Source organism: Mesorhizobium sp. M0676 (assembly GCF_040320535.1).
Taxonomy (GTDB): Bacteria; Pseudomonadota; Alphaproteobacteria; order Rhizobiales; family Rhizobiaceae; genus Mesorhizobium.
The window spans coordinates 57,672-114,502 of sequence record NZ_JAMYPU010000017.1; the positions used below are offsets into that span (position 1 = coordinate 57,672).

The window sequence follows — 56,831 nt, forward strand, 5'->3', positions numbered from 1 at the left end:
ACCGAACGGCAATTTCTATTGCCAGGTGCCGGCGAGCGACAAGGCCAATGACAATCCGGCCCATTGGGCCGACCTGCCGCCGGTCAACCTCGATGCCAATACGCGCGCCGAACTCGACCAGGTGATGCCTGGCACCGCCTCCAAGCTCGAACGGCATGAATGGATCAAGCACGGCACCTGCTACGGCAAGAGCCAGCAGGAGTATTTTGCCGAGGCGCTGAATCTGATGCGGGCGGTGAATGCCTCGCCTGTGCGCGAGCTCTTCACCAGGAACGTCGGCAAGCAACTGACTTCGGACCAGATCCGCAGCACCTTCGACAGCGCCTTCGGAGCCGGGGCGGGCGCGCGGGTGCGTGTCTCCTGCCTGGTCGATCCGTCGAGCGGCAGGCGGCTGATCGGCGAGCTGACGCTCGGCCTGACCGGCCCGATCGGCCCCGACAGTTCGCTGAGCACTCTCATGCTCGCCTCGGCGCCGACGACCAAGGCGGGCTGTCCGAAGGGCTCGGTCGATGCGGCCGGGTTCCAGTAGGATATCCGTCTGCCGCTTGGCAGTGACGCGGTGATATGGTCTGGATGTGTTTCATTCGGCGGGGGTGGCGATGAGTGGCATGACATCAGGCGCGCTGGCGCGGCTGGCTTTCTGGGCCAGGGGGATGACCGCCATAAAAGACGGCCGCATGGAATGGCCGGGCTTTTCCTATACCGATGCCGAGTGGGCGCGCATGCGCGTGCTTGCCGCGCCGATCGGGGCAAGCCGCTACCAGCTGTTCACTTGGGTCAATGCCGCGATCTTCATCGCCATTGCCGCGCTCGGCATCGTCTGTGTCTTCCTGCCGCTGGCGACACTTTTGTTTCCGGTGCCGGCCGACACCAGCGCGCTCAAATTCTCGGCTCTGCTGGCGGCGTGTGCCTTCCTCATAATCGGGCTTGGCTTGCCGATCTCCATGCGCCTGTCGAGCGCGTTGGCCATCTCCCGGGAGATGCGCGCCGGTCTTGTCGGCGAAGCCGGTGACGAAGCGCTGGCAGCAAAAGTGTCTTGGCAGATCAACCGCATCATGCTGGTCATGTGCGGCCTGCTGGTGCCCGGCATTCTGTTGTTCATCGCTTATGACATCGATGCCAGTCCGATCATCACCGTGCTGAAATGGCTGGCCATCGCGCTGATAGCCGTTTCAGTTGCGGTCGGCGCGTTGCAGCAGCGCAAGCGGAGCTGACAGCCTTATCCGCTGACGCCACGCGTGGGCAATGTCCACGCAGTTAGGTCTTCGGCATCGTCATGCGCTTCGCCGACGACGCGGTCACGCCCGGTGGACTTGGCCCTGTAGAGACGCTCGTCGGCAAGGGCGAAGAGATCGGCAAGCGAGCCTACGGTCTCATCGACAGTGGCGATGCCGGCGCTGACGCTGATGTCGAACCGGTTTACGCACGCTTTGACGGCCTGGCGGAGGTTTTCTCCGAGCAACCTGGCGACCGCATGCGGCTGCGAGCAAAGGATGGCGAACTCCTCGCCGCCGATCCTGAAAACCTGATCTTGTGCGCCGGCCGCCTGGGTCAGCACCTGGGCGATCGATCTCAGCACCCTGTCGCCCTCGGCATGGCCGAAGCGATCGTTGATCGACTTGAAATGGTCGACGTCGACGATCAGCAGGCTGAGCGGTTGGGCAGTGCGCAGGCTGACAGCGACCAGACGTTCGCCGTCGCTGTCAAAGCGTCCCCTGTGCAACAGGCCGGTGAGGCCGTCGCGGCCGACATGTTCGACCAGGGCTTCGTAGCGCTCGCGATAGGTCAAGGTGTCGAAGACGTCGGACAACCCACGTGGTGCCACGACCTGACGCGTTTCGAACCATCTGAGGTAGGCGACAAGCATGGCGCTGTAGGCAAAAGCGGCACCCATCTTGGCGAACCAGCCGCCGAAGAAGACCGCAATCGGCGCGCCGGCGACGAAATGCAGGGCGCTGAAAAATCCGGCCTGGTCGAAGGTGAGCACGCAGGCGACGCAAATCAGGATGCGGGAGAACGGCGCCCTGCGTAGATAACGCCCGAGCTTTTCGTAAAGCAGGATGATCAGGATGGCGTCGATGAAGAGCAGCGTCGTGCCCCACACCATCAGCCAGCCCATCTGGTCGATGAAGCCGATATCGGGAAGCTTGCCGTCGGAAAAGGCTGAAATATCGTGCAGGCGCAGGATCAGGACCAGCCCGATCATCAAAGCGTTGCCGAGCAAAAGGCCATAGATCGGCTGGCGCACCGTGGCCGCATCTTCCTTCATGTAGAGGAGAAGCAGCATCACCAGCTTGCCGGAAAACAGCACCGCCGAGCCTGGCGAGACCATGCCGAAGGGCAGGGCGACATAGAAGACGCTGGCGAGATAGGTTTCGAGGAAATGCATGGCGCCCAGCGCGCAGACGAAGACGCCGAGGCCGATGCGATCCCTGAAGCGGAACAGCGTGACCATGACGCTGAAGTAGACGACCGCTTCGGCAAGGAGCAGGAAACTGTTCAGCACTACCTTCGGTCCGATCTTTACTTTCGATCGCGACAGGTCAGCGATCGATCCTGTTTTGACGCTGAAGGGTTAACCGGGGATTTCAACGCTCCCTACAACCGGCGGAAAACTTAACGTGCGGTGTACACCCGGCTTGAAATGGCAAAAGCGATTGCCGTTCGGCCCGGCATCGCCTACATAGCGGCCAACCTCCATTCAATCCGACATTTCGGTCAATCATCAAGGAAAGCGCGCGTGGCACGCCAGTTCATCTATCACATGGCCGGCCTCAACAAGGCCTATGGCACCAAGAAGGTGCTTGAGAATGTCCATCTCTCCTTCTATCCCGACGCCAAGATCGGCATCCTCGGCCCCAACGGCTCGGGCAAGTCGACGATCCTCAAGATCATGGCCGGGCTCGACAAGGAGTGGAACGGCGAAGCCTGGCTCGCCGAAGGCGCCACCGTAGGCTATCTCGCGCAGGAGCCGGCGCTCGATGCCAACAAGACGGTGTTCGAGAACATCATGGAAGGCGTCGCCGCCAAGACCGCCATCATCGAGCGCTACAACGAATTGATGATGAACTACTCCGACGAGACGGCTGACGAGTCGGCCAAGCTCCAGGACGAGATGGACCGGTTAAACCTGTGGGATCTCGAACAGCAGGTCGAGATGGCGATGGAAGCGCTGGGCTGCCCGCCCAAGGATTCCGAGGTCACCAAGCTTTCGGGCGGTGAGCGCCGCCGCGTCGCGCTCTGCCAGCTGCTGCTGCGTCAGCCCGACCTCTTGCTGCTCGATGAACCGACCAACCATCTCGACGCCGAGACCACGGCGTGGCTGGAAAAACACCTGCGCGCCTATCCCGGCGCGGTGATGATCATCACCCACGATCGCTATTTCCTCGACAATGTCACCGGATGGATTCTCGAGCTCGATCGCGGCCGCGGCATCCCCTATGAGGGCAACTACACCAAGTACCTCGAAGCCAAGGCCAAGCGCCTCAAGCAGGAAGGTCGCGAGGACGACGCCCGCCAGCGCGCCATCGGTCGCGAACGCGAGTGGATCCAGTCCAGCCCGAAAGCCCGCCAGACCAAGTCCAAGGCGCGTATCCAGGCGTTCCAGGACCTGCTGGATGCAGCCGACAAGCGGCGTCCGAGCGATACGCAGATCGTCATTCCGCATGGCGAGCGGCTCGGCAATGTGGTGATCGAGGCGGAAGGCTTGTCGAAGGGCTTTGGCGACACGCTGTTGATCGAGGGTCTGGAATTCAAACTGCCGCCGGGCGGCATCGTTGGCGTTATCGGGCCGAACGGCGCCGGCAAGACGACGCTGTTCCGCATGATCACCGGCCAGGAAACCCCGGATGCCGGCTCTGTCCGCGTCGGCGAGACGGTCAAGCTCGGCTATGTCGATCAGAGCCGCGATGCGCTCGATCCGTCAAAGACGGTGTGGGAGGAGATTTCCGGCGGCGCAGAAGTGGTCAAGCTCGGCAAGTTCGAGGCCAACACGCGCGCCTATTGCGCGTCGTTCAACTTCCGTGGTGGGGACCAGCAGCAGAAGGTCGGCAACCTCTCCGGCGGCCAGCGCAATCGCGTGCATTTGGCAAAGATGCTGAAGACCGGCGGCAATGTGCTGCTGCTCGACGAACCGACCAACGACCTTGACACGGAAACGCTGGCGGCGCTCGAAGACGCGCTGGAAAACTTTGGCGGCTGCGCCGTCATCATCTCGCACGATCGTATGTTCCTCGACCGTCTGGCCACCCACATCCTGGCCTTTGAAGGTGACAGTCATGTCGAATGGTTCGAGGGCAATTTCGAGGATTATGAGCAGGACAAGATCCGCCGGCTCGGCCCCGAGGCCGTCAACCCGCACAGGATGACGTACAAGAGGCTGACGCGGTAGGGCTGCGGCGATCCGTTGCAGGCGGTGTGCGTTTGACCTAAATTGATCGGATGGAGTCGTCCATGATCACAGTCAAACTGCCGCAAAAAGCCGAGAAACTGCTGGCCGAAATGGCCAAGGCCAGCGGTCGCACCGCCGACCAGGTTGCAGCCGAAGCGATCCTCGAGGCCATCGAAGATTGGCACGACGCCGCAATTGCGGACGAACGCCTGAGAGATGATGACGGTGTGCGCATTCCGCTGGATGAAGTGATCCGGAAGCTCGAACGTCGTGAAGCCGAGGAGCGTCGCAAGAAGCCTGCCGCTGAATGACCGGCGTGTCGAGTTCACGCCGCGCGCCGAGAAAGACATCGAACGGCTTTCGACGAAAGATCAACGGCGCATCCTGGAGTTCCTGAATCAGAGAGTTTCAGCGCATCCCAATCCGAGAGCCCTTGCCAAGCGCCTGACGGGCACAAAGGAAGAAGCTTGGCGGTTTCGTGTCGGTGACCACAGGATCATTACTCAGTTCAGGACAGCCGGCTTGTCGTGCTGGTCGTGGAGGTTGGCAACCGTCGTGAGGTTTATCGATGAACAGCACAGCCGCAAAACCTGACTGGTCCGCCGCCCAATATCTGAAATTCGAGGATGAGCGGACGCGGCCCGCGCGCGATCTTGTTGCGCAGGTGCCGGTGGATTTCCCGCGCCGGGTGGTCGACATCGGCTGCGGCCCGGGTAATTCGACCGAGCTGCTGGTCGAGCGCTGGCCGGATGCTGATATCAGCGGCTTCGACACCTCTCCCGACATGATCGAGAAGGCGAAGGCGCGCCTGCCCAGCGTCAATTTCGACCTCGCCGATGTCTCGACATGGCGACCGGCCGAGCCGGTCAACGTCATCTTCGCCAACGCGGTATTCCAGTGGCTGCCCACCCACCCGGTAGTGTTCCAGCGGCTGATGGGCTTTCTCGCCCCCGGTGGCGCGCTCGCCGTCCAGATGCCCGACAATCTGCTTGAGCCGTCGCATCAGGTGATGCGCGAGACGGCCGCCGAAATGCCGTTCGCCGCCAAGATGGCAGGTGCTGCGCGCGGACCGCTGCCGGCGGTGTCGTTCTATTATGATCTCTTGTCGCCGCTCTCCGACCGGGTGGATATCTGGCATACGGCCTACAATCATCCGCTGACCGACGCCGAGGCGATCGTCGAATGGGTGAAGTCGACGGGGCTGAAGCCTTTCCTCGATCCGCTGGACGCCGGCGAGCGCAAAATCTTCCTCGACAGCTACACGGCCAAAATCGCCAAGGCCTATCCGAAGACCGCAAACGGCAAGGTGCTGCTGCGCTTCCCGCGCATTTTCATCGTCGCCAAGCGGGCCGGCTAGCACTCCCGATGACATCCGGCCACAGCCTGTGGTTTAAGCCGGCGTAAACCGGTGGGGTGAGAAAAGTGTTGTGTCGCGCCCCCTGGTCGTTCACATGAGAACGACAACGCCTGCGCATGGACGGACTGGATATGCATCGCGTCATCATCAGCGGCATTGGCGTTGAAATCCCTGAAGCCAAGATCACCAATGAAGAACTGGTCGCCAGCTTCAACGCCTGGGTCGACACCGAGAATGCGCGCCGGCAAGGCACGGATGAGACGCTGCTGCAGAAATCCGACAGCGCCTTCATCGTCCATGCCTCGGGCGTCCAGACCCGCCATGTGATCGAGCGCGAAGGCATTCTCGATCCGACCCGCATGGCGCCGCGCATTCCGGCGCGGCCCGATGATGCGCTGTCGCTGCAGGCCGAGTTTGGAGTGGCCGCGGCCCGGAAGGCGCTCGACCATGCCGGCCTGAAGCCGTCCGACATCGACCTGGTGATCTGCTCGGCCTCGCACCAGCAACGGCCCTATCCGGCGATCGCCATCGAAATGCAGGAGGCGCTGGGCACCAAGGGCGCCGGCTTCGACATGGGGCTTGGTTGTTCATCGGCCGCGGCCGCCTTGCACATTGCGGCCAATCTGGTCCGGGCGGGCGCGCACAAGCGCGTGCTGGTGGTCACGCCGGAGATCATCACCGGCCATCTCAATTTCCGCGACCGGCAGACGCATTTCATCTTCGGCGATGCATCGGTGGCGATGGTGGTCGAGGGGCTGGGCGAGGGCGAGAGGCGGCCGGGGCGTTTCGAGGTGCTGGACACGCGCACCTGGACGCAGATGTCGAACAATATCCGCACCAATCTGGGCTATCACACCCGCACCGCCCAGGACGATCCTTACATGATTAACCTTGAGGGCAATCTGATCAAACAGGTCGGCAACAAGGTGTTCAAGGAAGTCACCGTCGCCGGCCACAAATTCATTGTCGAATTCCTCGCCGAGCACGGGCTGACGCCGCAAGCCATCAGGCGCTTCTGGCTGCATCAGGCCAATGCGCGCATGAACGCCATGATCCTGAAACTGGCCTTCGGCCACGAGGTCGACCACGACCGCGCGCCGATGGTGCTGGAGCGGCTCGGCAACACCGCCGGCGCTGGCGCCATCATCGCGCTGTCGGAAAACCACGCCGACATGAAGCCCGGCGATTTCGGCGTGCTGTGCGCCTTCGGCGCCGGCTATTCGATCGGCGGCGCGCTTTTGCGGATGCTGTAATCAGGCCGGCATGAACGGCACCAGCATCGGTACGCTGCGGGCATAATCGTCATAGGCGTCGCCGAGTTCGCCGCGCAGAAAGCGCTCCTCCAGCCTTGCCTTCATGACGATGCCGATTGACGCCATCAGCCGGTTTGATCGAATCATCATCGCTTTCGACTGGACCCGAGCCCACGGCTACGGCTATTTGCGACGTCATCCTGCAGAAGGAACGAAGCCATGCTGGACCTCTTCCCGGAGTCTGAGAAGCCGGTCGACATCATCCCCGCCAGGAAGCTGTCCGCCAAAGTGGCCGCTTTGTACGTCGCACCGTCGAATCACTTCCAGACGCGCCCGGTGGAAGCATTGCAGCTCGGTTTCGAAGGCATCGACGGCGACTTCCACGCCGGCGCCACCCGTCGTTCGGGCGGTCGCGAACCCTGGTATCCGCGCGGCACCGAAATCCGCAACGAGCGGCAGATATCAATCGTAGCAGCGGATGAACTCGCCGTCATTGCCGAGCGGATGGGGCTGGCCGAGATCAAGCCGGAATGGATCGGCGCCAATCTGCTGATCGAAGGCGTGCCGCATCTCTCGATGCTGCCGTCAGGCACGCTGCTGTTCTTTAGAGGTGGCGTGACGATCAAGGTCGATGCGCAGAACGGGCCTTGCCGGCTTGCTGGACGTTCGATCGCCGAAAACGCCGGGATGGCCGATCGGGAGGCCGGCGCGCTGGCCTTCCCGAAGGCGGCGAAACAGCTGCGCGGCCTCGTTGCCTGGGTCGAGAAACCGGGTCGTATGACAACAGGGGAAGAGATCTCGGTGCGCGTGCCCGAGCAGTGGATTTATCGATCCTAGTACCGGGCTAGGGCACGGGCTGCGCCGCCGGGGCGACGCAGCCGAATTTCAAGACGCGCTCAGGCCGCCTTGCGGTTCTTCTTAGCGCCCTGCGCCTCGACGGAAACGTGGTCCCACTTTTCCCAAAGCGCGATGCGGTTGGCGTATTCCTGCTTGATCATCGGCAGGCCGCCATCGCCGAAGAAGACGCGCAGCGGCGGCTCGGCCGCGTCGACGATTTCAAGCATCGCCGGTCCGGTGGCCTCGGGGTCGCCGGCGACCGAGTTGGCGCGGCGTTCCGCCATCTTGGCGCGGGCCGGCGCGTAAGCCTCGATTGCTTTGGAGACCTTGGCCGAGGCGCCGGACCAATCGGTGGAGAAGCCGCCCGGTTCGACAAGCGTCACATGGATGCCGAATTCGGCGACCTCGATGCTGAGCGACTGGCTGAAGGCTTCGAGCGCCCATTTCGAGGCATGGTAAAGGCCGAGCGAGGCAAAGGCGTTGACGCCGCCGATCGACGAGATCTGGATGATATGGCCGGAGCCCTGCGCCCGCATGATCGGCAAAGCCGCCTGGGTGACCCAGAGCGCGCCGAACACATTGGTTTCGATCTGGTCGCGGGCTTCCTGTTCGCTGACTTCCTCGATGGCGCCGAAATGGCCATAGCCGGCATTGTTGATGACGACGTCGAGCCGGCCAAAGCGCTTGTGCGCCTCGGCGATGGCCGCATCGACAGCCTTCTTGTCGGTGACGTCGAGCTTGATCGCGGCGACATTATCGCCGTATTTCGCGACGAGATCGGCGAGCGTGCCGGCATCGCGCGCGGTTGCGGCGACACGGTCGCCGCGAGCGAGTGCGGCCTCGGCCCAGACTCGGCCAAAGCCTTTCGACGATCCGGTGATGAACCAAACCTTGCTTGTCATGACGTGGAATCCTTGCCCATGCGCGCCGTGAACTGGGAAGCGGAGGCTTCTCCGCTTCCGCGATATACGGTGCGTCGAGCGATTTTCCAGAGGCGAGGGGGAATCTTTTTGGTCACGACATCGTGTGGAGCAGGACCTTCGCCGGTCAGGGATAGCGCACCGGGCTCGACCAGGCCGGGTCGTCATGCTTTTGCCAGTAGAGCGCCATCAAGCGCTTTGTGATCGCGCCTATCTTGCCGTCAGCGACAGCAGCGCCGTCGATCACTGTCACAGGCATGATGCCGCCGGCGGTGGAAGTGATGAAGACTTCGTCGGCAGCCTTCAGCGCGGCAACGCTGACGTCGACGGCCGTGGTGGGAAGCGCTGCCTCGGCGCAGAGGTCGAAGACGGTGCGCCTGGTGATGCCGGGCAGCACGCCGGCGGCTGGCGTCGACAGCCTGCCGTCCTTGACGCAGAACACGTTGAAGCCGGGGCCTTCGGCGACATTGCCGTTGAAGTCGAGAATCAATGCGGTTTCGGCCCCACGGTCATAAGCGTCGTAGAGGCCGCGCACGAGGTCGAGCCAGTGGTAGTTCTTGATCGCCGGATCGATCGAAGCCGGCGGAATGCGCACCTTGTCGCTGATCGCAACATTCAGTCCGCGCCGCAACTGCTCGGCACTGGCGACCGAGCCAAAGGGAACTGCGAAAGCCATGAAGCGGTTGACCGCCTGGCGCGGATCGCGGCTGAAGGTCGGCGAGGCGCCGCGTGTGCACAGCATTTCGACATAGGCGGCGCGATGGCCCGACAGCGCCACGCAATTGTGCAGAATCTCGGCCACACCATCGCGGTCGGACGGGATCGTCATGCGCAGTTTTAGCAAGCCGGCGAAGAAGCGGTCGAGATGCAGGTCGAGTCGGAAGAAGCTCCCGTCCCAGACATGCACGGTGTCGTAGGTGGCGTCGGAATGCAGAAAGCCCCAATCCAGCACCGAGATCTTGGCTTGCGACATCGGCAGATACTGACCATCGAGAAAGGCGATGCCGTCGGGATAGGAATGCGGATCGATATGGCGATCCGACAAAGCCGGCAATGGCACAATGCTACCGGCTGCTGCGCTTCGGTTCATGGCGATTGGTCCCTTCGGCTTGATGCGGCAGATTCAAGCTAGTGGTCCCCTGCAGGCGGCATAGGGCCACCCAACCATCGCTGTTTGTCCTAGGTAGCACATTCGATATGCCCTATGGTCCGGCTTGAAAATATCCGGCCGGGAGGGGCAAAATGGGCAGATCTTTTCGGACCATCAGCTTTGCAATTTTCCTCGTCTTCGTCACTGGCCATGCCTTCGCGCAATGCGCTCGCGAGGGCGAGGCGCTGTGCCAGAACGGCCAGACCTATCGTTGCGAGAAGACGGGCAGCGAGCTGACGCCGATCTTTCAGAACGTGCCTTGCGTGGTCAACGCGGCGGGGCTCAACGGCGTCTGGACCGGCAGCGGTCATCAAAGTCCGGCCGGTGCTGCCGGCGCCGATTGGGCGATCGCAATGACAATCGGCGATGGCGCCGCGTCGATCGACTATCCGTCGCTCGGCTGCGGCGGATCGTTGACCCAGATTTCTCGCGACGACAGTTCGGCGGAATACCGGGAAAACATCAGCTACGGCCAGGACAAGTGCATCGACGGTGGCGGCATCACCGTCCGATTTTTCAAAGGGAACCTGTCCTGGACCTGGGTTGGCCAGGCCGACGGCCAGCCCTACAATGCGGTTGCCGTATTGAAGCGACGGTAGCTGAAGTTATTCCTCTTCGTCCTCTGCATCGAGCAGGCGCGTGGCGCGCCAACGGGTCAGCACCATGTTTGTTTGCTCGATGACGAAGAACCGCGCCGAGTCGCGGTCATAGCCCTCGGCCAGCAGCTTTTCATAGTCGGTATGGCCGTGCCTGATATGGGCGATCGTCGCCAGCCAGACCGCGATGCCCGGCGGCAGCGTCTTCATGTGCACGGCGCCGGCCTCGGTGCGGATTTTCTCCATATCGGCATAGGGCGCCAGGGGCAGCAGTGCGGTCAGCGCCTTGGCGATGGCGCGGCGGCGGCCGGTGGGCGCGCTCATTTTTCGTCACGCCCGGCAATGGTCGCCTCGGGAAAGGCGTCGGTCGAGGCGAAATAGGGCTTGATGTCGATCACCGGGGTGCCGTCGAGCACATCGATGGCGTCGATGGCGATGCCGCCGTGGTCGATGTCGACGGCGATCAGCCTGGCGATATGCAGCCCGACTGGGTTCGGCCGGGCAGGGGAGCGCAGCGAGAAAACCCCTTTCGGTTCAGCCGCATGGCGGGGTTTCTGGACAATCAGTGCCCGCGGCGCGTAATGCAGCCAGGACAGGATGACGATGTGGCTGGCCCGCTCCAGCGCAAGCAGACCGTCGCGATAGGGTGGGTCGATGAGAACGGTGGCCGCCTGTCCGGTCTCGCGGGCGGCGCGCATGTTCTTCGGGCAGCTTTCGCGCGTGGTCCATGGCGAGGCGATGCGGCCGATAAACACGATATGGCCATCCGCCGGCATGTCAGCCGGGTCGGCCTGCAGGAGCTTTTCGCCGTCGCGCGTCTCGAACATGGCTTTCGCCCTAGCACAAGTTTCCAGCCGATCGTCAGGGAAAAGCGGTTCTCTCAGGCGGGGACCATGTGTGCGGCATTTTCTTGTCAGGAAGCGACATAGGCCTTGCTATGCCGCCAAAGCTGACATAAACATATGTTTATATCTTTTCAACGAGAATACGCCAATGCATGTTTCGCTCGATACGATGGTTGATACGTTGAAGGCTGCGGCCGAATCGAGCCGGCTCCGCATCCTGGCGCTGCTGTCGCGCGGCGATCTCACCGTGTCCGACCTCACCGAGATCCTCAGCCAGTCGCAACCGCGGGTGTCGCGGCATTTGAAGCTGCTGCTGGAGGCCGGGTTGATCGGCCGCTACCAGGAGGGCTCCTGGGCCTTCTTCCGGCTGTCGGATACGGATTCTGCGCGCGACTTCGTCATGGGGCTGGTCTCTGGCATTCGCGGCGCCGATCCACAGGTCGAGCGCGATCTCGAGCGGCTGGCGTCGGTCAAGCGCAAGCGCCAGGACCGTGCCGCCGAGTATTTCTCCGAGAACGCCGCCAGCTGGGATCACATCCGCTCGCTGCATGTGCCGGACCGCGCGGTGGAAGCCGCACTCCTCAAGCTGGTCGGCAAGCGGCCGTTCCAGTCGATGCTCGATCTCGGCACCGGCACCGGGCGGCTGCTGGAAATATTTTCGCCGCTCTACCGGCGCGGCGTCGGCATCGACATGTCGCGGGAAATGCTGACGGTGGCGCGGGCCAATCTCGACAAGGCAGGCATCGCCAATGCGCAGGTCCGCCAAGGCGACATTTTCGCGCCGCCGGTCGAGCGCGACGCCTTCGACCTCGTCACCATCCATCAGGTGCTGCACTATCTCGACGATCCGGCACGCGCCATTCGCGAGGCGGCGCGGCTGCTGCGTCCGGCGGGCCGGCTGGTGATCGTCGACTTCGCGCCGCATGCGCTGGAATTCCTGCGCGACCAGCATGCGCATGTCAGGCTGGGCTTTTCCGACCGCCAGATCTCCGAATGGTTTGCCGAGGCCGGGCTCGATCTCGAGGATGCCCAGGAATTCGAGCCGCGCGGCGGCAACGAAGCCAGGCTGACCGTCAAGCTGTGGCTCGGCCGCGACCGCCGCATGCTGATGGCCGAGCCTTCAAATGACACCCAACCCACCAAAGCGTACCCTATGGGGGAAATCGCCTGATGAACCAGTTCCGCTTTTCCCGCCGTCCCGACATTGGCGACAAGGTCCGCGTCTCCTTCGAGTTCTTCCCGCCGAAGACCGACGAGATGGAAGCCAGGCTCTGGGACACCGTCACCAGGCTGGAGCCGCTGAAGCCGAGATTCGTCTCGGTGACCTATGGCGCCGGCGGCTCGACGCGGGAGCGCACGGCGCGCACGGTCAAGCGCATCCTGAACGAGACGGCGCTGACGCCGGCGGCGCACATGACCTGCGTCGACGCCGCCCGCCATGAGGTCGATGCCGTGGTCCGCGAATTCGCCGATATGGGCGTGAAGCGCTTCGTTGCGTTGCGCGGCGATCCGGCGGCGGGTGTCGGTACGGCCTACCGGCCGCATCCCGATGGCTATGCCAATGGCGCCGAACTTGTCGGAGCGCTGAAGGACGCCGGCGATTTCGACATCTCGGTCTCGGCCTATCCCGAAAAGCATCCGGAAAGCCCCGACTTCGCCACCGACTTCGACATGCTGAAGCGCAAGGCCGACAATGGCGCGACGCGGGCGATCACCCAGTTCTTCTTCGACAACGATCTCTACGAGCGTTATGTCGAGAAGGCGCGCCGTGCCGGCATCTACATCCCGATCGTGCCCGGCATCCTGCCGGTGCACAATTTCACCCAGGTCGCCAATTTCTCGGCGCGCTGCGGCGCGCTGGTGCCGGCATGGCTGGCCGAGCGTTTCGAAGGGCTGCACAACGATCCGCAGACGCATGCGCTCGTGGCGTCTGCCGTGGCGGCCGAGCAGGTGCTCGATCTCGTCGAGCGCGGCGTCAGCGACTTCCATTTCTACACCATGAACCGGGCCGACCTGGTGTTTGCCATCTGCCATATGATCGGCATCCGCTCCCACGAAACAGAGGCAGCTGGATCCGCCGTCGCCTGAGCTTCATCGTGGTATGAAATCTGAAATGCAAAAGGCCGGGCGAAACACCCGGCCTTTCGAATTTGTGGGCTATTGCTGCTGTTCTTCCGCTCCGGCGGTTACGGAAGAACACCTATGATAAGGGCGCCAATGAAGGCAAATGCAGCACAGATCATCAATGCGTTGATTGGCCTCGTAAGTCCCATGTCATAGTCTCCTCTTCAAGAGCTATGGGTGGAGTCTAGGGGCATTTGTGCCACAGGCAAGCGGAAAATATGCTGCAATGCGACGCGATTGTGGAATTTGCGACCTGCCACCTGTCGTTAAGCGTTGAAACTCTTCGGCAAAAGCCGCTGGCAGCCTGTGAATAAATTGTGACGCCGCCGTGGCGAAAGCGAGGCATGGCAGCGCTACCAGACCTAAAGCGCGTCGTTGTCCCAAAACCGCTGCGCACTTTTGGTCGACAGGCATTAGCGCCGACCAAACAACCGCCCGTCGATCGTCACCAGGCCAAGCGCGATTAGTGCCATGCCGCAGAACTCAAACAGAGCGAGCCGCTCGCCGAGGAACAGGAGGCCGAGCAGGATGGCGCTGGCCGGGACGATGAGCGTGACCAGCGAGGCGTTGGTGGCGCCGGCCGAGGCGACGACGTTGAAATAGAGGATGTAGGCGAAGGCGGTGGAGAGCAGCGCCAGCGCCAGCACCGCCGTCCAGACCGGCGGCGAGGCCGAGAACAGGCCGGCCGGGCCATAGGTGAGCAGCACCACCGGGATCATGATGATGGTCGACGCCGTCAATTGTCCGGTGGCGATGACCGGCGAGGGCACGCCCTTGAAGCGGCGGGCAATCATCAGCGCGACGGCGTATGACAGCGAGGCGCCGATCAGCGCGAATTTCGCCCAGACCGGGCCGCCGAGCCCGGCCAGCAGGCCGGGGCCGATCATGACAGCGGTGCCGGCGATGCCGAGCCCGATGCCGGCAAGCTTGTTCCAGGAGAGCTTTTCGTCCGCTGTCAGCGCGTTGGCGAGGATCAGCGTCCAGAACGGCGTCGTCGCATTGAGCACCGAGGCGACGCCGGCGCCAAGCGCGGTCTGGCCGGCAAAGATCAGCGAGAACGGGACGACATTGTTGGCGAGCGCCAAAAGGAAAAACAGGCCGGCATGCGGGAAGGCGAGGCGGAAGGACGGACCGCGAATGCCGAGATAGAGCTGCAGTGCAATGGCCGCAATGGCAACGCGAAACAGCACCAGCACCAGCGGGTGCATTTCGGCAACGGCGATGCGGGCAAAGAAGAACGAGCCGCCCCAGATGGCGCCGAGCAGCAGAAGCTGTCCCCAGTCCCTCAGCGTCATCGGTCCGCGCTGCACGGCTGTCGTGGCTATTGCCATCGTGAACGTCCTTCCCCGCGGCATCAATGCCAGCCACTCAGGCAGAAGGCATATCGGGTCCGGCGACAAGAGCCACCCGAAACCTGATTGCTGGCAACAGTGCTGCCAGGAGGATGCGCCGCTGGGTCAGTGCCCGCCAGACACAGAATTGTTTTCTTTGGCCGCTAGCTTGGATTAATTGTGCGCAGCCGAGAAGTCAGGGGATTCGTCCATGCAGCGATTCGAGAATGCCCGCGAGGCGGCGCTGGCGCTTCGGCCGGACGATCCGGTCTACTGCTTTCGCCCGCAGGTGCTGAAGGCGGATGCCAAACAGTTCATGGGCATGTTTCCCGGCAAGACCGCCTACGCAGTCAAGACCAATGGCGAGCAGATCGTGCTCAAGGCGCTGGTCGAAGCCGGCGTCACCGCCTTCGATGTGGCCTCGCCCGGCGAGTTCGCCGCCGTGCGCGCCGTCTCACCCGACGCCGAGATGCTCTACATGCATCCGGTCAAGGCGCAGTCGGACATCAAGCTTGCGCTGGAAAAATACGCCATCCGGGTCATTTCGCTCGACCATGAGGACGAGATCACCAAGCTGACGCGGGTGGTGCGGGCGCTTGACATCGATCCGGGCTCCATCAGCGTGTTCGTGCGAATCCAGACCAAGGGTTCGGCGGCCTATGAACTGTCGAAGAAATTCGGCGCCGGGCCGGCCTATGCGGTGGAACTCGCCGAGCGGCTCAACCGCACCGGCTACAAGGTCGGCCTGTGCTTCCATGTCGGCAGCCAGATCGAGGATCCCGACACCTATGAACGGGCGCTGGCCTCCGCCGATTGGGTGCGCAACCGGCTGACCTTCGACATTGCGGGCCTCGATGTCGGCGGCGGCTTTCCCGCCGAGTACGGCCATGACCCCAATCGCAAGCAGATCGAGATGCCGTCGCTCGGCCAGATCATGTCGCGGCTGTCGGGCGACCTGAGGGAATACCAGTTCGACCAGATCCCGTTGGTGGCCGAGCCCGGCCGGGTGATCGTGGCGCGCTGCCTGTCGCTGATCGTGCGGGTGCTGCTGCGCAAGGGCAAGCGGCTCTACATCAATGACGGCATCTGGGCGTCGCTGTCGGATTCTTGGACCGGCAAGATCACACTGCCGGCCCGCTTCATCCCCGATCCGGCGATCCGCTCGCGCAATGGCGAGGAGAAGAACATCGTGCCGTTCAAGGTCTGCGGCGCGACCTGCGATTCCGTCGACATCCTGTCGCGGCCGTTCTGGCTGCCGGAAACCGTCGACACCGGCGACTGGATCGAGATCGGCCATATCGGCGCCTATTCGCTGTCGCTAAGAACCCGCTTCAACGGTTTTTATCCCGACACATTTGTCGAGGTGACGACACCCTTCGATGAAGGCGATGCGCCGCAGGGATTCGCGAGTTTGGAGACGATGGCGGATTAGGTTTCTTCCTTCTCCGCTTCAGCGGACGAAAAGCCAATTGCTTGGCTTTTCGAGCCTTCGACGCCCTGAGCTATGCGAAGGGCCGGGGTGGTGGCCGATCCACCTGCCGGGTCCCCGCTGCTTCGCAGCGTCCCGGCGTTCGCCAGCCTTCATGCCGGTGAATTCGCTCCGCGAAACCGGCTGCTCACCCCACAAGGGGAGAAGGCAAGGAGCGCTACAGTTTCCCCAAAAGCTCCGGCGTCGGCCAGCCGTCGACCGGCATGCCGAGCCGCATCTGTTCCTTGCGGATGGCTTCGCGGGTGTTGGTGCCGAGAATGCCGTCGACGGTGCCGACGTCATAGCCCCTGGCTTCGAGCTTGGTCTGCAATTCCTTCATCTGATCGCCATTGAGACCGGTTTCGGGATTGCGCGGGTCGAACTGCTTTGCCCCGGCCAGCCGGCTGGCGAAGTTGGCGGCGGTCAGCGCGTAGGTGAAGGACTGGTTCCATTCGAGATAGACGTCGAAATTGTCGTAGGCGAGGAAGGCCGGACCTTTGCGGCCCATCGGCAGCGCCAGGCCGGCCTTCAGGCCATTGTCGATCAGCGGCGTGCCATCGGGATTGGTGACGCCCCAGGCGGCCCATTGCGACAGCGGCAACTTGTTGGTGCGGCCGGTCTGCTCCCAGGGCATGTCCTCGGGCACGCGCACTTCCTCGATCCAGGGCTGGTCGCGTTTCCAGCCGCGCGACAGCACCTTGTTGGCCGTGGTCATGATCACGTCGGGTACGCTGCGCCTGAGGTCGACGATGCCGTCGCCGTCGCCGTCGACTCCGCGCGCGAGATAATCGGAAGGCAGGATCTGCGTCTGGCCGATCTCGCCGGCCCAGGCGCCGGTGACGTCGGCCGGAACGACGCCGCGATCGATCAGCGTCAACAGCGGCACCAGTTGCGGCCGAAACAGCTGCGGGCGGCGGCAGTCATGCGACAGCGTCACCAAGGCGCTCAGCGTGTGGAAATCGCCCTGCACGGCGCCGAAATCGGTCTCCAGCCCCCAGAAGGCGGTGATGATCGGCGCCTGGACACCGAACTGCTGGTCGGCGCGCGCAAAGATTTCGGCGTATTTCTTCAGATTGGCCGCGCCCTGCTTCAGCCGGTAGGCCGAGATCATGCGGTTGGAGAACTGGATGAAGGTCTGGGCGAAGACGCCCTGGGCGCGGTCACGCGCGAGCACCTTGTCGTCGATGGTGGCGGCCTCCAGCGCGTTAAGGCCGACAGCGCCGACACCGGCTGCCTTGGCTTCCGCCGCCACGCCTTGCTTCCAGGTTTCGAAGTCGCCGCCGCATTCCTGCGCCGCCGCCGGCATCGCCGTAGCGCCGAGCAGCAGGGCCGCGAGCAGCCCGGAGCGCAGGCGGCTCTTCGACTGTTTCCGGCGTAAATATCCCAGTGGCTGCAGGTAGGTGCGCATGGGACGTCGAAAAGCAGGCGGCAGAGCCGGTGTCAACGGGTGTTCTGCCGCAGCCACTTTTTCCAGGCTGCCTCAGTGCCGTTGAAGACGTTGATATCGGACTTGCCGGTCATGCCGGGAACGATACCGGTTCCGGTGTATTGCCAGAAGGTGAAAGGGTGGCTGCCGTACTTCTGGCGGGGGTGGCCGGCCACCGAGCGCAGCCAGTAGGGATAGCCGCGGAAGGTCGAAAGGTCGTTATCGTCGAAGAAGTCGACCGAGGTGTAGATGATCGGCTTCTTGCCATAGTGCCGCTCGATCATCTCGAGAAAGGTGGTCATTTCGGCCCGCACCGTCGCCGAATCCGGGCGCAGCCGGCAGGTCGGCGATTGCGGGTTCCACTCCATGTCGAGCACCGGCGGCATGGCCGAGCGGTCGACGGGCACGTTCTGGATGAACCAGCGCGCCTGGGTGGCGGCCGGCGTGCAGAAATAGAAGAAATGGTAGGCCGCGCGCGGAATGCCATTGGCCTTGGTGCGGGACCAATGCTCGTTGAAATACTCGTCGAAACGGTCGCCGCCCTCGGTCGCCTTGATGAAGGCGAAGGAGATGCCGCTGGCCTTGGCCGTCGGCCAGTCGACCGAGGTCTGGTATTTGGAGACGTCGGTGCCGTGAACGGCATAGTTCCAAGGCGCGCCGCTATCCCATTCATGCGGCTTGGAATCTTCGAAACGCGGTGCGCGCACGGCAACCGTCGGGCTGCTGGATGGCGACATCGAGGGCACGAGATCGCCGGCGGTCGAGCAGGCGGCCAGCAGCGTCAACGTGATGAGGGCCGCGAAACGGCGCATCGCATTTCCCGAGCCGGAATCAGCCGGTCGCTGTTGGGTTGTCGTTGCAGGTGCCCCTCAGGCGATCGCCCCACAGCATCGCCTGATACGCTATTTTCGTGCATGTCGTTGTTCCAAAACCGCTGCGCACTTTTGGGCGACATGCACCAGTGATCGCCGATCATGGTTGATAACAGGTTGACGGCGCTCGACAAGAACACCGATTTTGCGGAAGCAATGGCGGCAAATCGATGACATAAATCGGGCCGCAAGCCACGGGCAGCCGAAAAGCAGGGACGGAAAGATGCGGATCGCCGTGAAGATCATCAAATGGCTGCTCGGCCTGGTCGTGCTGGCGATAGCCGCGCTGTTTGCCTGGCTCTACGTCGCTCCGCCCGACCTGATCCGCGTCGGTTCCGGCTATTCCGCCAAGATTGTCTGCTCGAATGTTTTTATCGCCGGCCGTGATCCCAATGAGGTGCTGGCCATCGACGTGCAGGCGCCCGGCCATCCGCTGCTCAGGCTGATGAAGGTGTCGGTCGACAAGAACAGGGGGACCGTCTCGGCCGGGCTGCTTGGCTTCCTCGGCAAGAGCGTTGCCGTTGCGCGCGCCGGCCTGGGTTGCGCCTCGGTTCCCGATGGCGACGTCGGCAAGGCACGGCGCACGTCAATCTCTGCCGAGGCGTCGGCGGCCACCAAGGGCGATCTGTGGCCCGAGGGAGATCGAGTCGATGCCTCGCAAAATCCCGAAATCAACAAGATCCTCGACGGTGCGGCGATGACCGGCATCGGCATGCGCGCCGTGGTGGTGGTCAAAAATGGCCGCATTGTTGCGGAGCGTTATGGCGACGGCTTTTCGGCGAAAACGCCGCTGCTGGGCTGGTCGATGACCAAGACAGTCAACGCCGCGCTCGTCGGCACGCTGGTCAAGGACGGCAAGATGGCGGTGACCAATCAGGGCCTGTTCGGCTCATGGAAGGCGGACGGCCGCGCCGCCATCAGCCTTGCCGATATGATGGCGATGTCGAGCGGACTCGAGTTCAACGAGGATTATGGCGACGTTGCCGATGTGACGCGCATGCTCTACCTCGAACCGGATATGGCGGGCTTCGCCGAGGCCAAGCCGCTGACCGGCGACGTCGGCAAGGTCTTTTCCTATTCGAGCGGCACGGCGGTGATGCTGTCGCGGCTGTGGCAGGATGCTATCGGCGACAAGGACAAGGCGCTGATGTGGCCAAGGGCAGCGCTGTTCGGGCCGCTCGGCATGCAAAGCGCGGTGCTCGAAACCGACGAGGAGGGTACCTTTGTCGGCTCATCCTACCTCTATGCCACGGGGCGTGACTGGGCGCGGTTCGGCCAATTCCTGCTGCAGGGCGGCGTCTGGAACGGCAACCAGATCCTGCCGGCCGGTTTCGTCGACTGGATGCGCGAACCGGCACCGGCCTCGAAAGTCTACGGCAAGGGGCAACTTTGGATCGAAGCCCCGGGGGACGAAGGAAATCCCGGCGCCGGCGTCGCCGCCGGCCTGCCCAACGATACCTACTGGATGGAGGGCCATGACGGCCAGACGGTCGCCATCATCCCGTCGGAGCAACTGGTGGTGGTGCGGCTGGGGTTGACGCCGGCCAAGCTCGGCTACCGGCCGCAGGTGATGGTCGGCGCGCTGATGAAGGCACTGCGCTAGCTCCCTTTACCCTCCCCTTGATGGGGAGGGTCGGCGCGTAGCGCCGGGGCGGGGTGCCTGGCCACCCGCGCCTTCGGCGCGACCTCCCCCATCGAGGGGGAGGTAAGAGTGCGCGATCTTGACGACCGCCAGCCAGGTATAGCCGCGGTAAAGCGTGCGGAAACGGAAGCTTGCGCCGGTTCGCCGAGATTCCGATTCCAAGACTTCGCGCAATGATTCACGTGGCGTGACATGGAATTTCTTGAGCCAGCCGCGCAGCAATGTCCGGAACCAGTTGGGCAAGCCTTCCTGCTGGCCGAAATCGACGACATGCAGCGAGCCGCCGGGCGCGAGTGCCGCAAGGGCTGCTGAAACCGTCTTTTCCCAACCGGGGATCATCGACAGCGAATAGGACACGAAGATGCGGTCCAAGCGCTCGACGCCGAACAGCGTCTTGGCGTCGAAATCGGTGGCGTCGCCGCGCGCCAGCACGACGCGGCCGGACAGGCCTTCGCGGCCGATCGCCTTACCGGCGGTCTCCAGCATCTCGGCCGAGATGTCCAGGCCGTAGAGGCGGGCGTCGGGATAGTGGCGGGCTACAAGCGCGATGTTGCGGCCGGTGCCGCAACCGAGTTCGAGCACTCTGCCATTCGCCGGCACATCCAGCCCGACTATCATCTGGTCGCGGCCAAGCAGATAGTATTTGCGGGTCAGGTCGTAGATGTGGCGCTGCCAGCGGTAGACGCCGTCCATCAGTTCGGCATGGTCGGCCGGCAGCCCGCTCGCGCTCATGCCGCGCGCTTCACATAGAGGTGGAAGCCGCCATAAATCGCAGAGCGGTCGCGGGCCGAACAGTCGCGCGAGGCCTCGTCCTCGTAGGTCCACTGGTCGAGCAGGGAGGTCGCGACGCGGCCCGGCAGCAGGCTGGGCTCGGCGGCGGTACGGAAGATGACTCGGGCGCCGACCGAGGCGGTGCGGGTGATCTCCGACCAAAGGGCATTGAGCTGGTCGTCCGTCATCCAGTCCTGCGCGTCGAGCAGGACGAAACGGTCGACGGTGCTTGCGTCCTTGCCGGCCAGAAATTCGATCAGATTGGCGTGGTGGATGCCGACGCGATCGACATTGTTGCGGATCGCCTTGTAGTTGGCCTCTTCTAGATAGGCGGGCAGGGCGGCCTCACCCGGATTGGGATAGCGACGGGCGAAGGCTTGCCAAGCGAAGTAGTTGTTCTTCAGCGGAAAATCGCAAGCGAGCTTTTCCAGCCGGGCCTTCAGCACGCTGGCCATCGAACCATCGCCCGAGGTGATCAGCGAATCGTACTGCGCCGGCGGAATGCCGAGGCCGAACAGCGAAGCCTTGCGCGAGGTAGCCCAGCGCAACAGCTTCTTGTCGAAGACCCGCGCCAGCTCTTCGTTGAAGAAGCGGCGCTGGTCGGCGAGGCTCTTCGACGCCATGATACCGGCGGGATCGACGCCGAAGAATTTGGCGATGCGGTGGCCCATGGCGATGAACAGGCCGAGCAGGCCGGTCTGGTAGAAATTGCGGTCGAAGACGGTGATGCGCCGGCGGCCGCGCCAGCTGCGACGCTCCCAATAGTGGCGGCTGACCGGGTCGAGATGCGGCGCGATGAAGCGGTCATAGGCTTGCGAATTGTGGTTGGTGTCGGCGGCGCCGAAGAAACGGAACAGATCGCCCTGCGAGGGCAGATGCCGCACCGCCTCCAGCTTCATCCGGTTCAAGGCGATGTGGGCGGCGTTGAGGTCGACCGCATCGACGCGTTCAGGCGAGCGGGTGAGGTAGGCGAGGATGTTGCAGCCGCCCGACGCTATGGTGACGACGCGGTGGCCCTGGCCAAGCTGCATGGCCTCCATGTCGACTTCAGGGTCTTCCCAGATCTGCGGATAGACAAGGCCGGAAAACAGCAGCGCGAACAGCCGCTCCGAGATGCCGGCCTTCGACAGCGGGCGGTTCTGGTAGACGGCCTTTCCAACTTCCTTGCCGCGGCGAAAAACGAGATCCGAGGAGACGTCCGTCATGGCAAAGTGATTCCCCATTGCTTTGCCGCAAACGGGTAACTCAGGGGCATGACAGGCGGGTGACAGCCTGTTGACGTCGGCTCAAGCTGTAGCGCGCAAAATCGTTTGGCATCTCCGCGCAACTTCACTTGGCACCAGTTCGTCCTCAAATTCATGGGCGCCGAACTGTCCGAATCGCTCGCCAGGTGCTAGCGCAACGGGGTGCATCCTATGGAGCGTGCGGAGGCTTACGATGATGAATGAAGATCAAGTTCGAGACTTGGCTGCTGTAAAGATCCTGTTGCCGTATTGATCGCGGAGGTTTGTAGCCAGAGGAATAACGCACTCGAGGCACAGGCCGCGCTTCACCGGATTAGGACTACCGCGCTGCAAACCGCAGATCGTGCGGGCGTCTCGGTTGAGCAGGGTCAGTCGGCTGAAGCCTTCCGGGAGAGAATGAAGCAAACCATAGACCAGCTCTTCGCCGGCATGACATTTGGTTAGCCCCTGAGTGGTCTATCTCGCCTGCGTTTTCCCGACCCCGACCCCGGCTTCGTCAGACCTCAGCCTCCATGTGATCGCAAATAGGCTCGGTCTTACGGGTGCCGGTCGCGGCCAGTGCGGGTGACATGCACAAACAGCCAGATCACGACCCGCTGGAATTGGATGCTTAGGAGCCGTCCGATTGTCAGTCCTAGGATGAACTTTGGGTTCGACAAAATCAAGATCCGATTCCAAGTCAGGATATTCCACTCCCGATAAAGGGCCCTCTGCCGAAGTTTGAACGACAGATGAGCATCCCGACGCTTCTCGTCGGTATTCACATTGGCCATGTGATCGTCTCGGCCAATGATGATTCCGCCCGCTGACACATTTTCTGATGTGACGACCCCATGTCGCTCTTTCAAAACTTGATCGCCCATGGCCTGCTGCACATAGTGGATAAGCTGGGTTTCAGCCTTCACCAGATCATTTGACGGCCGATATCGGGTAGAGTCGTCGTGCTGCATCAAAAAGCACTGCGGCGCCTTTAGCTCAAAGAAAATCAGGTGTCGCTCTACAGCCCCCACGTTCGATTTTAGATCGGCGACAATTATGTAGTCGCTTCGGCCGTAAGGACTTCGCTGTTCGAGGCCGAGCTCGATCAAAGAGACTGGAGTTTTGCCGAGCAGAAAGTCGGTTGCGGCATGGAGGTATTGAGTGCATTCCTTCTCTTTGAAGCCGTCATCGGTGGTCACCAAGCCCTGAAAGGCCTTAAACTCCTCGGTGCTCAGTGTTGTCATTTGCGGCGCTCGATAGAAGGCGAAATCGCCTTGGCGAGCATAAGATCGAAATCTGTTGCCGCCTCCTCCCATGAGAAACCGGTCGCAAGCCTGGCAACAAACGCGCCTGGAATACGATACTCGTGGAACTGCACGCCGGGCACCCCGAACACTGGCAGCTTGATGCCCGTGTCCCAGATGAGCGCCGATAACGCTCCACCATGTTCTGGGTTCACGAATATAGGCTGACTAAACTGGTCGATCAGCCCGACGTGAAAGGAGATCCTGCGAGCATTCTTAAACTCGAAACCGATGGATCTGCCGCCAAGGCTGTCCGACGTGATCCCCGGCAAGGGATATCCATATCGGACATCAAAATTGGCGACCTGCGTCACGAATTCTGCCGATCCGAAGGCAAAAATGTGCAACTCGTTGTGCCGCCAATAGCCAGATTTGACCGGCGAAGCCCCGAACGCCCTAATCTGGAAATCGCGAGGTGCGAAAACCACACGTCTCGACCACACGTCTTTTATTGGCGCGGGCCACTCTCCGATTTTCATAAGGGCACCATCACCAATTAATGAATGAAAGACGCTGGTCCGACCTAGCGGACTTTGAGATTTGTCGAGACTTTCCGGTAGCTTCTGAACTCAGTGGTAACACTAACAGCCGGCCTCTGTCGGTTCTATTACACCCCGAGATGATCAACTCCCTAGCAGGCAGTCCTCTGCCGCCGGCCATGCTATAGAAGCAGATCGACCGTCTCCATGCCAAACCCGGCGAAAGCCGCCCGGATCTCCGGAACGTCACAACCTCATCTGGCAGTGGACTTGGAAAATCGAGGGCGAGTCGATTCGTATTTTATGAGCCTAGGATCAATCCGTAGGCGCACGCGAGCTTCCCCAATGTGGGTTCCGGTGTCCCAGTTTCATGATTTTATCAGCGGCTGAAGCCGAGATAGCCAAGTGTATTTGTACAGAGAGCGAGCATCAACCAAAGATGGCTTGTCCAGAATATGCACCACAACACGATCACCGTTCGAAACACTTGATCATGAGGGAATGTGAAGGGATCGATCTTGGGGTGACCTAAGAGATTTGAGAAGGGCGGTACATACGTTCCTGTAGCGGCAGTATGCAGTGTCTTAGAAAAATTTCACCATCGTAGAAAAAGGAAGCAACCCCAAAATGCAGGAAACAGTGTTAGTGCTAATATCACCTTAGTGGTATGGGTTGCCCACCGACGTAGTGAATGATCCACCCAGGGCAACTGCTCCGCGCTGGGCCAACCAGCGAAAATATGAGCGCCTCTACAACAACTCCCAAAAAACAGACTATAGTTCCCCACTTGGCGACCCTTCGACAGAAATCAGGATCATAGTTCGGAAGTCGCGTATACTCGTCCATATGGGGGCTAACTCCTCATCAGTCCGCGCGTCGTTTCCCACCTGCCCCGCCTAAGCGGCCGATTATTTTATCTTGCCCGTCACACTTTGCCAAACCCGCCCGGCGTCGGCGTCGTCAGGATGACGGCGTCGCCGGCGTCGAGCACGGTCTGGTCGCAGGCCTTCAGCGTCTCGACGCTGCCGTCGTTGCGGCGGACCTTGGTCGAGCCGACCTCGCCGTCACTGCCGCCATCGAGGCCTTGCGGCGGGCGGTTGCGGTGCGAGGACAGGATGGCGCATTCCATCTTTTCGAGGAAACGGATCGTCCGCCTGGTGCCGTCACCGGCATCCCATTTGCCTTTGCCGCCGGAGCCCTCGCGAATGTGGAAATCCTCGAGCAAAACGGGAAAGCGCAATTCCAGCACCTCCGGGTCGGTGAGGCGCGAATTGGTCATGTGGGTGTGGACGCCGGATGTCCCGGCAAAGCCGCGGCCGGAGTTCATCCGGCCTGACGGCGAGCCGGAGCAGATGGTCTCGTAATACTGGTACTGCTTGTTGCCGAAGGTCAGGTTGTTCATCGTCCCTTGCGCATTGGCCATGGCACCCATGGCGCCGAACAGGGCGTTGGTGACATGCTGCGAGGTCTCGACATTGCCGGCGACGACCGCGGCGGGGTAGGCGGGCTTCAGCATCGAGCCGTCGGGGATGATGATGTTGATCGGCCGCAGGCAGCCGGCATTCATCGGGATCATGTCCTCGACCATGACACGGAAGGCATAGAGCACGGCTGCGCGGGCGACTGGCTCGGGCGCATTGAAATTGTTCTTCTCGACCTTCGACGTTCCGGTGAAGTCCACGGTCGCCTCGCGCTTTTGCCGATCGATGGTAATCTTCACCTTGATCACCTGGCCGGTGTCGGTCGGGTATTCGTACTCGGAACTATCGGGCAGCCGCTCCAGCACGCGGCGCACGCTTTCGGCGGCGTTGTCCTGGACATGGCCCATATAGGCTTCGACGACATCGAGGCCGAAATGGCCGACCATCTTGCGTAATTCCGCCACGCCCTTTTCGTTCGCGGCGATCTGCGCCTTGAGATCGGCGATGTTCTGGTGCGGATTGCGGGCGGGGTAGGGGTGGTCGGTGAGCAGCGTTTGCAACTCCGTCTCGCGGAATTTTCCACGATCGACAACGCGGAAATTGTCGAACAGCACGCCTTCCTCGTCGACCGTGGTGGCAAGCGGCGTCATCGAGCCCGGTGCCGTGCCGCCAATGTCGGCATGGTGGCCGCGCGAGGCTACGTAGAAGATTACCTCCTCCCCCCTTGAGGGGGAGGTGGCGGCGGCGCCGCCGGAGGGGGTCGTTGCGGCAGTGCTCGACGCTCTTGTGGTGCCTTCTGAGAGGACCCCACCCGGCCGCTGCGCGGCCACCCTCCCCTCAAGGGGGAGGGAAAACACCGGCGTCACCACGGTGATATCAGGCAAATGCGTGCCGCCATTGTAGGGGGCGTTCAGCGCAAAGACGTCGCCGGGATGGATGTCGCCGGAGTTCAGCCGGATGATGGTTTCGACCGAGCGGTCCATGGAGCCGAGATGCACCGGCATGTGCGGCGCGTTGGCGACCAGCGCTCCATGACGGTCGAAGACGGCGCAGGAAAAGTCCAGCCTTTCCTTGATGTTGACGGAATAGGCGGTGTTCTGCAGCGTGACGCCCATCTGCTCGGCGATCGACATGAAGAGGTTGTTGAAGACCTCCAGCATCACCGGATCGGCTTCGGTACCGAGGGCAGCCGTGCGAACTTTCCGTTCCGTGCGGCGAATGACGACGTGATTGAGGTTGGTGATTTCGGCCTGCCAGCCCGGCTCGACGACGATGGTCTGGTTCGGCTCGATGATCAAAGCGGGGCCTGCGACCAGGTTGGATGGGCGCAGGTTTTCGCGGCGATGGATGCCGGCCTCATGCCAGCGGCCCTCGGTGTAGATGCGCCGCGTTCCCGACGCACCCGCTTCAACCATTGCCGGTCCGGCGGGCGCAACGGCTTCGGCCGTGGTCTCGACGATCTCGGCGCCTTCCACGCCAACGGTCTCGACGATCATCGGCTTGTCATCATAGACGAACCCGAACTGCGCCTTGTGGGCCAATTCGAAATCGCGCCTGGCCTGGAAGATAGAGTCCTGTTCGAAATTCACCGGCAGCGTGGTGTCGGTGCCGTCATAGCGGATGTGCAGCACCGGCTTTGCCGCAATCTTGTCCTGCGCAATGCCTTGCGCTGCCAATTCGGCGATGACGGCTTTTTTCAACGTGCCGATGAGGCTGCCGATCTCGGTCCTGGATTCTTCGGCAAGCGGCTTCAGGAGTGCCTGCTGGCGCGACGCGAAAACCGACGACAGGCCGATACCATAGGCTGAGAGCAGACCGGAGAAGGGGTGGATCAGTACCGCCTCCATGCCGAGCGCGTCGGCAACCAGGCAGGCATGCTGGCCGCCGGCGCCGCCAAAACAGTTCAAGAGATATTCGGTGACATCGTAGCCGCGCTGCACGGAGATCTTCTTGATAGCATTGGCCATGTTTTCCACCGCGATGGTAACGAACCCTTCGGCGACGGCTTCCGGCGTGCGGCCATCGCCGATTTCGGCGGCGAGCGCCGCGAATTTTTTATGCACGGCGGCGACGTCCAGCGGCTGGTCCTGGCCGGGTCCGAAAATCGCCGGGAAGAAATCGGGCTGCAGCTTGCCCAGCATGACATTGGCGTCGGTGACGGCCAGCGGGCCGCCGCGCCGGTAGGCGGCGGGGCCAGGATTGGCGCCGGCGGAATCCGGCCCGGCGCGGAAACGGCCGGCTTCGTAATGCAGGATCGAGCCGCCGCCGGCGGCGACGGTATGGATGCGCATCATCGGCGCGCGGATGCGCACGCCGGCGACCTCGGTGTCGAAGGCGCGCTCATACTCGCCGTCATAATGGGCGACGTCGGTCGAGGTGCCGCCCATGTCGAAACCGATGACTTTCTCGAATCCGGCGAGTTTCGCCGTCTCGACCATGCCGACGACACCGCCGGCCGGGCCGGACAGCAGCGCGTCCTTGCCCTGAAACATGTCGGCGGCGGTAAGCCCGCCCGACGACATCATGAACATCAGGCGAGGGTTTTCCCTCCCCCTCGAGGGGAGGGTGGCGGCGGAGCCGCCGGGTGGGGTTGGATCGACCGGGCTCAGCGCATTGGCGGTGCCTTCCGAGAGGACCCCCTCTGGCCGCTTTGCGGACTGCCCTTCGCTATGGCTCCGGGCGTTCGTCGCTGAAAAAGCCAAATCGTTAGCTTTTTCTCGGCCTTTGGCCGACCGCTCCTCACCCCCCACAAGTGGGGAGATTGGCGTCGCGCCCAGTTCTCCCGCCACCCTTTGCACATAGCGCGACAGGATCGGCGACAGATAGGCATCGACCACGGTGGTGTCGCCGCGGCCGACCAGTTTGATCAGCGGCGAGACTTCATGGCTGACCGAGACTTGGCTGAACCCGATCTTGCGGCAGACTTTCGCCACCGCCTTCTCGTGGTCGGGATATTTCCAGGCATGCATGAAGACGATGGCCACCGCATCGATGCCGTCGGCCTTCGCCTGTTCGATGGCGGGCCGGCAGGCGGCGATGTCGAGCAAGCGCTCGACCTCGCCATTGGCGCGCACACGCTCGTCGATCTCGATGACTCGCTCGTAGAGCTGTTCGGGAAGGATGATCTCCTTGGCGAAGATGTCCGGCCGCGCCTGATAGGCGATCTTCAGCGCGTCGCGAAAGCCCTTGGTGATGAGCAAAAGCACACGGTCGCCCTTGCGCTCCAGCAGCGCATTCGTGGCAACGGTGGTACCCATCTTGACGTCACCGACCAGGCCCGGAGGAATAGCGGTGCCGGATTTCAGCCCCAGAAGCTCGCGGATGCCGGCTATGGCCGCGTCGGGATAGGCTTCGGGATTTTCCGACAGGAATTTCCTGGGATGCAAACCCCCTTGCGGATCACGTCCGATCACGTCGGTGAAGGTGCCGCCGCGGTCGATCCAAAAATCCCATTTCTTGTCCACGCAGAACTCCGGCATTGCATTTGGGTCCAGACTGTTAGTTCGGCATCGCCCGGCTCGCAATCGATAGTGCGCGGATGTTACATCAGGAAACGCAACGTTACGAAACTCATGGCCGTTTGATGCATTTTGCCTTCGACCGTTCACCGCAACGTGAGCGTGTGTTGAAGGAGAGATGTCATGAAAAAGCTGATTCTTGCTTCCGTTTCCGCCCTGGCCCTGTTCGGCGTTGCCGCCTGCAGCGACAGCGGTACGGATAACACCACCACCCAGAGCACCAATCCGCCAGCCGCCGAGCCCATGAAGCCGGCGACGCCGGATGCACCGAAGCCTGCAGAACCGGCTCCGGCAACACCTGCTCCTGCCCCCGCGCAGTAGCAGCAGTCTCGGTCACTTTGACGTGACGAGAGAGGAGGCCGGCTTCGCGCCGGCCTTCCTGCGTTTAGGTCGATTCGGGGCTCAAGGGCCTTGAACCGGCTCTTTCCTACGGTTTGGGATCTGGCGCGTCGGTTGCTTGCGCAAATCGATCCACTCTGCGGCGCTGTCTTGGCTTGATAGCAATGGCCGGCGGCCCTAATAAGCGCTCATGTCAATTTGGGATCGCCTCGGCGACTTCATCAACCGCGTTTCATCTTCAGCCACGTCCGGTGTAGCCGATGTGGTCGAGGCCGTGCGCACGGTTTTCTCCGGTGACGCCGATCTGCGCCGGCGCGTCGCCTTCTCTGTGGCAATGATTGCGCTGTCAGCCAAGATGGCCAAGGCCGATGGCATCGTCACCCAGGACGAGGTTCGCGCGTTCCAGGAAATATTTGAGGTGCCGCGAGAACAGACCCGCAATGTGGCGCGGCTTTACGATCTGGCCAAGCGCGACGTCGCCGGGTTCGAGACCTATGCCGAGAGTATGGCGCAGATGTGCGGCTCGGGCCATTCGAACTGCGTCATGCTGGAAGACATACTCGACGGTCTGTTCCACATCGCCAAGGCGGACGGGCTGGTGCATGAGCGCGAAGGCGTTTTCCTGCACCGTATTGCCGAGATTTTTCGCATCGACGAGGTGCACTACGAAGCCATCCTGGCCAGGCACGTCAATCTCGGGGCCGGCGATCCCTATATCGTGCTCGGCATTGAGCGCGGCAAGCCGTTCGAGGAGGTCAGGAAGCGGTACCGCAAGCTGGTCTCCGACAATCATCCGGACCGCCTGATCGCGCGCGGCCTGCCGCAGGAATTCATCAAGATTGCAACGACCAGGGTCGCGGCTATCAACGCGGCCTATGAAATGATCGAGCGGGGCCTCAGGCACGCATGACCGGCTTCTCGCCCGACGAGCCAAGCGCGGAGGTCAGGGTATCGCCGAATTTCGGCCCGCGGCGCGAAACGCTCAGGCCCGATATGATCGTGCTGCACTATACCGGCATGGCGACTGGTGCTGCCGCGGAAGCCTGGTTGTGCGACCCCGCAAGCGAAGTCTCGTCGCACTACCTCGTCCATGAGGATGGCCGCATCATCCAGATGGTGCGCGAAAGCGACCGCGCCTGGCATGCCGGTGCAAGTTCCTGGTTCGGTCGTCGCGACATCAACTCCTGTTCGGTCGGCATCGAAATCGTCAATCCCGGCCATTCGCTCGGCTATTCGGCCTTTCCCAAGCGGCAGGTGGAAGCGGTGATCGGGCTTTGCCTTGGTATCATCGAACGCCATTCCATTACGGCGCAAAGGGTGCTTGCCCATTCCGACATCGCGCCGGGGCGCAAGATCGACCCGGGCGAGAAATTCCCTTGGAAGGCGCTGTTTGCGGCCGGGGTCGGCCATCTCGTGCCTGCGGCGCCGGTCCGGCGCGGCGCGGCGCTGAAAGCCGGCGATACCGGCGCCGAGGTCGAGACACTGCAGTCGATGCTGGCGCTCTATGGCTATGGCGTCGAGATATCAGGTGTCTTCGACCGCCAGACCGAAATCGTCGTCGAAGCTTTTCAGCGGCATTTCCGACCGCGCCTGGTGGATGGTGTCGCCGACGGCTCTACGTCTAGCACGCTGCAAAGCCTGCTGACTTCCCTTACGTCAGTTGCCTCTAAATAATCTTTTTCTGATATTCAAGTTACAGCCTGTCACTGAAAGTGAATTGCCTCGCCTTGTTCGACACAAATTCCGCCCTCAAAGGCGGTTCGTGCAAGTTATCGGACCTCCAGCCCCCCGGATGCTCCGATATTGATTAGGCGTTGCTGCGTGAAGATCTTCGCGCGGCCAAACAGAACGGGACCACATGCAGAAATTGACCGTTGTAACGGCAGCTATTGCTGCCGGCGTAATGACTTTTACCTTCAGCACGGCCGATGCCGCACCACTGAGCCAGAGGGCTGACCAGGGCTTCATCGCCGCACCCGCCAAGGCCACCATGACGAAAGCAAACCCAAAAACAAAAAGAGCAACCACCGCGAATGTGCGCAAAGCAGCCGTGGTGAAGGCCAGAAAAGCCACGGCCAAGAGGCATTTTAAGCGCAACAGGAAGAGCGTCGACCTGACGACGACCGCATCGATCCGCCCAAGCACCGCTGCGGAGTCGACTGCGGCAGCCGCGCTTGGCGACCAGTATTCGGCAATCATTGCCCGCTATGCTGCGGCCGAAGGCGTGCCGGTGTCGCTGGCCCAGGCGGTCATCAAGATCGAGAGCAACTACCGGCCGAACATCGTCGGCAGCGCGGGTGAAATCGGCCTGATGCAGATCAAGCCGGCAACGGCGCGGATGATGGGGTATAGCGGCTCGGCCAAGGGTCTGTTCGATCCCGACACCAACATCAAATACGGCATGAAGTACCTTGCCATGGCGCGCAATCTCGGCGGCGGCACCACCTGCGGCACGATCCTGAAATACAATGCCGGCCATGCCGCGACGCGGATGAACCCGGTGTCGGCGGCCTATTGCGGCAAGGTCAAGGTGCAGTTGGCGGCATTGGGATCGCCGGCATAAGTCTGCTTTTTCATTTGCGTTTTGGAACGTGAACCCCTTTATACGCTCTGCCAGCTGGCCGGGCGGCCGCACCCGCAAAGCCGAAAGGCTGCGGGTGAGGAAAGTCCGGGCTCCATGGAAACACGGTGCCGGTTAATGGCCGGCGGGGGCGACCCCAGGGAAAGTGCCACAGAAAGCAAACCGCCACGATTTATCGGGGCAAGGGTGAAAGGGTGGGGTAAGAGCCCACCGCGCGACTGGCAACAGGAGCGGCACGGTAAACCCCACCGGGAGCAAGACCGAATAGGGACGGTGCGAGGGGAAACCTTCGAGGGCTGTTTCCGGCTCACCGTCCGGGTAGGTTGCGTGAGGCGGATGGCAACATGCGCCCAAGATGAATGGCCGCCACGTTCTCGCCCCGAAAGGGGCGAGGGCCATACAAAACCCGGCTTACAGGCCAGCTGGCAATTTCTCCCCCATATCGCGATTAATCCTTTGGATCAGCAGTCTGCGCCTTCGGGCGCAGCTGGCGATTCAGGTGCTTGAGCGATTGAATCAAGTACGCATGCTGGGGTCGAGACAAACGCATCCTTGAAGCTGGTACGATTTAATCGTACCATGATTGTCATGGTTTGATCAGGAGCGCATCATGGGTCACGTCGACAAACGCAGCATCACGCTTTCGCCGGAACTGGCGGCGGCGGTCGACGATGTCGTGGCCGCCGGCGAATATGCCTCGGCCAGCGAAGTCATCCGTGATGCGCTGCGGCAATGGAAAGACCGCCGCGATCTTCTCGGCTACACGGTCGAGGAATTGCGCAGGCTGGTTCAGGAGGGGATCGACAGCGGACCGGCGGTGGACGGCCACCCCTTCATGGACCGGCTGCGAGCCAAATATCACAGGATGTCGGAAGCTGCAGGCTCGGAAGAGTGAAATATCGGCTGCTTCCTCAGGCGATATCAGATGTCGAAGGCATCGGTGACTACATTGCGGAACATAGCCCAAAGGGAGCCATGCGCCTTGTGGACGCTTTGGAGAGGCGCTGGACACTGCTCACCTTGCACCCGTTCTCAGGTGCGCCGCGCGATGATATCGCGCCCGGCATTCGTCATCTGATCGTCGGCGAATATGTCACTCTGTATCGCATGGGCGAAGACGCGATCGAGATCGTCCGCGTTTTGCACGGCAGGCGCGATATTGGCGCCGATGACTTGGTGACCTAACCGCCAGCTCAGATGCCGATCTTGTCCAGCGATGCCTCGATCGCCTGCCAGAGTTCTTCCACCGGCTCGCAGCCCACCGACAGGCGCACGAAGCCGGGCGGAACCGAATCTCCTCGCTTGGCCCGCCGCTCGGCGGAGGTGTGGACACCCCCGAACGACGTTGCCGCCTGCATCAGCGTGCAGTTGTTGATGAAATCCTCGGCCTTTTCCTGGGAGAGGAGTTCGAAGGACATGAGGAAGCCGAAGCGCTCCATCTGCGCCCGGGCGAGGTTGTGCGACGGGTCGCCCTCCAGCCCGGGGTAGCGCAAGCCGCTAACGGCGCGATGGTTTTTCAGGCGCTTCGCGATCACCTCGGCAGAAGAACACATGCGGTCGAAGCGTACCTCCAGCGTCTCCAGGCCGCGATGCACCAGCCAAGCCTCGAACGGGCCGGGAATGCCGCCCGCGGTCTCGCGCCAGCCGGTGACGCCCGCGATGATGTCTGGATTGCGGCTGGCGACATGGCCGAACAGCACGTCGGAATGCCCGTTGGCCGCCTTGGTGTCGGCAGCAACGACGATGTCGGCGCCGAGATCGAGCGGGCGCTGGCCGAACGGCGTCATCGTGGTGTTGTCGACGACGACGATCGCGCCCGCTTGGTGCGCGGCCTCGGCGACCGCTGTGATGTCGCAAATGTCCAATCGCGGATTTGACGGGGTTTCAACGTAGACAAGGCGGTAGCCGTCGAAGCCGCCGTCGAGGAATGTAGCTGTCGGCCGCAGATCATAGGCGACGCCGAAGGGCTTGAGGAAACGTTCGGCCAGCGCGCGTGTGGCATGGTAGCCGTCCGAAGGCAAAAGCACGCGGTCGCCGGATTTCAACAGGCCGAAAAACACCGCCGAGATTGCCGCCATTCCTGAGGGGAAGCCGACGCATGGCGCGTCTTCGAGATGCGCCAGCATGTGCTCGACTGCATCCCAGGTGGCGTTGCTGTAACGGCCGTACTGGCTGTAGCCGGCGCCGTCGCCCGGGTTGTGGAAAATAGCGGCCATGGTCAGCGGCAATGGGATGGGGTCGCCTTTGGCAAGTCCGTCGCGACGCAGATGGGCAAGGGAGGCCGCGCGGGACCTGGCTGTTTCGGACATGGATTTCTGACCTTGTTGCTCAGCGAAAAGACTGACGACGCTATTCGCGGCAGTGATGCGCGGCAAGCCGCTTCCGCTTGGGCCAGCCCGCTCTAAACGGTTCGTTAGGCTTAATGGGAGATAAAGACGGGAGTGTTGTCAGAGCTGCTCTCACCGGTTGTGGCGCGCGCGTATGTGAAGCCTGTTCCCGTTGACGCCCATAGTGCCCCATGATATCCCATCTCGATACCAAAGCCTTCGTTCCGCGTCAGGGTAAAGCGTACGCCAATCGGGCAGCCGCGGCGGCTGTTCGTTTGCGGCGTTTTGCCGCTGGGAGCGAAGCGGATTTTCGGCAGGGGACGCGCTTCGGCGCGGACGAAAACATGGAGAGGGGTGCGGCGGCGGAAGCGGCTGCAGCGTGTCATGGACCGGTTTCTGTCAAGCGCGGTGAACAGGATCGATGCGAAGGGGCGGGTCTCCGTTCCGGCGCATTTCCGCGCGGTCGTGCAGAAGCGCGGCTATTCGGAACTCTATGCGCTGCGCGGCCTGGACGTGCCTGCGATGGATGTCGGCGGGCTCGATCTGCTCGACCGCTACGAGCAGCGCATCGCGCTGGAAGACCCTTTTTTGCAGACGGCGGACGATATGTCGTTCTTCTGCCATGGCGACGGGACGTTCCTGAAGCTCGATCAGGATGGCCGCATCACGATGAGCGATTTCATCCGCGAGCATACGGGCATCACGAGCGAAGTGGCCTTTGTCGGCCGTGGCAATTTCTTTCAAGTTTGGGAGCCTGGACGGCTGGCCGCCTATGGGGCGCAGGCGCGCGCTCGGCTTTTGCAGCTTCGGCAGGGGACGAAGGCTCACGAGGCCAAGGCTGGGGAGCGGCCGGAATGATGGCGGATCACGGCGATGATCTCAGCGCCGTTGGCGGACCGGTCCGCCACATTCCGGTCCTCCTCGCCGAAGTGCTGGAGGCGCTCTCACCCAAAGCCGGCGATGTGATCGTCGACGGCACGTTTGGCGCCGGCGGCTACACCAAGGCGATCTTGGCGAGCGGCGCCTCGGTGGTGGCGATCGATCGCGATCCCGATGCGATTGCCGCCGGGCGCGGCCTGGAACAGCAATCCGGCGGCAGGCTAAGGCTGGTGCAGGCGCCATTTTCGACGCTGGACGAGCAGGTCGAAAGCGCCGACGGCGTTGTCCTCGACATCGGCATTTCCTCCATGCAGGTCGACCAGCCCGAGCGCGGCTTTTCGTTCCGCACCGACGGCCCGCTCGACATGCGCATGGCGCAGGCGGGCTTGAGTGCTGCCGACGTCGTCAATTCGTTCAAGATAGGCGACCTTGCCCGCATCTTCGGCTTCCTCGGCGAAGAGCGGAATGCCGGCCGCATTGCCCGCATGATCGAGTCACGCCGCGAAAAACGTCCGTTCGAGCGCACGCTCGATCTCGCCGACGCCATCGAAACGCATATCGGCCGCGCGCCGAAGGACAAGATTCATCCGGCCACCCGCGTCTTCCAGGCGCTGCGCATTTTCGTCAATGACGAGCTGGGCGAATTGGCCAAAGCCCTAATGGCATCCGAGCGGGTATTGAAGCCCGGCGGGCGGCTTGCTGTGGTGACGTTCCATTCGCTGGAAGACCGCATCGTCAAGCGGTTCATCGCCGACCGCGCCGACGTCGCCACCGGCTCACGTCATTTGCCCGAGGCGCATGCGCGCACCGCGACCTTCCGCAAGGCCGGTGGCGGCGTGACGGCAGGCGATGCGGAGGTCGCTGCCAATCCGCGGGCGCGCTCGGCCAGGCTGCGCGCCGCCATCCGCACCGAGGCGCCGGCGCGCGCCGGGGATCTCACCATTTTCGGCCTTCCAAAACTTCCCGGCATCCAGGCGCCGCGAGAGAGGTGAATACGTGTTTCGAACCAGCGACATAGTCCTGATCGCCGTCATGGTCTCGGCCGCGGCTCTGACCTACAAGGCCAAGCGCGAGGCCGAGGAACAGCTGGCTTCGGTGCAGAAGATCGAGGCGCAGATCCGCTATGAGGAGGACACGATCGACCTGCTCAAGGCCGACTGGAGCCTGCTGACCCAGCCGTCGCGCCTGCAGAAGCTGGCTGAAATCTACAAATCGCAGCTCGCACTCGAGCCGGTCAATGCGCGGCAGATCGTCGGGCTCGACGACCTGCCGGCAAAACCGCTCAACATCGAGGACCTGTCGTCGCAGCGGCTTGGCGGCATGGCCGACAATTCCGGCAAAGGACCAGCCGACAAGGATCCCGTGGTGACCGGAGCCATCGTCCAATGATCGCTGGATTTCCAATGCGCGCCAAACTTCCGTCGGTCGGCAAATTGCTGAAGCGCCGCGCACGGACCGGCGAGGACGGCTCCATCGTGGTCGAAGGCGCGCGCAAGGCGACCGGCGGCAAGGCCAAGACCCGCATCGTGATGACGATGGCGGTGTTCTTCGGCATTTATTCGACCATCGCCGGGCGGCTGGTCTATCTCGGTTTCCAGTCCCCCGACATGTCGAATGGGCCGCAAAGCCGGGTGACGGCGTCGCGTCCCGACATCGTCGACCGCAACGGCGAGGTGCTGGCGACCGACATCAAGACGGCATCGCTGTTTGCCGAGCCGCGCCGCATCGTCGATGCCGACGAGGCGATCGAAAAGCTGTCGACCATTCTGCCAGATATCGACCCCGAGCAGACCTATCACAAGCTGAAGAGCGGCGCCGGCTTCGTCTGGCTGCAGCGGCAGCTGACGCCCAAGCAGCAGGCCGACATCATGCAGCTCGGCATTCCCGGAATCGGCTTTCGCACCGAAAAGCGCCGCTTCTATCCGGCCGGCGTGACCTCGTCCTACATTGTCGGCCTCACCAACATCGACAATCAGGGCATCTCCGGCATGGAGAAATACATTGACGAGCAGGGCCTGAGCGACCTGCAGGCCTCAGGCCTTGCGATCGCCAAGGATCTGAAGCCGGTTCAGCTGTCGATCGACCTGCGCGTCCAGCATGTGGTGCGCGACGAGATTGCCGCCGGCCTCGAGCGCTATCGCGCCATGGGCGCCGGCGCCGTCGTGCTCAACATCAAGACCGGCGAAGTGGTGGCGATGGCCTCGGTGCCGGATTTCGATCCGAACAATCCCTTCAATGCGCAGGACAAGGATCGGCTGAACCGCATGTCGGCCGGCCTCTACGAGATGGGCTCGACCTTCAAGAGCTTTACCTCGGCCATGGCGCTCGATTCCGGCAAGGCGAATATGAACAGCCGTTTCGACGCCTCGCATCCGATCCGGGTCGGCCATCAGGCCATCCACGATTTCCATGGCAAGAACCGCGTGCTGTCATTGCCGGAGGTGTTCCTTTACTCCTCCAATATCGGATCGGCCCGTGAGGCCGAAATGGTCGGCATCGAGGGGCACCGCGAATTCCTGCATCGCCTTGGCCTTCTGGACAGGATGCAGACCGAACTGCCTGAGGTCGCGCGCCCGACCGAACCGAAGGTCTGGAAACAGGTCAACTCCTTCACCATCGCCTTCGGCCATGGTGTGTCGACGACGCCGCTGCAGGCCGCCGTCGGCTGCGCGGCGCTGATGCAGGGCTATTTGATCCCGCCGACTTTCCTGGTCCGCAGCGAGCAGGATGCCATGGCGGTGGCCAAGAGAGTGGTCAGCGAAAAGACTGTGGAGGGCATGCGCTACCTCTACACGCTCAATGCCGAGAAAGGCTCGGCCAGAAACGCCAGGGCCCCCGGCTACCGCGTTGGCGGCAAGACCGGAACCGCCGAGAAGGTGATCAATGGCCGCTACTCGAAGGAACTGAATTTCAACACCTTCGTCGCCGCCTTCCCGATGGACGATCCGCAGTATCTGGTGTTTACGATCGCTGACGCTCCGCACCCGGAAAAGCCCGGAATGACCGACGTCGCCGCCAACAATGCGGGTGTCATGGCCGGAAACATCATCAGGCGGGCAGCCGCCATGCTTGGCGTGAAGCCAGATTTCAGCCATGAAAATGGCGCAACGCTGGTTTCCTATCAGTGATTCTTAGGGCGCGCCGGCAACTGCGCGCCATTTTGTTGAGATAAACGGGGTTCGATGCACCTGAGAGATTTAGCCGGTATCCTGCCTGTCGAGGGAACATCTTCCCGCGATGTGGAGGTAACCGGGATTTCGTCGGATTCCCGCACGGTCAAGACCGGCGTGGTCTTTTTCGCGCTCGCCGGCAGCAAGGCGGATGGTTCGGCCTATGCCGCCGATGCGGCAAAGCGCGGCGCAGCGGCGGTTGTCGTTGGCAACGCCAGCGCCGTTTCCGGCCTGTCCGTCCCGGTGCTCAGCGTCGACGACCCACGCCTGGCGCTGGCGCTGAGCGCGGCACGTTTCTTCGGCAGCCAGCCGGAGACCATGGTTGCGGTTACCGGCACCGCAGGCAAGACCTCGGTCGCCGCCTTCACCAGGCAGATCTGGGAGCAGGCCGGCTTTGCCGCCGCGTCCATTGGCACCACCGGCGTGGTGGCGCCGGGCCGCAACGACTACGGTTCGTTGACCACACCCGATCCAGTGGCTTTGCACCAGTTGCTCAAGGAATTGGCGGAGGCCGGCGTCACCCACGCCTCGATGGAGGCTTCCAGCCATGGTCTCGACCAGCGCCGCCTTGATGGCGTCAAGCTCGCCGCGGGCGGTTTCACCAATCTCGGCCGCGACCATATGGACTATCATCCGACGGTCGAGGACTACCATCGCGCCAAATTGCGCCTGTTCGACACGCTGCTGCCGAAAGGCGCGCCAGCGGTCATCTTTGCCGACGATCCGTGGTCGGCGCCGACCATCCAGGCTGCGCAGGCCGCCGGGCTCAAGGTGCTGACGGTCGGCCGCCATGGCGATTTCCTGCGCCTGAAGCGGGTCGAGCACGAGCGCCACCGCCAGCGCGCCGAGGTCGAAGCCGACGGCGTGCTCTACGAGATCGACCTGCCGCTCGCAGGTGACTTCCAGATCGCCAATGCCCTGGTTTCGGCCGGGCTGGCCATTTCCACTGGAACGCCGGTCGCCAAAGCTTTGATGGCATTAGAGAAACTTCAGGGGGCACCGGGACGGCTCGACCTTGTCGGCGCCACCGCCAATGGCGCGCCCGTCTATGTCGACTATGCCCACAAGCCGGATGCGCTGGAAAATGTACTGGCCGCCGTGCGCCCATTCACCACCGGCCGCGTCATCGTCGTGTTCGGCTGCGGCGGCGACCGCGACCGGGGCAAGCGGCCGATCATGGGCGGAATCGCCACGCGGCTCGCCGATGTCGTCATCGTCACCGACGACAATCCGCGCTCGGAAGTGCCGGAAACGATCCGTGCCGCGATCCTGGCAGCCGCACCCGGCGCCATTGAAATCGGCGACCGCCGCAAGGCGATCCACGAAGCGGTCGCCATGCTGAAAGCGGGCGATACGCTGATCGTTGCAGGCAAGGGCCATGAAGAGGGCCAGACCATCGGCGCCGAGACTTTTCCGTTCTCCGACCACGAAGAAGTCCGGTCGGCGCTGCGGGAGCGGGCCGCATGAGCGTGCTCTGGACTTCCGAGGCGCTGGTCGACGCCATGGGCGGTCGGCCGCTCGGGCCGATGCCGGAGGGAATTTCGGGGATCTCGATCGACAGCCGCAGCCTGCAGCCGGGCGACGCCTTCTTCGCCATCAAGGGCGAGGCGATGGACGGCCATGACTTCGCGACCGCGGCGATCAAGGCCGGCGCCGGCGTTCTGGTCGTCGCCGAGGGCAAATTGCCGTCGCTTGGGCGGCTGACGGCGCCGATGATCGTCGTGCAGGATGTGCTGGCAGCACTGGAGAAACTCGGTGTTGCCGCCCGCGCCCGTTCCAGCGCAAAAATCATCGCGGTGACCGGATCGGCCGGCAAGACCACCACCAAGGAGGCGCTGCGTCATGTGCTGTCGGCCGTCGGCACGGTGCATGCTTCGGCGCAGTCCTTCAACAATCATTGGGGCGTGCCGCTGACGCTGGCGCGCATGCCCGGCGATTGCGACTATGCGGTGTTCGAGATCGGCATGAACCATCCCGGCGAGATCCGGCCGTTGGTCAAGATGGTCCGGCCACATGTGGCCATCGTCACGATGATCGCCGCCGCGCATCTCGGCTTCTTTAGAAATCTCGACGAGATCGCCAAGGCCAAGGCCGAGATTTTTGAAGGCATCGAGCCCGGCGGTGCGGCCTTGCTCAACCGCGACGATGCGCGCTGGAAGCTGCTCGACAAGATGGCGCGGGCCGCCGGCGTCGAACATGTCTTTGGCTTCGGCGAGAATGCACGGTCGACTTACAAGCTGACCAAATGCGAGCTGCATGCCGGTCATTCCGATATCACCGCCAGGATCGGCGGTCAGGATGTCGTTGCCCGGATCGGCGCGCCTGGCCGCCACATGGTGCAGAATGTGCTCGCCGTTCTTGGCGCGGCGCATCTCGTTGAAGCTGACATCACAAAGGTGGCGGAAGCGCTGGCCGATCTCTCTGCGGAGCGTGGCCGTGGCAAGCGCCATGTCCTGCGCCATCCTAAGGGACCGATCACACTGATCGACGAGAGCTACAACGCCAATCCGGCCTCGATGGCTGCTGCCATGGCGCTGCTCAACGCGACGCCTGTCACGGGCGAGGGCCGGCGCATCGCCGTGCTCGGCGACATGCTCGAGCTCGGCGACCATTCGGCCAAGCTGCATGCAGCCCTGGCCGAATTGATCGTCGGGACCGGCACGCACACGGTCTTTCTCGGCGGCCCGGAAATGCGGGCGCTGGCAGACATCCTGCCCGACGAGATCAAAACGGAATACCGCGCCGGCGCCGAGGAATTGAAGCCGCTGTTGTTGTCGACGCTGAAGGCCGGCGACGTTGTGATGATCAAATCGTCGAAAGGCATCGGCTTTTCAAAGCTGGTCGAGGCCTTGCTCGGCAAATATCCGGCGGAAGCCGCAGGCACGAAACAGAACTAGTCCGGGGGACGGAATCGCATGTTTACATTGCTCGTCGATTTTGCGGACAAGGTCTCGGTCTTCAATGTCTTCCGCTACATAACTTTCCGCACCGGCGGTGCGCTGATCACCTCGGCGCTGATCGTCTTCATCTTCGGGCCGACCATCATCAATTCGCTTAGGCTGCGGCAAGGCAAGGGCCAGCCGATCCGCGCCGATGGCCCGCAGACGCATTTCAAGAAGGCCGGCACGCCGACCATGGGCGGGCTGATGATCCTGTGCGGCATCGTCGGCTCGTCGCTTCTATGGGCGAACCTCTCCTCGATCTATGTCTGGGTGGTGCTCTTGGTGACGCTGGGCTTCGGTTCGATCGGCTTTTACGACGACTATCTCAAGGTAACCAAGCAGTCGCATCTCGGCTTTTCCGGCAAGGCGCGGCTGGCGTTGGAATTCGTCATCGCCGGCATCGCCGCCTGGGCGATCATGCATAATGGCCAGGCGCCGTTCTCATCGTCGCTGACTTTCCCCTTCGCCAAGGAATTCATCATCAATCTCGGCTGGTTCTTCGTGCCGTTCTCCTGCTTCGTCATTGTCGGCGCCGGCAATGCGGTGAATTTGACCGATGGCCTCGACGGGCTGGCGATCGTGCCGATCATGATCGCGGCGGCATCCTTCGGCGTTATTGCCTACCTCTCCGGCAATGCGGTGTTCGCCGAATATCTGCAGATTCATTTCGTGCCCGGCACCGGCGAGCTGGCTGTCGTGCTTGGCGCCGTCATCGGCGCCGGCCTAGGCTTCCTCTGGTTCAACGCGCCACCGGCAGCGATCTTCATGGGCGACACCGGTTCGCTGGCCATGGGTGGCCTGATCGGTACGGTCGCGGTCGCCACCAAGCACGAAATCGTGCTGGTCATCGTCGGCGGATTGTTCGTCGTGGAAATCCTGTCGGTCATCATCCAGGTCGGCTACTTCAAGATGACCGGCAAGCGCGTCTTCCTGATGGCGCCTATCCATCATCATTTCGAAAAGCTCGGCTGGACCGAAAGCCAGGTGGTGATCCGCTTCTGGATCATCGCCGTCATCCTGGCGCTGGTGGGCCTGTCGACCCTCAAGCTGAGATAGGAACCCGCTTGATCCCCGCCGCATCCTTTTCGGGCAAACGCGTTTCGCTCTTCGGGCTCGGTGGCTCGGGGATCGCCACGGCGCGCGCGCTGATCGAGGGCGGCGCCGACGTGCTCGCCTGGGACGACAATCCCGATAGCGTCGCCAAGGCTGCTGACCAAGGCATTGCGACCGCCGATCTGCGCGGCGCCGACTGGTCGAAATTCTCGGCCTTCGTGCTCTCACCCGGCGTGCCGCTGACGCATCCCAAGCCGCACTGGACGGTGGAGTTGGCGCGTGGCTCCGGCGTCGAGGTGATCGGCGATATCGAATTGTTCTGCCGCGAGCGGATTGCGCGCGCGCCTGATGCGCCGTTCATCGCTATCACCGGCACCAACGGCAAGTCGACGACCACGGCGCTGACCGCGCATATCCTCAAATCGGCAGGGCGCGACACGCAGATGGGCGGCAATATCGGCCGGGCCATCATGACGCTCGATCCACCGCAGGCTGACCGGGACTATGTCGTCGAGTGTTCGTCCTACCAGATCGATCTCGCGCCCTCGATCAACCCGACGGCCGGCATCCTGCTCAACCTGACGCCCGACCATCTCGACCGCCACGGCACCATGCAGCATTACGCTTCGATCAAGGAGCGGCTGGTTGCCGGCAGCGAGACGGCGATCGTCGGCGTTGACGATTCCTGGTGCGCGCAGATCGCTGACCGGCTGGAGAGGGCGGGCCGGGAGGTGATCCGCATCTCCAAGCGGCTGCCGCTGACCGACGGCTATTTCGCCGACGGCTCTGATCTGATGGAAGCCGTGCATGGCCGCTACAGCCGCGTCGCCTTCCTCGAAGGCATCGGTTCGTTGCGCGGCCAGCACAATGCGCAGAACGCGCTTGCCGCGGTCGCCGCCTGCCTCAAGGTCGGCTTGAGCCTCGGCGAGATCCAGGCAGGACTTGAGAGCTTCCCGGGCCTGGCGCATCGCATGGAGCAGGTCGGACGCAAGGACCACGTGCTGTTCGTCAACGATTCCAAGGCGACCAATGCCGATGCGGCGGCACCGGCGCTGTCGAGTTTTTCGCGCATTTACTGGATCGCCGGCGGACTGCCCAAGGAAGGCGGCATCGAGCCGCTGCGCGGTTTCTTCCCGCGCGTCGCCAAGGCCTATCTGATCGGCGAGGCGGCGCCCGCATTCTCGGCGACGCTCGGCGAAGCCGTGCCCTATGAAATCTCGGGCACCCTGGCCGCCGCGGTCGACCATGCCGCGAAAGACTCGGCCAAGGATGACAACGGCGAGGTGGTGGTACTGCTGTCGCCGGCCTGCGCCAGTTTCGACCAGTTCAAGAATTTCGAAGTTCGCGGCGAAGCCTTCAGGCAAGCTGCGAATGCTATCGAGGGCGTGAAACCCATCGGAGGGGCACGATAATGCAAAGCCGTCTCGACAAAAGCCCGGTTGCAACCTGGTGGTGGACGATCGATCGCTGGTTCCTGGCGGCGTTCCTGTCGCTGATGGGGCTTGGCATCGTCTTGTCCTTTGCGGCAAGCCCGGCGGTGGCCGAACGCATCGGCCTCGACAGTTTCCACTTTGCCACCAGGCAGATCATCTTCACCGTGCCGGCGCTCGGCGTGATGCTGGCAGTGTCCTTCCTGGAATCGCGGCAGATCCGGCGCATGGCGCTGATCATCCTGGGGATCATGCTGGTGCTGATGGTCGCCGTGCTCTATATCGGCGTCGAGGTGAAAGGCGCGCGGCGCTGGGTGTCGTTTGTCGGCATGTCGATCCAGCCGTCGGAATTTCTGAAACCCGCCTTCGTCATCGTCTGCGCCTGGCTGTTCGCCGAACACAAGCGCCAGCCCGACATTCCGGGCAATTTGTTTGCCATGCTGCTGCTGATCCTGGTCATCTCGCTTCTGGTGGCGCAGCCCGATCTCGGCCAGACCATGCTGGTGACCGGCACCTGGGGCGTCATGTTCTTCATGGCCGGCCTGCCCTGGCTATGGATCATCGCGCTTGGCGCCACCGGCGCCGGCGGCCTGTTTGCCGCTTATACGGTGTTCCCGCACGTCGCCGCCCGCATCGACAAATTCCTGACCGGCGAAGGCGACACGTTCCAGGTCGACATGGGCCGCGAGGCGCTGATCAACGGCCACTGGTTCGGCGTCGGGCCGGGCGAGGGCACGGTCAAGCGGGTCATTCCCGACGCGCATGCCGACTTCGTCTTTTCGGTCGCCGGCGAAGAGTTCGGGCTGATCATGTGCTTCTTCATCATGTCGATCTTCGCCTTCATCGTGCTGCGCGGCCTCAGCACGGCGCTGAAGGAACATGATGATTTCACCCGCTACGCCGTCGGCGGTCTCGTCACCGTGTTCGGCCTGCAGTCGGTCATCAACATGTGCGTCAACCTGCAACTGATGCCGGCCAAGGGCATGACGCTGCCTTTCATCTCCTATGGCGGCTCCTCGCAGATCGCCATTGCCATCTCGATGGGCATGGTGCTGGCGCTGACCCGCAAGCGACCGGAAAAGCGCAAGCAGATGGGCTTTGCCCTGTCGCAGCGCGCCCTGCCGGCGGAGTGATATGGCGCGGGGTGTCATCCTTCTCGCGGCGGGCGGAACAGGCGGACATTTGTTTCCGGCCGAGGCGCTGGCGCATGAGCTGATCGAGCGCGGCTGGAGCGTGCATCTGGCGACGGACGACCGCGCCGAGCGCTTTGCCGGCCATTTCCCGGCCGCCGCCATCCATCCGATCCAGTCGGCGACGATGGGCTCGAAAAACCCTGTCGCGCTGCTTGGCGCGTTCTGGAAGATCTGGCGCGGCGTGCGCCAGGCCTCCGCCGTCATCGCCAGGATCAAGCCTGATGCGGTCGTCGGCTTTGGCGGTTATCCGACCTTGCCACCGCTCTATGCCGCGACGCGGCGCAAGCTGCCGACGCTGATCCATGAGCAGAACGCGGTGATGGGCCGCGCCAACCGGGCGCTGTCCGGGCGCGTCGATGCCATTGCCGGCGGCTTCCTGCCGCAAGATGAAAGCGCCACAGGCGCCAAGACGGTGACGACCGGCAATCCGGTCAGGCCGCCAATCCTGGAGGCGGCAAAGACGCCCTATAAGGCATCCCAAGGGGCGGATCCGTTCAGGCTCCTGGTGTTCGGCGGCAGCCAGGGCGCGCAGTTCTTTTCCGATGCCATGCCGGCGGCGATCGCACTTCTGCCGGAGGCGCAGCGCAAGCGGCTGGTGATCACCCAGCAGGCCCGCGCCGACGACGTGGCGCGGGTGAAGGCTGGCTATGCGGCACTCGGCGTCCATGTCGAGGTCTCGCCCTTCTTCACCGATATGGCACAGCGCATGGGCGCGGCGCATCTGGTGATCTCGCGCTCCGGCGCCTCGACGGTTTCGGAGATCGCCGTCATCGGCCGGCCGGCGCTGCTGGTGCCTTATCCCTATGCGCTGGATCACGATCAGGCGGCGAACGCAGCCGCCCTTGCCGCGGCGGGCGGCGGCGAGGTGCATCCGCAATCGTCACTGTCGCCGGAGCGCATCGCGGCTCTCATTGGCGGGCTGATGGACACTCCCGAGCGGCTGACGGCCATGGCTGCCGGAGCGAAGTCGGCTGGCCGGCCGAACGCGGCACGGTTGCTCGCTGATCTCACAGAGGCTATTGCGTCCAGAAAAACCGTTTCGGATTTCAGGAAAGGGACGCATTGATGAAGATGCCGCAGACCATCGGCCTTGTGCATTTCATCGGCATTGGCGGGATCGGCATGAGCGGCATCGCCGAGGTTCTGCACAATCTCGGCTACAAGGTGCAGGGTTCGGACCAGGCCGACAGCGCCAATGTCCAGCGGCTGCGCGACAAGGGCATCGAATGCTTTGTCGGCCACAAGGCCGAGAATATCGGCGCGGCCGAAGTGGTGGTCGTCTCCACCGCGATCAAGAAATCCAATCCCGAGCTGAAGGCCGCGCGGGAGAAGTTGCTCCCAATTGTCCGCCGGGCCGAGATGCTGGCCGAACTGATGCGCTTCCGCCAGGCGGTCGCGATCGGTGGCACGCATGGCAAGACCACAACCACGTCGATGGTGGCGACGCTGCTCGATGCCGGCGGGCTCGACCCGACGGTGATCAATGGCGGCATCATCAATGCCTATGGCACCAATGCCCGTATGGGCGATGGCGAGTGGATGGTGGTCGAAGCCGACGAAAGCGACGGCACCTTCCTCAAGCTGCCGGCCGAGATCGCCGTCGTCACCAACATCGATCCCGAGCATCTGGACCATTATGGCAGTTTCGACAAGGTGCGCGAGGCCTTCCGGCAATTCGTCGAGAACGTGCCGTTCTACGGCTTTGGCGTGATGTGCACCGACCATCCCGAGGTGCAGGCGTTGGTCAGCCGCATCGAGGACCGCCGCGTCATCACCTATGGCGAGAACGCGCAGGCCGATGTGCGTTTCACCAACCACCGCATGGCCGGTGCCGTCTCGGCATTCGACGTGGTGATCCGCGACCGCAAGACCGGCGGCCAGACGACGATATCTGATCTGCGGCTGCCGATGCCCGGCCGCCACAACGTCTCCAACGCCACCGCCGCAATCGCGGTCGCGCATGAACTCGGCCTGTCGGCCGAAGCGATCAAGAAAGGGCTGTCGTCCTTTGCCGGCGTCAAGCGGCGCTTCACCCACACCGGCTCGTGGAACGGCGTCGACATCTTCGACGATTACGGCCACCACCCGGTCGAGATCACGGCGGTGTTGAAGGCGGCGCGCAGTGCCACCAAGGGCCGCGTCATCGCCATTGCGCAGCCGCACCGCTTCACCCGGCTGCACGATCTGTTCGACGAATTTTCGGTCTGTTTCAACGATGCCGACACGGTGATGGTGGCGCCGGTCTATGCGGCGGGCGAGGAGCCGATCGACGGCGTGACCTCGGAGGCGCTGGTGTCGCGCATCCGCTCCGGGGGCCATCGCGATGCGCGCTACGTCGAAACCCCTGCCGCGATTTCGCCCGTCATCCGCGCGTTGGCGAAACCGGGCGACTTCGTCATCTTCCTGGGCGCCGGCAACATCACCCAATGGGCCTATGCGCTGCCTGGGGAACTCGGCGGTACCGTCTCATGATGCGCGGCCAGGACCTGCTCGACAAACTTGGCGACCGGCTTGTCGGCCTGCGCGGCCGCATCACGCCCAATGCCGAGATGGACAAGATCACCTGGTTCCGCGCCGGCGGTCTGGCGGACGCCCTGTTCCAGCCGACCGACGAGGAGGATCTGGCTGCCTTCCTGCGCGCCGTGCCGGAGGACATCCCGCTCACCATCGTCGGTGTCGGCTCCAACCTTCTGGTGCGCGACGGCGGTATTCCGGGTTTCGTCATCAGGCTTTCGGCCAAGGGCTTTGGCGAGGCCGAGGTCATATCGCCGACCGGCATCAAAGCGGGTGCTGCGACGCCCGACAAGCGCGTTGCTGCCGTCGCCTACGAGGCCGGCATTGGCGGCTTTCATTTCTATCACGGCATTCCCGGCGCCATCGGCGGGGCGCTGCGGATGAATGCAGGCGCCAATGGCGTCGAGACGCGCGAGCGCGTCGTGGAAGTGCGCGCACTCGATCGCAAGGGCAATCTCCACACGCTCAGCAATGAAGACATGGGCTATGCCTATCGTCACTCGGCCGCACCTGCCGGGCTGATCTTCACCTCCGCCATTTTCGAAGGCGTTTTGGAAGACCAGGCGGCGATCAAGGCGGCCATGGACGCCGTCCAGACGCATCGCGAGACGGTGCAGCCGATCCGCGAGAAGACCGGCGGCTCGACCTTCAAGAATCCGGAAGGCACCTCGGCCTGGAAGGAAATCGACAAGGCTGGCTGCCGCGGGCTGATGATCGGCGGCGCGCAGATGTCGCCGATGCACTGCAACTTCATGATCAACACCGGAACAGCGACCGGATACGATCTCGAATATCTCGGCGAGACGGTGCGCGCCCGCGTGCTTGAAAATTCAGGCATCCGCCTGCAGTGGGAAATCAAGCGGCTCGGCAATTTCCGCCCCGGCCATGCCGTGCAGGAATTCCTCGGACAGCTTCTTTAGCGCAAGCTGAAGTTCATGTGATGCTTGAACTTCAAACGGTCTGAAACAACAGCGCCACCGTTGCTCCAAAGACTCACAACACGCTTTTTCCGGCCGTTTTCGCGGAAAGTGAATCTGTCGGAATCATAAGCACTTGCCAGCGAATCAACTCTCTGATTCTCTGCCTTAAAGCGTTTTCTGATTTGAGTCGTTCGACGCGTCGACCGCGTTTTCCGTCTGGGGGGCAACCTGCCGGGAGACTCGGACTCAATCTGATCGCTGAATGCGTGGTTGCGGGCCCGCCGTGAGAGGGATGACGGGATATGAAGAACAAGCATGTGGCTGTCCTCCTGGGCGGATTCTCGTCCGAGCGGCCCGTGTCCCTGTCTTCGGGAAAGGCGTGTGCGGATGCGCTTGAGAATGAAGGCTACCAGGTTACCCGCGTCGATGTTGCGCGCGATGTCGGCGCTGTGCTCACCGAACTCAAGCCCGATGTCGTCTTCAACGCACTGCACGGCCCGTTCGGTGAAGACGGCACCATCCAGGGCATCCTCGAATATCTGGCCATTCCCTACACCCATTCGGGCGTGCTCGCCTCGGCGCTCGCCATGAACAAGGAGCAAGCCAAGAAGGTCGCCAAGGCTGCCGGCATCGCGGTGGCGGAATCGAAGGTTGCCAGCCGCTTTGCCATCCAGAACAAGCATCCGATGAAGCCGCCCTACGTGGTCAAGCCGGTCAATGAAGGCTCAAGCTTCGGCGTCGTCATCGTGCATGAAGGGCAGTCGCATCCGCCGCAGGTCATCGGCTCGTCCGAATGGAAATATGGCGAGACCGTCATGGTCGAGCGCTACATCCATGGGCGCGAGCTGACCTGCGCCGTCATGGGCGACGTGGCGCTCGGCGTCTGCGAGATCATTCCGACCGGCCATTCCTTCTACGACTATGATTCAAAATACGTCGCCGGCGGATCAAAACACGAAATCCCTGCTAAAATTTCATCAAATATTTACCAAAAAATACAGACACTGGCGCTCAAGGCACATCTGGCTATCGGCTGCCGGGGCGTTTCCCGATCGGACTTCCGCTATGACGACCGTCACTCCGAAAACGGCGAGATTGTCTGGCTCGAGATCAACACTCAGCCGGGCATGACGCCGACGTCTTTGGTGCCTGAAATCGCCGCCCAGGCCGGGCACTCGTTTGGCGAATTGTTGAGTTGGATGGTGGAGGACGCTTCGTGTCTGCGTTGAAATGGGGACAGGACAAGGGCAGGGGCGGCGCCGGGCCGGCGCCGTTCGGCATGCCGTTGTCGTTCGACCATTTCGTGCTGCCGCGCGTGCTGCGCCGGCCGGTGCGCGTGCTGGCGCGCCTGGGCGGCGGCGACTTCGTCGCGCCGCGCTTTTCCGCGGCTATCCTGTCGGCTTCGCTCATTGCATCGAGCAGCCTCTATGGCGCCATTCTCGGCGGCCATGCCGACGACATCGTCCAGAGCATCACCGCCCGGACCGGCTTTGCCGTCGACCAGATCAAGGTGGTCGGCAACCGCCAGACTTCGGAGATCGACATACTGGACCGGCTCGAGCTCGACGGCTGGACGTCACTGATCGGCTTCGATGCTGAGGCCGCGCGTGAACGTATTGATACCTTGCCCTGGGTCGAAGTGGCGGCGGTGCGCAAGGTCTATCCACATACGCTGGAAGTGCGTGTCGAGGAGCGCGAGCCATTCGCGCTCTGGCAGCAGGGCGCGGAGCTTTCGGTCATCGAACGCTCCGGCGCGGTGATCGCGCCGTTCTCCGGCGGCAAGCAGGCGCTGCTGCCGCTGATCATCGGCACCGGCGCACCGGCCAAGGCGCCCGACTTCGTGGCCAAGATCAAGAAATTTCCCGAGCTCGCGGCTCGGGTCAAAGGCTATATCCGCATCGGCGAACGGCGTTGGGACCTGAAGCTGGAAAACGGCATCACGATCAAGCTGCCCGAGGATGGCGAGGATCAGGCGATTGCCGACCTGGTTCGGATGGACCACGATAACGGCCTTCTGACGCGCGATATCGCCGCCGTCGACATGCGCATCTCCGATCGCCTGGTGGTGCAGCTGACGCCGGAAGCGGCGACGCAGCGCCAGGCCGCGCTCAATGAAAAGCCGCAAAATCTGAAGCGCAAGTCGGGGACGAAGATATGAGCTGGCTTGGCGGCAACAGCGATGCCTCTTCGCGGCGTTCCGGCACGCTCACCGTGCTGGATGTCGGCTCAAGCAAGGTTTGCTGCGTGGTGGCGAAACTGAAGCCGCGCGAGGACGGCAAGCTGTTGCGCGGCCGCTCGCACCGCATCCAGGTGATCGGCATCGGCCACCAGAAATCGCAAGGCGTGAAGTCGGGCGTGGTCGTCGATCTCGACCGCGCGGAGCACGCCATTCGCCTGTCCGTCGACGCAGCCGAACGCATGGCGGGACTGACCGTGGATTCGCTGATCGTCAACATGACGGCCGGCCGGCTGAAGAGCGAAACCTATTCGGCCACCATCAATCTCGGTGGCCATCAGGCCGACGAAGCCGACATCAAGCGCGTGCTTGCCGCCGGCGCCAAGCAGGCACTCAAGGCCGAACGCGACGTGATCCATTCGCTGCCCGTCGGCTTTTCGCTGGACGCTGAGCGCGGCGTGCGCGATCCGCGCGGCATGGTCGGCGACCAGCTCGGCGTCGACATGCATGTGCTGACGGGCGATGCCGCACCGCTGCGCAATCTGGAGCTCTGCATCAACCGCTCGCATCTGTCGGTCGAGCGCATGGTGGCGACGCCCTATGCCAGCGGGCTTGCGGCCCTGGTCGACGACGAACTGGAAATGGGTGCTGCCTGCATCGACATGGGCGGCGGCACGACGACCATCTCGGTGTTTTCGGAAGGCAAGTTCGTCCATGCCGATGCCATTGCCATCGGTGGCAATCATGTGACGCTCGATATGGCCAAGGGCCTGTCGACCTCGCTCGACGCCGCGGAGCGGCTGAAGGTGATGCATGGTTCGGCGCTGCCCGGCAGTGCCGACGATCGCGACCTGGTCTCGATCCAGCCGATCGGCGAAGACGGCGAGATGCCGCTGCAGATCCCGCGCTCGGTGATGACGCGCGTCATCCGCGCCCGCATCGACGAGACGCTGGAACTGTTGCGCGACCGGCTGAACAAGTCGGGCTACGGCAATGCCGTGGGAAAACGCGTCGTGCTGACCGGCGGCGCCAGCCAGCTTGCGGGTCTCCCCGAGGCGGCGCGCCGCATTCTGGGACGCAATGTGCGCATCGGACGCCCGCTCGGCGTGGCGGGCCTGCCGGAAGCTGCCAAGGGGCCGGCTTTCTCGACGGCGGTCGGGCTGCTGATCTATCCGCAGATGGCGAGCTTCGAGAGCCATCCGGCGAAAGGAATTTCCGGTCTCAGGATGACCGGGACGGGCGGAAAACTGCATCGCATGAGTCAGTGGTTGAGAGACAGTTTCTAATTGACGGGGACAGCCCCATAGGCGGCCGCGGCGGCGAAGCGGCGGGAAAGGCAAAGGACGGAGACAATGACGATCAATCTGCAAAAGCCGGACATCACCGAGCTCAAGCCGCGGATCACCGTATTCGGTGTCGGCGGCGGCGGCGGCAATGCCGTCAACAACATGATCACCGCGGGCTTGCGCGGTGTCGAGTTCGTCGTGGCCAACACCGATGCACAGGCGCTGACCATGTCGAAGGCCGAGCGGCTGATCCAGCTCGGCGCGCATGTCACCGAGGGGCTCGGCGCCGGCTCGCAGCCTGAAGTGGGCCGTGCGGCGGCGGAAGAGTGCATCGATGAGATCATCGACCATCTCTCCAACACCCATATGTGCTTCGTCACCGCCGGTATGGGTGGCGGCACCGGAACCGGTGCGGCTCCCGTGGTTGCCCGCGCGGCGCGCGAACGGGGTATCCTCACCGTCGGCGTCGTCACCAAGCCGTTCCATTTCGAAGGCCAGCGCCGCATGAAGACGGCGGATCTCGGCATCGAGGAGCTGCAGAAATGTGTCGATACCCTGATCGTCATCCCCAACCAGAACCTGTTCCGGCTGGCCAATGACAAGACCACCTTTGCCGACGCCTTCGCCATGGCCGACCAGGTGCTCTACTCCGGTGTTGCCTGCATCACCGACCTGATGGTCAAGGAAGGCCTGATCAATCTCGACTTCGCAGACGTGCGTTCGGTGATGCGCGAAATGGGCAAGGCGATGATGGGCACCGGCGAAGCTTCGGGCGAGGGCCGCGCGATGGCCGCCGCCGAGGCGGCGATCGCCAATCCGTTGCTCGACGAGACCTCGATGAGGGGCGCCAAGGGCCTGCTGATCTCGATCACCGGCGGCCGCGACCTGACCCTGTTCGAAGTCGACGAGGCCGCGACCCGCATCCGCGAGGAAGTCGACCAGGACGCCAACATCATCCTCGGCGCCACCTTCGACGAGGAACTCGAAGGCGTCATCCGTGTCTCGGTGGTCGCCACCGGCATCGACAAATCGGCAGCTGAAATTGCCGCGGCGCCGATCTCGATCCGGGCCGTGCCGCCGCAGCAGAAGCCGGTCAGCCGCCCAGCGGCTCCGGGGGCGGAAGGCCGTCCGGCACCGGTCCAGCAGCAGACCTATGAGCAGCGCGCGGCCGATCCGGTGGCCGAGGCGATCCAGCTTGCCGAGGCCAATGCGGCGGCAATGGCTCGTCCGGCGCCGATGGCCCAGGCGGAAGACTTCCGCCCGCAGAGCAAGATCTTCCAGGCCCCGCCTGCCCAGCCACAGCCTGTCGTGCAGCAGGTGATGCAACCGGCGCCGATGCGGGAAATGCCGCAGCCGGTGGCTGCCGCACCGCAGCGCATGCCGCGGGTGGAGGATTTTCCGCCTGTGGTGCGGGCCGAGGTGGAAGCCAAGGGCCGTCCGGCCGACCATGAAAACAGCGGGCCGATGGGGCTGCTCAAGCGGCTGACCAACGGACTGACGCGCCGCGAAGAAGAGCCGGCCCGGTTGCAGCCGGCACAGCCGCGCGAACCGAAGCTGCGCCAGGCGGCGCCGGAAATGCGCCGCCTTGCCAGCCAGGATCCGCAGCTTTACGCGCCGCGCCGCGGCCAGCTCGACGATCAGGGCCGGTTGACGCCGCAGACCAGGTCGACCCAGGAAGACGACCAGCTGGAGATACCGGCTTTCCTGCGCCGCCAGGCCAACTGAGCCGTTAACGGTATGTAACACTTGTTAACAGGCAGACGAGAGATTGTCTGCCTGTTAACGTTCAAAATGGTTTAATAACAAGGCGTTACGATGTGACGCTCAAGGTCTGTCGCGGTTACACAGAGTAAGAAACCGTGATTTGGAGTCTCCCTGACGGACCATTATCTTTGCCGCAGCACTTTCGGTGTGCTGGGATTCGGGGAAGTGGCCCTGCCTGCCGATAAAAAAGAGCCGCGCCTTTTGGGTTAAAGCGGACTTAGGCGTTTGGGCTATGGGGTTTGTCTTGCAAGACTATCAGACGACACTGAAATCGCGTGCAACGCTGACCGGTACCGGCGTTCACAGCGGCAAACCGGTCACCGTCAATTTCCTCCCTGCGGACGCCGACACCGGCGTGCTCTTCCACCTTTCGAACGGAAGCGAGAGCCGCGAGTTCCGCGCGCTGGTTGCTGAAGTCGGCGCGACCGATCTCTGCACCATGCTCGGCGATCCGGCAGGCGAGCATATCGCCACGGTCGAACATCTGATGGCGACGCTTTTCGGGCTCGGCATCGACAACATCGTCATCGAGATCGACGGTCATGAGGTTCCGATCCTCGATGGCAGTGCGGTGGCGTTCGTGGAAGCCATCGACCAAGCCGGCATCGAGACGCTGGCGGTCAAGCGCCGCTACATCAGGGTGGTCAAGCCCGTCCGCATCGAGAATGGCGCGTCCTGGGCCGAGTTCAGGCCCTATAGCGGCACGCGCTTCGAGGTCGAGATCGATTTCGAAAGCCCGGCGATCGGCCGCCAGCTATTCGCCTCCGACATCAACCCCGACATCTTTCGCCAGGATGTCGCGCGCGCCCGCACCTTCGGCTTCATGAAGGATGTCGAGCGGCTGTGGGCGGCCGGCTATGCGCTGGGCTCCTCGCTGGAGAACTCGCTGGTGATCGGCGACGACAACCGGGTGATCAACATGGGCGGCCTGCGCTACCCCAATGAGTTCGCTCGCCACAAGACGATGGACGCGATGGGCGATCTGGCGCTGGCCGGCGCCCGTTTCATCGGTTGCTTCCGCTCCTATCGCGGCGGTCACCGGATGAATGCGGCTGCTTTGCGGCGGCTTCTGTCCGACCGTTCGGCCTTCGAGGTCGTCGAGACCACGCGCCGCGAGCGCGGCCGCACCGCCGAGATGAGCGCCGTCACCGGGCCTGTCTTTGCGCCCTGGGTGATCTGATTCTTAACGATTTTCTGGCTTTCTGAACGCTGGCCGGTGTTGCACGAAAGCATCACCGGCCAGTGAAAGTGCGTAGCATTCGGGGCAACACCAAGCCGCCACAAAAATGTGCGATTGGCTAGACATAGCGTTGCTGGGCAAGGCAGTTATGGTTTATGGCTGCTGCCGTCTGTTAGGCGCATGTCGCTCAAAAGTGGGGATCAGTTTTGAGGGAACGCCATGCGAAAGGCATTGAACTAACGCCGAAAGGGCGCAATCCAATCATGTTCTTCAAGCGAGTTGGTCAATCGAAAGCGCCGTATCGGGCTGTTTTCCTGGCGCTTTCGGTGGTTGTGCCATCGCTCTTCCTCTCGGCCTGCATGTCGTCCGAGAAAGACGTCGACCTGTCGACCTATGTCGACCAGACCGAACCGGCCGACGTCCTTTACAATCAAGGCCTTGCCAATCTCAATGCCGGCCGCCTGGATGAGGCGAGCAAGAAGTTCGACGCCGTCGACCGCCAGCACCCCTATTCGGAATTCGCCCGCAAATCGATGGTGATGGGCGCCTTCGCCGACTATCGCGCCGGCCGTTATGACGAAGCGATCGGCTCGGCCAAGCGCTATCTCACGCTCTATCCGTCGACCGACGACGCGGCTTACGCCCAGTATATTATCGGGCTGAGCTACTACAAGCAGATCAAGGACGTCACCCAGGATCAGAAGGAAGCACGCCAGACCGTGCAGACGATGCAGGATCTGGTGACGCGCTGGCCGACGTCGGAATATGTCGACGACGCCAAGGAAAAGATCCGTTTCGCCAACGACCAGCTGGCCGGCAAAGAGATGCAGATCGGCCGCTATTATCTCGAGCGGCGCGAATACATTGCTGCCGTCAAGCGCTTCCGCAACGTGGTCGAGAACTATTCCAACACCCGCCATGTCGAAGAGGCGCTGGCGCGTCTGGCCGAAAGCTACTACGCGATGGGCTTGACCTCGGAAGCGCAAACCGCCGCTGCGGTGCTCGGCACCAATTATCCCGACAGCCAATGGTACAAGGATACCTACAAGCTGTTGCAGAGCAACGGGCTTGAGCCGCGCGAGAATGCCGGATCGTGGATATCGAAGGCCGGCAAGCTGATCACCGGCGCCTGACGCCCGAGCATCGACTGAGGCGGAACGCGCTTTTCGGATTGATCCGACGCTCAAACAAAAAGATAGTGCGGCGTTGCGACTCCATCGGTCGCAAGCCGCTTCACCAGCGGTTCAGTGGTTTAATTGAGGCGCTGAACCGTCCTAACTTTTTGTTGTACGCAATTCCGGACGGAAAACCGCTACGCACTTTTCCTGGAATTGCTTGAGGTCCGGGTTCTGATGCTTTCCAGACTGTCGATCCGCGATATCGTCCTGATCGAGAAGCTGGATATCGACTTCCAGCCCGGCCTTTCCGTGCTGACCGGTGAAACCGGCGCCGGCAAGTCCATTCTGCTCGACGCGCTGTCGCTGGCGCTTGGCGCGCGCGGCGACGCCTCGCTGGTGCGCCACGGTGCTGCCCAGGGCCAGGTAATTGCCGTCTTCGATGTGCCGCGCAACCACCCGGTGCGCGCGCTGCTGGCCGAAAACGCCATCGAGGATGACGGCGACATCATCCTGCGCCGGCTGCAGACCGCGGATGGCCGCACCCGTGTCTTCGTCAACGACCAGCCGTCCAGCGTCACCCTGATGCGCGACATCGGCCACGCGCTGGTCGAGATCCACGGCCAGCATGACGAGCGCGCGTTGGTCGATCCGGGCGCGCATCGCGAATTGCTGGACAGTTTTGGCGGCCATCTGGGCGCTGCCCGCGCGACCGGCGAGGCGTGGCGCTACTGGCGTGGCGCCGAGCAGGAGTTGGTCAGGCACCGCGCCAAGGTCGAGGCGGCGGCGCGCGAGGCCGATTATCTCAGGGCCTCGGTGGCGGAACTGGCAAAGCTCGATCCGCAGCCCGGCGAAGAGACGCAGCTGGCGGAATTGCGTGCAACGATGATGCGGGCGGAAAAGATCGCCTCGGAAATACACGACGCACAGGATGTGCTGTCAGGCCCGTCCTCGCCGCTGCCGCAACTGGCCAGCCTGTTGAGGCGCCTGCAGCGCAAGGCCAGCGAAGCGCCGGGACTGCTCGAGGATGTGGTG

The 56,831-nt window shown here is 62.9% G+C and carries 53 protein-coding genes and 1 other RNA gene (2 of these 54 cut by a window edge); 39 read left to right on the top strand and 15 right to left on the bottom strand.

What is annotated here, in order from left to right; genetic code table 11:
- Nucleotides 1–529, top strand: the 3' portion of a protein-coding gene (locus tag NKI35_RS19525; protein ID WP_023753075.1) for a ribonuclease T2 family protein. Its footprint begins 479 nt before the window's first position; 529 of the gene's 1,008 nt are visible here — the last part of the coding sequence; its start codon lies off the left edge, out of view; its stop codon occupies nt 527–529.
- A 70-nt stretch (nt 530–599) separates the two neighbouring features.
- Nucleotides 600–1,214, top strand: a complete 615-nt coding sequence (locus NKI35_RS19530) for a hypothetical protein (protein WP_031194875.1) — start codon at nt 600–602, stop codon at nt 1,212–1,214.
- Between the two features lie 5 nt (nt 1,215–1,219).
- Here NKI35_RS19530 and NKI35_RS19535 read toward each other — a convergent pair whose 3' ends face one another.
- Nucleotides 1,220–2,506: a GGDEF domain-containing protein gene (locus tag NKI35_RS19535; protein ID WP_023753074.1), complete on the bottom strand. Its 1,287-nt coding sequence runs from the start codon at nt 2,504–2,506 to the stop codon at nt 1,220–1,222.
- Between the two features lie 234 nt (nt 2,507–2,740).
- On the opposite strand from NKI35_RS19535, the gene ettA reads away from it, so the two are divergent.
- The 5 genes from ettA (at nt 2,741) to NKI35_RS19560 (ending at nt 7,000) form a co-directional block, all read left to right on the top strand.
- On the top strand, nt 2,741–4,390 hold the full coding sequence (gene ettA, locus NKI35_RS19540; protein ID WP_023668235.1) for an energy-dependent translational throttle protein EttA: 1,650 nt from the start codon (nt 2,741–2,743) through the stop codon (nt 4,388–4,390).
- A 62-nt stretch (nt 4,391–4,452) separates the two neighbouring features.
- Nucleotides 4,453–4,701 carry a DUF6290 family protein gene (locus NKI35_RS19545; RefSeq protein ID WP_023668236.1) on the top strand — a complete coding sequence of 83 codons (249 nt, stop codon included), beginning with the start codon at nt 4,453–4,455 and terminating at the stop codon, nt 4,699–4,701.
- A complete protein-coding gene (locus NKI35_RS19550; RefSeq protein WP_352741274.1) occupies nt 4,661–4,984 on the top strand; it encodes a type II toxin-antitoxin system RelE family toxin in 324 nt (107 codons plus the stop codon). Before NKI35_RS19545 ends, NKI35_RS19550 begins: the two co-directional genes overlap by 41 nt.
- Nucleotides 4,959–5,747, top strand: coding sequence for a trans-aconitate 2-methyltransferase (gene tam / locus NKI35_RS19555; protein WP_023690849.1), 789 nt, complete (start codon nt 4,959–4,961; stop codon nt 5,745–5,747). The genes NKI35_RS19550 and tam overlap by 26 nt, the downstream gene beginning before the upstream one ends.
- Nucleotides 5,748–5,878: 131 nt before the next feature.
- The gene (locus NKI35_RS19560) at nt 5,879–7,000 is read left to right on the top strand and encodes a beta-ketoacyl-ACP synthase III (RefSeq protein WP_023668239.1); all 1,122 of its coding nucleotides are present in this window, start codon (nt 5,879–5,881) and stop codon (nt 6,998–7,000) included.
- On the opposite strand, the gene NKI35_RS19565 is transcribed toward NKI35_RS19560, so the two are convergent.
- Complete coding sequence (locus NKI35_RS19565) at nt 7,001–7,150, bottom strand: hypothetical protein (protein ID WP_245260604.1); 150 nt, start codon at nt 7,148–7,150, stop codon at nt 7,001–7,003.
- A 69-nt stretch (nt 7,151–7,219) separates the two neighbouring features.
- Here NKI35_RS19565 and NKI35_RS19570 point away from each other — a divergent pair, with 69 nt between their 5' ends.
- The gene (locus NKI35_RS19570; protein ID WP_023746929.1) at nt 7,220–7,837 is read left to right on the top strand and encodes an MOSC domain-containing protein; all 618 of its coding nucleotides are present in this window, start codon (nt 7,220–7,222) and stop codon (nt 7,835–7,837) included.
- A gap of 59 nt (nt 7,838–7,896) precedes the next feature.
- Here the strand turns inward: NKI35_RS19570 and NKI35_RS19575 are convergent, their stop codons facing one another.
- Together NKI35_RS19575 and NKI35_RS19580 are read right to left on the bottom strand one after the other, a co-directional pair.
- Nucleotides 7,897–8,739, bottom strand: coding sequence for an SDR family oxidoreductase (locus tag NKI35_RS19575; RefSeq protein WP_023690853.1), 843 nt, complete (start codon nt 8,737–8,739; stop codon nt 7,897–7,899).
- A 145-nt stretch (nt 8,740–8,884) separates the two neighbouring features.
- A complete protein-coding gene (locus tag NKI35_RS19580) occupies nt 8,885–9,847 on the bottom strand; it encodes an aminotransferase class IV (RefSeq protein WP_352515164.1) in 963 nt (320 codons plus the stop codon).
- 152 nt (nt 9,848–9,999) lie between these two features.
- Here NKI35_RS19580 and NKI35_RS19585 point away from each other — a divergent pair, with 152 nt between their 5' ends.
- Nucleotides 10,000–10,506, top strand: coding sequence for a hypothetical protein (locus tag NKI35_RS19585; protein ID WP_023682159.1), 507 nt, complete (start codon nt 10,000–10,002; stop codon nt 10,504–10,506).
- A gap of 6 nt (nt 10,507–10,512) precedes the next feature.
- Here the strand turns inward: NKI35_RS19585 and NKI35_RS19590 are convergent, their stop codons facing one another.
- Complete coding sequence (locus NKI35_RS19590; RefSeq protein WP_023668245.1) at nt 10,513–10,827, bottom strand: DUF2293 domain-containing protein; 315 nt, start codon at nt 10,825–10,827, stop codon at nt 10,513–10,515.
- A complete protein-coding gene (gene tsaA, locus NKI35_RS19595) occupies nt 10,824–11,330 on the bottom strand; it encodes a tRNA (N6-threonylcarbamoyladenosine(37)-N6)-methyltransferase TrmO (RefSeq protein WP_352515163.1) in 507 nt (168 codons plus the stop codon). Before tsaA ends, NKI35_RS19590 begins: the two co-directional genes overlap by 4 nt.
- Before the next feature lie 166 nt (nt 11,331–11,496).
- On the opposite strand from tsaA, the gene NKI35_RS19600 reads away from it, so the two are divergent.
- Together NKI35_RS19600 and metF are read left to right on the top strand one after the other, a co-directional pair.
- Complete coding sequence (locus NKI35_RS19600; RefSeq protein ID WP_023688015.1) at nt 11,497–12,519, top strand: ArsR/SmtB family transcription factor; 1,023 nt, start codon at nt 11,497–11,499, stop codon at nt 12,517–12,519.
- Nucleotides 12,519–13,436: a methylenetetrahydrofolate reductase [NAD(P)H] gene (gene metF, locus NKI35_RS19605; protein ID WP_352741275.1), complete on the top strand. Its 918-nt coding sequence runs from the start codon at nt 12,519–12,521 to the stop codon at nt 13,434–13,436. The genes NKI35_RS19600 and metF overlap by 1 nt, the downstream gene beginning before the upstream one ends.
- Before the next feature lie 449 nt (nt 13,437–13,885).
- Here metF and NKI35_RS19610 read toward each other — a convergent pair whose 3' ends face one another.
- On the bottom strand, nt 13,886–14,803 hold the full coding sequence (locus NKI35_RS19610; protein ID WP_023733081.1) for a DMT family transporter: 918 nt from the start codon (nt 14,801–14,803) through the stop codon (nt 13,886–13,888).
- A 211-nt stretch (nt 14,804–15,014) separates the two neighbouring features.
- Between NKI35_RS19610 and NKI35_RS19615 the strand changes: the two genes are divergently transcribed.
- The gene (locus NKI35_RS19615) at nt 15,015–16,235 is read left to right on the top strand and encodes an alanine racemase (protein WP_023668250.1); all 1,221 of its coding nucleotides are present in this window, start codon (nt 15,015–15,017) and stop codon (nt 16,233–16,235) included.
- A gap of 214 nt (nt 16,236–16,449) precedes the next feature.
- Here NKI35_RS19615 and NKI35_RS19620 read toward each other — a convergent pair whose 3' ends face one another.
- The gene (locus NKI35_RS19620; protein WP_352741276.1) at nt 16,450–17,679 is read right to left on the bottom strand and encodes a lytic murein transglycosylase; all 1,230 of its coding nucleotides are present in this window, start codon (nt 17,677–17,679) and stop codon (nt 16,450–16,452) included.
- A 32-nt stretch (nt 17,680–17,711) separates the two neighbouring features.
- Nucleotides 17,712–18,509, bottom strand: a complete 798-nt coding sequence (locus NKI35_RS19625; RefSeq protein ID WP_023668254.1) for a glycoside hydrolase family 25 protein — start codon at nt 18,507–18,509, stop codon at nt 17,712–17,714.
- 283 nt (nt 18,510–18,792) lie between these two features.
- Here NKI35_RS19625 and NKI35_RS19630 point away from each other — a divergent pair, with 283 nt between their 5' ends.
- Nucleotides 18,793–20,172 (top strand): serine hydrolase domain-containing protein, encoded by a 1,380-nt coding sequence (locus NKI35_RS19630; RefSeq protein ID WP_023817941.1) that lies wholly within the window; start codon nt 18,793–18,795, stop codon nt 20,170–20,172.
- Nucleotides 20,173–20,178: 6 nt separating this feature from the next.
- Here NKI35_RS19630 and NKI35_RS19635 read toward each other — a convergent pair whose 3' ends face one another.
- The 5 genes from NKI35_RS19635 to NKI35_RS19655 all read right to left on the bottom strand — a co-directional run bounded on the left by NKI35_RS19635 (nt 20,179) and on the right by NKI35_RS19655 (nt 28,873).
- The gene (locus NKI35_RS19635; protein ID WP_023817942.1) at nt 20,179–20,943 is read right to left on the bottom strand and encodes a class I SAM-dependent methyltransferase; all 765 of its coding nucleotides are present in this window, start codon (nt 20,941–20,943) and stop codon (nt 20,179–20,181) included.
- Nucleotides 20,940–22,187 (bottom strand): BtaA family protein, encoded by a 1,248-nt coding sequence (locus NKI35_RS19640; RefSeq protein ID WP_023817943.1) that lies wholly within the window; start codon nt 22,185–22,187, stop codon nt 20,940–20,942. The genes NKI35_RS19635 and NKI35_RS19640 overlap by 4 nt, the downstream gene beginning before the upstream one ends.
- Before the next feature lie 575 nt (nt 22,188–22,762).
- A complete protein-coding gene (locus NKI35_RS19645) occupies nt 22,763–23,449 on the bottom strand; it encodes a Shedu anti-phage system protein SduA domain-containing protein (RefSeq protein ID WP_352741277.1) in 687 nt (228 codons plus the stop codon).
- Nucleotides 23,446–23,988, bottom strand: coding sequence for a hypothetical protein (locus NKI35_RS19650; protein WP_352741278.1), 543 nt, complete (start codon nt 23,986–23,988; stop codon nt 23,446–23,448). Before NKI35_RS19650 ends, NKI35_RS19645 begins: the two co-directional genes overlap by 4 nt.
- A 925-nt stretch (nt 23,989–24,913) precedes the next feature.
- On the bottom strand, nt 24,914–28,873 hold the full coding sequence (locus NKI35_RS19655; protein WP_352741279.1) for a hydantoinase B/oxoprolinase family protein: 3,960 nt from the start codon (nt 28,871–28,873) through the stop codon (nt 24,914–24,916).
- Nucleotides 28,874–29,050: 177 nt separating this feature from the next.
- On the opposite strand from NKI35_RS19655, the gene NKI35_RS19660 reads away from it, so the two are divergent.
- The 7 genes from NKI35_RS19660 (at nt 29,051) to NKI35_RS19690 (ending at nt 33,032) form a co-directional block, all read left to right on the top strand.
- A complete protein-coding gene (locus NKI35_RS19660) occupies nt 29,051–29,248 on the top strand; it encodes a hypothetical protein (RefSeq protein ID WP_023668260.1) in 198 nt (65 codons plus the stop codon).
- Nucleotides 29,249–29,456: 208 nt separating this feature from the next.
- Entirely contained in the window at nt 29,457–30,176 is a 720-nt protein-coding gene (locus NKI35_RS19665) for a J domain-containing protein (RefSeq protein WP_023739868.1), read from the top strand.
- Entirely contained in the window at nt 30,173–30,940 is a 768-nt protein-coding gene (locus NKI35_RS19670; RefSeq protein ID WP_352741280.1) for an N-acetylmuramoyl-L-alanine amidase, read from the top strand. Before NKI35_RS19665 ends, NKI35_RS19670 begins: the two co-directional genes overlap by 4 nt.
- Before the next feature lie 184 nt (nt 30,941–31,124).
- Nucleotides 31,125–31,829, top strand: a complete 705-nt coding sequence (locus tag NKI35_RS19675) for a lytic transglycosylase domain-containing protein (RefSeq protein WP_352741281.1) — start codon at nt 31,125–31,127, stop codon at nt 31,827–31,829.
- 50 nt (nt 31,830–31,879) lie between these two features.
- Nucleotides 31,880–32,277, top strand: an RNA gene (gene rnpB, locus NKI35_RS19680) — RNase P RNA component class A.
- Between the two features lie 180 nt (nt 32,278–32,457).
- On the top strand, nt 32,458–32,742 hold the full coding sequence (locus NKI35_RS19685; RefSeq protein ID WP_352741282.1) for a type II toxin-antitoxin system ParD family antitoxin: 285 nt from the start codon (nt 32,458–32,460) through the stop codon (nt 32,740–32,742).
- Complete coding sequence (locus tag NKI35_RS19690) at nt 32,739–33,032, top strand: type II toxin-antitoxin system RelE/ParE family toxin (RefSeq protein WP_023668265.1); 294 nt, start codon at nt 32,739–32,741, stop codon at nt 33,030–33,032. Before NKI35_RS19685 ends, NKI35_RS19690 begins: the two co-directional genes overlap by 4 nt.
- 8 nt (nt 33,033–33,040) lie before the next feature.
- Here the strand turns inward: NKI35_RS19690 and NKI35_RS19695 are convergent, their stop codons facing one another.
- The gene (locus NKI35_RS19695; RefSeq protein WP_352741283.1) at nt 33,041–34,156 is read right to left on the bottom strand and encodes a cystathionine gamma-lyase; all 1,116 of its coding nucleotides are present in this window, start codon (nt 34,154–34,156) and stop codon (nt 33,041–33,043) included.
- A 402-nt stretch (nt 34,157–34,558) separates the two neighbouring features.
- Here NKI35_RS19695 and mraZ point away from each other — a divergent pair, with 402 nt between their 5' ends.
- From mraZ to recN, 19 genes are all read left to right on the top strand, one after another.
- On the top strand, nt 34,559–35,032 hold the full coding sequence (gene mraZ / locus NKI35_RS19700; RefSeq protein ID WP_023682144.1) for a division/cell wall cluster transcriptional repressor MraZ: 474 nt from the start codon (nt 34,559–34,561) through the stop codon (nt 35,030–35,032).
- Complete coding sequence (gene rsmH / locus NKI35_RS19705) at nt 35,029–36,045, top strand: 16S rRNA (cytosine(1402)-N(4))-methyltransferase RsmH (RefSeq protein ID WP_023733076.1); 1,017 nt, start codon at nt 35,029–35,031, stop codon at nt 36,043–36,045. The genes mraZ and rsmH overlap by 4 nt, the downstream gene beginning before the upstream one ends.
- 4 nt (nt 36,046–36,049) lie before the next feature.
- Nucleotides 36,050–36,442, top strand: a complete 393-nt coding sequence (ftsL, locus tag NKI35_RS19710; RefSeq protein ID WP_023682142.1) for a cell division protein FtsL — start codon at nt 36,050–36,052, stop codon at nt 36,440–36,442.
- A gap of 14 nt (nt 36,443–36,456) precedes the next feature.
- The gene (locus NKI35_RS19715; protein ID WP_023682141.1) at nt 36,457–38,181 is read left to right on the top strand and encodes a peptidoglycan D,D-transpeptidase FtsI family protein; all 1,725 of its coding nucleotides are present in this window, start codon (nt 36,457–36,459) and stop codon (nt 38,179–38,181) included.
- A gap of 54 nt (nt 38,182–38,235) precedes the next feature.
- Nucleotides 38,236–39,690 carry a UDP-N-acetylmuramoyl-L-alanyl-D-glutamate--2,6-diaminopimelate ligase gene (locus NKI35_RS19720; protein WP_023733075.1) on the top strand — a complete coding sequence of 485 codons (1,455 nt, stop codon included), beginning with the start codon at nt 38,236–38,238 and terminating at the stop codon, nt 39,688–39,690.
- The gene (locus tag NKI35_RS19725) at nt 39,687–41,120 is read left to right on the top strand and encodes a UDP-N-acetylmuramoylalanyl-D-glutamyl-2,6-diaminopimelate--D-alanyl-D-alanine ligase (RefSeq protein ID WP_023749903.1); all 1,434 of its coding nucleotides are present in this window, start codon (nt 39,687–39,689) and stop codon (nt 41,118–41,120) included. Before NKI35_RS19720 ends, NKI35_RS19725 begins: the two co-directional genes overlap by 4 nt.
- Nucleotides 41,121–41,138: 18 nt before the next feature.
- The gene (mraY, locus tag NKI35_RS19730) at nt 41,139–42,221 is read left to right on the top strand and encodes a phospho-N-acetylmuramoyl-pentapeptide-transferase (protein WP_023668273.1); all 1,083 of its coding nucleotides are present in this window, start codon (nt 41,139–41,141) and stop codon (nt 42,219–42,221) included.
- 8 nt (nt 42,222–42,229) lie between these two features.
- Entirely contained in the window at nt 42,230–43,630 is a 1,401-nt protein-coding gene (murD, locus tag NKI35_RS19735; RefSeq protein WP_023682137.1) for a UDP-N-acetylmuramoyl-L-alanine--D-glutamate ligase, read from the top strand.
- A complete protein-coding gene (ftsW, locus tag NKI35_RS19740; protein ID WP_023668275.1) occupies nt 43,630–44,781 on the top strand; it encodes a putative lipid II flippase FtsW in 1,152 nt (383 codons plus the stop codon). Before murD ends, ftsW begins: the two co-directional genes overlap by 1 nt.
- A gap of 1 nt (nt 44,782) precedes the next feature.
- A complete protein-coding gene (gene murG / locus NKI35_RS19745; RefSeq protein WP_023688031.1) occupies nt 44,783–45,907 on the top strand; it encodes an undecaprenyldiphospho-muramoylpentapeptide beta-N-acetylglucosaminyltransferase in 1,125 nt (374 codons plus the stop codon).
- Nucleotides 45,907–47,313 (top strand): UDP-N-acetylmuramate--L-alanine ligase, encoded by a 1,407-nt coding sequence (gene murC / locus NKI35_RS19750; RefSeq protein ID WP_023668277.1) that lies wholly within the window; start codon nt 45,907–45,909, stop codon nt 47,311–47,313. The genes murG and murC overlap by 1 nt, the downstream gene beginning before the upstream one ends.
- The gene (gene murB, locus NKI35_RS19755) at nt 47,310–48,275 is read left to right on the top strand and encodes a UDP-N-acetylmuramate dehydrogenase (protein ID WP_352741284.1); all 966 of its coding nucleotides are present in this window, start codon (nt 47,310–47,312) and stop codon (nt 48,273–48,275) included. The genes murC and murB overlap by 4 nt, the downstream gene beginning before the upstream one ends.
- A 302-nt stretch (nt 48,276–48,577) precedes the next feature.
- Nucleotides 48,578–49,504, top strand: a complete 927-nt coding sequence (locus NKI35_RS19760) for a D-alanine--D-alanine ligase (protein WP_023668279.1) — start codon at nt 48,578–48,580, stop codon at nt 49,502–49,504.
- On the top strand, nt 49,492–50,433 hold the full coding sequence (locus NKI35_RS19765; RefSeq protein ID WP_352741285.1) for a cell division protein FtsQ/DivIB: 942 nt from the start codon (nt 49,492–49,494) through the stop codon (nt 50,431–50,433). The genes NKI35_RS19760 and NKI35_RS19765 overlap by 13 nt, the downstream gene beginning before the upstream one ends.
- Complete coding sequence (gene ftsA / locus NKI35_RS19770; protein WP_023688034.1) at nt 50,430–51,737, top strand: cell division protein FtsA; 1,308 nt, start codon at nt 50,430–50,432, stop codon at nt 51,735–51,737. The genes NKI35_RS19765 and ftsA overlap by 4 nt, the downstream gene beginning before the upstream one ends.
- 66 nt (nt 51,738–51,803) lie before the next feature.
- Nucleotides 51,804–53,462, top strand: a complete 1,659-nt coding sequence (gene ftsZ, locus NKI35_RS19775; protein ID WP_023705548.1) for a cell division protein FtsZ — start codon at nt 51,804–51,806, stop codon at nt 53,460–53,462.
- Between the two features lie 271 nt (nt 53,463–53,733).
- Nucleotides 53,734–54,681, top strand: coding sequence for a UDP-3-O-acyl-N-acetylglucosamine deacetylase (gene lpxC, locus NKI35_RS19780; RefSeq protein WP_352741286.1), 948 nt, complete (start codon nt 53,734–53,736; stop codon nt 54,679–54,681).
- A 263-nt stretch (nt 54,682–54,944) separates the two neighbouring features.
- Nucleotides 54,945–55,814 (top strand): outer membrane protein assembly factor BamD, encoded by an 870-nt coding sequence (locus tag NKI35_RS19785; protein ID WP_023668284.1) that lies wholly within the window; start codon nt 54,945–54,947, stop codon nt 55,812–55,814.
- 219 nt (nt 55,815–56,033) lie between these two features.
- Nucleotides 56,034–56,831, top strand: the 5' portion of a protein-coding gene (gene recN, locus NKI35_RS19790; RefSeq protein ID WP_352741287.1) for a DNA repair protein RecN. 876 nt of this gene lie beyond the right edge of the window; only the first 798 of its 1,674 coding nucleotides appear in the window; it begins with the start codon at nt 56,034–56,036; the stop codon falls past the right edge of the window.

Bases quoted from the DNA above. Each gene is read 5' to 3' on its own strand.
- NKI35_RS19530 (WP_031194875.1), top strand. From the start codon at position 600: ATGAGTGGCATGACATCAGGCGCGCTGGCGCGGCTGGCTTTCTGGGCC.
- NKI35_RS19560 (WP_023668239.1), top strand. From the start codon at position 5,879: ATGCATCGCGTCATCATCAGCGGCATTGGCGTTGAAATCCCTGAAGCC.
- NKI35_RS19570 (WP_023746929.1), top strand. From the start codon at position 7,220: ATGCTGGACCTCTTCCCGGAGTCTGAGAAGCCGGTCGACATCATCCCC.
- NKI35_RS19545 (WP_023668236.1), top strand. From the start codon at position 4,453: ATGATCACAGTCAAACTGCCGCAAAAAGCCGAGAAACTGCTGGCCGAA.
- NKI35_RS19585 (WP_023682159.1), top strand. From the start codon at position 10,000: ATGGGCAGATCTTTTCGGACCATCAGCTTTGCAATTTTCCTCGTCTTC.
- NKI35_RS19610 (WP_023733081.1), bottom strand. From the start codon at position 14,803: ATGGCAATAGCCACGACAGCCGTGCAGCGCGGACCGATGACGCTGAGG.
- NKI35_RS19715 (WP_023682141.1), top strand. From the start codon at position 36,457: ATGCGCGCCAAACTTCCGTCGGTCGGCAAATTGCTGAAGCGCCGCGCA.
- NKI35_RS19650 (WP_352741278.1), bottom strand. From the start codon at position 23,988: ATGAAAATCGGAGAGTGGCCCGCGCCAATAAAAGACGTGTGGTCGAGA.
- NKI35_RS19670 (WP_352741280.1), top strand. From the start codon at position 30,173: ATGACCGGCTTCTCGCCCGACGAGCCAAGCGCGGAGGTCAGGGTATCG.
- NKI35_RS19625 (WP_023668254.1), bottom strand. From the start codon at position 18,509: ATGCGCCGTTTCGCGGCCCTCATCACGTTGACGCTGCTGGCCGCCTGC.
- ftsA (WP_023688034.1), top strand. From the start codon at position 50,430: ATGAGCTGGCTTGGCGGCAACAGCGATGCCTCTTCGCGGCGTTCCGGC.
- NKI35_RS19620 (WP_352741276.1), bottom strand. From the start codon at position 17,679: ATGCGCACCTACCTGCAGCCACTGGGATATTTACGCCGGAAACAGTCG.
- NKI35_RS19675 (WP_352741281.1), top strand. From the start codon at position 31,125: ATGCAGAAATTGACCGTTGTAACGGCAGCTATTGCTGCCGGCGTAATG.
- murB (WP_352741284.1), top strand. From the start codon at position 47,310: ATGATGCGCGGCCAGGACCTGCTCGACAAACTTGGCGACCGGCTTGTC.
- NKI35_RS19615 (WP_023668250.1), top strand. From the start codon at position 15,015: ATGCAGCGATTCGAGAATGCCCGCGAGGCGGCGCTGGCGCTTCGGCCG.
- NKI35_RS19725 (WP_023749903.1), top strand. From the start codon at position 39,687: ATGAGCGTGCTCTGGACTTCCGAGGCGCTGGTCGACGCCATGGGCGGT.
- NKI35_RS19565 (WP_245260604.1), bottom strand. From the start codon at position 7,150: ATGATGATTCGATCAAACCGGCTGATGGCGTCAATCGGCATCGTCATG.
- NKI35_RS19720 (WP_023733075.1), top strand. From the start codon at position 38,236: ATGCACCTGAGAGATTTAGCCGGTATCCTGCCTGTCGAGGGAACATCT.
- ftsW (WP_023668275.1), top strand. From the start codon at position 43,630: ATGCAAAGCCGTCTCGACAAAAGCCCGGTTGCAACCTGGTGGTGGACG.
- NKI35_RS19660 (WP_023668260.1), top strand. From the start codon at position 29,051: ATGAAAAAGCTGATTCTTGCTTCCGTTTCCGCCCTGGCCCTGTTCGGC.
- mraZ (WP_023682144.1), top strand. From the start codon at position 34,559: ATGGACCGGTTTCTGTCAAGCGCGGTGAACAGGATCGATGCGAAGGGG.
- NKI35_RS19600 (WP_023688015.1), top strand. From the start codon at position 11,497: ATGCATGTTTCGCTCGATACGATGGTTGATACGTTGAAGGCTGCGGCC.
- murC (WP_023668277.1), top strand. From the start codon at position 45,907: ATGAAGATGCCGCAGACCATCGGCCTTGTGCATTTCATCGGCATTGGC.
- metF (WP_352741275.1), top strand. From the start codon at position 12,519: ATGAACCAGTTCCGCTTTTCCCGCCGTCCCGACATTGGCGACAAGGTC.
- tsaA (WP_352515163.1), bottom strand. From the start codon at position 11,330: ATGTTCGAGACGCGCGACGGCGAAAAGCTCCTGCAGGCCGACCCGGCT.
- NKI35_RS19785 (WP_023668284.1), top strand. From the start codon at position 54,945: ATGTTCTTCAAGCGAGTTGGTCAATCGAAAGCGCCGTATCGGGCTGTT.
- NKI35_RS19590 (WP_023668245.1), bottom strand. From the start codon at position 10,827: ATGAGCGCGCCCACCGGCCGCCGCCGCGCCATCGCCAAGGCGCTGACC.
- lpxC (WP_352741286.1), top strand. From the start codon at position 53,734: ATGGGGTTTGTCTTGCAAGACTATCAGACGACACTGAAATCGCGTGCA.
- NKI35_RS19760 (WP_023668279.1), top strand. From the start codon at position 48,578: ATGAAGAACAAGCATGTGGCTGTCCTCCTGGGCGGATTCTCGTCCGAG.
- NKI35_RS19580 (WP_352515164.1), bottom strand. From the start codon at position 9,847: ATGAACCGAAGCGCAGCAGCCGGTAGCATTGTGCCATTGCCGGCTTTG.
- mraY (WP_023668273.1), top strand. From the start codon at position 41,139: ATGTTTACATTGCTCGTCGATTTTGCGGACAAGGTCTCGGTCTTCAAT.
- NKI35_RS19635 (WP_023817942.1), bottom strand. From the start codon at position 20,943: ATGAGCGCGAGCGGGCTGCCGGCCGACCATGCCGAACTGATGGACGGC.
- murG (WP_023688031.1), top strand. From the start codon at position 44,783: ATGGCGCGGGGTGTCATCCTTCTCGCGGCGGGCGGAACAGGCGGACAT.
- NKI35_RS19665 (WP_023739868.1), top strand. From the start codon at position 29,457: ATGTCAATTTGGGATCGCCTCGGCGACTTCATCAACCGCGTTTCATCT.
- NKI35_RS19630 (WP_023817941.1), top strand. From the start codon at position 18,793: ATGCGGATCGCCGTGAAGATCATCAAATGGCTGCTCGGCCTGGTCGTG.
- NKI35_RS19640 (WP_023817943.1), bottom strand. From the start codon at position 22,187: ATGACGGACGTCTCCTCGGATCTCGTTTTTCGCCGCGGCAAGGAAGTT.
- tam (WP_023690849.1), top strand. From the start codon at position 4,959: ATGAACAGCACAGCCGCAAAACCTGACTGGTCCGCCGCCCAATATCTG.
- rsmH (WP_023733076.1), top strand. From the start codon at position 35,029: ATGATGGCGGATCACGGCGATGATCTCAGCGCCGTTGGCGGACCGGTC.
- NKI35_RS19645 (WP_352741277.1), bottom strand. From the start codon at position 23,449: ATGACAACACTGAGCACCGAGGAGTTTAAGGCCTTTCAGGGCTTGGTG.
- NKI35_RS19695 (WP_352741283.1), bottom strand. From the start codon at position 34,156: ATGTCCGAAACAGCCAGGTCCCGCGCGGCCTCCCTTGCCCATCTGCGT.
- NKI35_RS19685 (WP_352741282.1), top strand. From the start codon at position 32,458: ATGGGTCACGTCGACAAACGCAGCATCACGCTTTCGCCGGAACTGGCG.
- ftsZ (WP_023705548.1), top strand. From the start codon at position 51,804: ATGACGATCAATCTGCAAAAGCCGGACATCACCGAGCTCAAGCCGCGG.
- NKI35_RS19575 (WP_023690853.1), bottom strand. From the start codon at position 8,739: ATGACAAGCAAGGTTTGGTTCATCACCGGATCGTCGAAAGGCTTTGGC.